Annotated in this window: 45 protein-coding genes and 1 pseudogene (1 of these 46 running past the window's edge); 17 read left to right on the top strand and 29 right to left on the bottom strand. The window is 66.6% G+C overall.

The genetic code is table 11. The features are described from left to right. The 6 genes from ACV22V_RS23070 to ACV22V_RS23045 all read left to right on the top strand — a co-directional run. On the top strand, positions 1-175 hold the final stretch of the coding sequence (locus tag ACV22V_RS23070; protein WP_448015652.1) for a muconolactone Delta-isomerase family protein. 224 nt of this gene lie to the left of the window's left edge; the window shows 175 of its 399 coding nt (coding positions 225-399); its start codon lies beyond the left edge, outside the window; the stop codon is at positions 173-175. Between the two features lie 190 nt (positions 176-365). Next, positions 366-1,340 (top strand): alpha/beta fold hydrolase, encoded by a 975-nt coding sequence (locus ACV22V_RS23065; protein WP_448015651.1) that lies wholly within the window; start codon positions 366-368, stop codon positions 1,338-1,340. Positions 1,341-1,577: 237 nt separating this feature from the next. Beyond that, positions 1,578-2,522 (top strand): GlxA family transcriptional regulator, encoded by a 945-nt coding sequence (locus ACV22V_RS23060; RefSeq protein WP_448015650.1) that lies wholly within the window; start codon positions 1,578-1,580, stop codon positions 2,520-2,522. 478 nt (positions 2,523-3,000) lie between these two features. Beyond that, a complete protein-coding gene (locus ACV22V_RS23055; protein ID WP_448015649.1) occupies positions 3,001-4,713 on the top strand; it encodes a M36 family metallopeptidase in 1,713 nt (570 codons plus the stop codon). A 79-nt stretch (positions 4,714-4,792) separates the two neighbouring features. Next, a complete protein-coding gene (locus ACV22V_RS23050; protein WP_448015648.1) occupies positions 4,793-6,046 on the top strand; it encodes a M20/M25/M40 family metallo-hydrolase in 1,254 nt (417 codons plus the stop codon). A 121-nt stretch (positions 6,047-6,167) separates the two neighbouring features. Beyond that, positions 6,168-6,530, top strand: a complete 363-nt coding sequence (locus ACV22V_RS23045; RefSeq protein WP_448015647.1) for a YbjQ family protein — start codon at positions 6,168-6,170, stop codon at positions 6,528-6,530. Positions 6,531-6,536: 6 nt separating this feature from the next. Here ACV22V_RS23045 and ACV22V_RS23040 read toward each other — a convergent pair whose 3' ends face one another. The 4 genes from ACV22V_RS23040 to betC all read right to left on the bottom strand — a co-directional run bounded on the left by ACV22V_RS23040 (position 6,537) and on the right by betC (position 11,932). Next, positions 6,537-7,787 (bottom strand): MFS transporter, encoded by a 1,251-nt coding sequence (locus ACV22V_RS23040; RefSeq protein WP_448015646.1) that lies wholly within the window; start codon positions 7,785-7,787, stop codon positions 6,537-6,539. 199 nt (positions 7,788-7,986) lie between these two features. Then, positions 7,987-9,126: a porin gene (locus ACV22V_RS23035; protein WP_448015645.1), complete on the bottom strand. Its 1,140-nt coding sequence runs from the start codon at positions 9,124-9,126 to the stop codon at positions 7,987-7,989. 256 nt (positions 9,127-9,382) lie between these two features. Then, positions 9,383-10,351: a choline ABC transporter substrate-binding protein gene (choX, locus tag ACV22V_RS23030; protein WP_448015644.1), complete on the bottom strand. Its 969-nt coding sequence runs from the start codon at positions 10,349-10,351 to the stop codon at positions 9,383-9,385. 45 nt (positions 10,352-10,396) lie between these two features. Continuing rightward, a complete protein-coding gene (betC, locus tag ACV22V_RS23025; RefSeq protein ID WP_448015643.1) occupies positions 10,397-11,932 on the bottom strand; it encodes a choline-sulfatase in 1,536 nt (511 codons plus the stop codon). A gap of 202 nt (positions 11,933-12,134) precedes the next feature. Here betC and ACV22V_RS23020 point away from each other — a divergent pair, with 202 nt between their 5' ends. Together ACV22V_RS23020 and purU are read left to right on the top strand one after the other, a co-directional pair. Continuing rightward, positions 12,135-13,061 carry a choline sulfate utilization transcriptional regulator gene (locus ACV22V_RS23020; RefSeq protein ID WP_063888615.1) on the top strand — a complete coding sequence of 309 codons (927 nt, stop codon included), beginning with the start codon at positions 12,135-12,137 and terminating at the stop codon, positions 13,059-13,061. Positions 13,062-13,341: 280 nt separating this feature from the next. Then, a complete protein-coding gene (gene purU / locus ACV22V_RS23015; protein WP_059451749.1) occupies positions 13,342-14,229 on the top strand; it encodes a formyltetrahydrofolate deformylase in 888 nt (295 codons plus the stop codon). 40 nt (positions 14,230-14,269) lie between these two features. On the opposite strand, the gene ACV22V_RS23010 is transcribed toward purU, so the two are convergent. From ACV22V_RS23010 to ACV22V_RS22990, 5 genes are all read right to left on the bottom strand, one after another. Next, on the bottom strand, positions 14,270-14,860 hold the full coding sequence (locus ACV22V_RS23010) for an SCO family protein (RefSeq protein WP_448015642.1): 591 nt from the start codon (positions 14,858-14,860) through the stop codon (positions 14,270-14,272). 87 nt (positions 14,861-14,947) lie between these two features. Beyond that, positions 14,948-15,385, bottom strand: a complete 438-nt coding sequence (locus ACV22V_RS23005; protein ID WP_448015641.1) for a hypothetical protein — start codon at positions 15,383-15,385, stop codon at positions 14,948-14,950. A gap of 50 nt (positions 15,386-15,435) precedes the next feature. Next, complete coding sequence (locus tag ACV22V_RS23000; RefSeq protein ID WP_448015640.1) at positions 15,436-20,469, bottom strand: jacalin-like lectin; 5,034 nt, start codon at positions 20,467-20,469, stop codon at positions 15,436-15,438. Between the two features lie 156 nt (positions 20,470-20,625). Next, positions 20,626-20,880, bottom strand: a complete 255-nt coding sequence (locus ACV22V_RS22995) for a hypothetical protein (protein ID WP_448015639.1) — start codon at positions 20,878-20,880, stop codon at positions 20,626-20,628. A gap of 104 nt (positions 20,881-20,984) precedes the next feature. Next, the gene (locus ACV22V_RS22990; RefSeq protein ID WP_448015638.1) at positions 20,985-21,194 is read right to left on the bottom strand and encodes a hypothetical protein; all 210 of its coding nucleotides are present in this window, start codon (positions 21,192-21,194) and stop codon (positions 20,985-20,987) included. Positions 21,195-21,221: 27 nt separating this feature from the next. Here ACV22V_RS22990 and ACV22V_RS22985 point away from each other — a divergent pair, with 27 nt between their 5' ends. The 3 genes and pseudogenes from ACV22V_RS22985 (at position 21,222) to ACV22V_RS22975 (ending at position 22,992) form a co-directional block, all read left to right on the top strand. After that, positions 21,222-21,668 carry a hypothetical protein gene (locus ACV22V_RS22985; RefSeq protein ID WP_448015637.1) on the top strand — a complete coding sequence of 149 codons (447 nt, stop codon included), beginning with the start codon at positions 21,222-21,224 and terminating at the stop codon, positions 21,666-21,668. A gap of 227 nt (positions 21,669-21,895) precedes the next feature. Then, positions 21,896-22,108, top strand: a pseudogene (locus ACV22V_RS22980) (transposase family protein); the annotation flags it as partial. Further along, positions 22,018-22,992 (top strand): ISL3 family transposase, encoded by a 975-nt coding sequence (locus ACV22V_RS22975; protein ID WP_448015636.1) that lies wholly within the window; start codon positions 22,018-22,020, stop codon positions 22,990-22,992. The pseudogene ACV22V_RS22980 and the gene ACV22V_RS22975, both read left to right, overlap by 91 nt. Positions 22,993-23,115: 123 nt before the next feature. On the opposite strand, the gene ACV22V_RS22970 is transcribed toward ACV22V_RS22975, so the two are convergent. The 11 genes from ACV22V_RS22970 to ACV22V_RS22920 all read right to left on the bottom strand — a co-directional run bounded on the left by ACV22V_RS22970 (position 23,116) and on the right by ACV22V_RS22920 (position 37,447). Continuing rightward, entirely contained in the window at positions 23,116-24,771 is a 1,656-nt protein-coding gene (locus tag ACV22V_RS22970; RefSeq protein ID WP_448015635.1) for an APC family permease, read from the bottom strand. A gap of 225 nt (positions 24,772-24,996) precedes the next feature. Next, positions 24,997-25,860 (bottom strand): glycine betaine ABC transporter substrate-binding protein, encoded by an 864-nt coding sequence (locus ACV22V_RS22965; protein WP_448015634.1) that lies wholly within the window; start codon positions 25,858-25,860, stop codon positions 24,997-24,999. A gap of 139 nt (positions 25,861-25,999) precedes the next feature. Beyond that, complete coding sequence (locus ACV22V_RS22960; protein WP_448015633.1) at positions 26,000-27,148, bottom strand: FAD-binding oxidoreductase; 1,149 nt, start codon at positions 27,146-27,148, stop codon at positions 26,000-26,002. Positions 27,149-27,178: 30 nt separating this feature from the next. Further along, positions 27,179-28,420, bottom strand: coding sequence for an aromatic ring-hydroxylating oxygenase subunit alpha (locus ACV22V_RS22955; protein WP_059534190.1), 1,242 nt, complete (start codon positions 28,418-28,420; stop codon positions 27,179-27,181). A 52-nt stretch (positions 28,421-28,472) separates the two neighbouring features. Further along, on the bottom strand, positions 28,473-29,258 hold the full coding sequence (locus tag ACV22V_RS22950) for an electron transfer flavoprotein subunit beta/FixA family protein (protein ID WP_448015632.1): 786 nt from the start codon (positions 29,256-29,258) through the stop codon (positions 28,473-28,475). After that, entirely contained in the window at positions 29,255-30,424 is a 1,170-nt protein-coding gene (locus ACV22V_RS22945) for an FAD-binding protein (protein ID WP_448015631.1), read from the bottom strand. The genes ACV22V_RS22950 and ACV22V_RS22945 overlap by 4 nt, the downstream gene beginning before the upstream one ends. Positions 30,425-30,428: 4 nt before the next feature. Next, positions 30,429-32,354 carry a (Fe-S)-binding protein gene (locus ACV22V_RS22940; RefSeq protein ID WP_059534184.1) on the bottom strand — a complete coding sequence of 642 codons (1,926 nt, stop codon included), beginning with the start codon at positions 32,352-32,354 and terminating at the stop codon, positions 30,429-30,431. 2 nt (positions 32,355-32,356) lie between these two features. Beyond that, positions 32,357-34,420, bottom strand: a complete 2,064-nt coding sequence (locus tag ACV22V_RS22935) for an NADH:flavin oxidoreductase (protein ID WP_059819544.1) — start codon at positions 34,418-34,420, stop codon at positions 32,357-32,359. Between the two features lie 74 nt (positions 34,421-34,494). Next, positions 34,495-35,028: a DUF5943 domain-containing protein gene (locus tag ACV22V_RS22930; RefSeq protein WP_006488993.1), complete on the bottom strand. Its 534-nt coding sequence runs from the start codon at positions 35,026-35,028 to the stop codon at positions 34,495-34,497. 139 nt (positions 35,029-35,167) lie between these two features. Continuing rightward, complete coding sequence (locus tag ACV22V_RS22925; protein ID WP_044844362.1) at positions 35,168-36,139, bottom strand: dipeptidase; 972 nt, start codon at positions 36,137-36,139, stop codon at positions 35,168-35,170. 33 nt (positions 36,140-36,172) lie between these two features. Further along, complete coding sequence (locus tag ACV22V_RS22920; RefSeq protein WP_059692029.1) at positions 36,173-37,447, bottom strand: serine hydroxymethyltransferase; 1,275 nt, start codon at positions 37,445-37,447, stop codon at positions 36,173-36,175. 447 nt (positions 37,448-37,894) lie between these two features. On the opposite strand from ACV22V_RS22920, the gene ACV22V_RS22915 reads away from it, so the two are divergent. Continuing rightward, positions 37,895-38,920, top strand: coding sequence for a GlxA family transcriptional regulator (locus ACV22V_RS22915; protein ID WP_059534177.1), 1,026 nt, complete (start codon positions 37,895-37,897; stop codon positions 38,918-38,920). A 55-nt stretch (positions 38,921-38,975) separates the two neighbouring features. Here the strand turns inward: ACV22V_RS22915 and ACV22V_RS22910 are convergent, their stop codons facing one another. Then, positions 38,976-40,388, bottom strand: a complete 1,413-nt coding sequence (locus ACV22V_RS22910) for a discoidin domain-containing protein (protein ID WP_448015630.1) — start codon at positions 40,386-40,388, stop codon at positions 38,976-38,978. A gap of 296 nt (positions 40,389-40,684) precedes the next feature. Between ACV22V_RS22910 and ACV22V_RS22905 the strand changes: the two genes are divergently transcribed. Together ACV22V_RS22905 and ACV22V_RS22900 are read left to right on the top strand one after the other, a co-directional pair. Then, positions 40,685-42,106 carry an aminotransferase-like domain-containing protein gene (locus tag ACV22V_RS22905; protein ID WP_448015629.1) on the top strand — a complete coding sequence of 474 codons (1,422 nt, stop codon included), beginning with the start codon at positions 40,685-40,687 and terminating at the stop codon, positions 42,104-42,106. An 8-nt stretch (positions 42,107-42,114) separates the two neighbouring features. Beyond that, positions 42,115-42,966 carry an ATP-dependent serine protease gene (locus tag ACV22V_RS22900; RefSeq protein WP_448015628.1) on the top strand — a complete coding sequence of 284 codons (852 nt, stop codon included), beginning with the start codon at positions 42,115-42,117 and terminating at the stop codon, positions 42,964-42,966. Positions 42,967-43,059: 93 nt separating this feature from the next. Here ACV22V_RS22900 and fdhA read toward each other — a convergent pair whose 3' ends face one another. The 8 genes from fdhA to ACV22V_RS22860 form a co-directional block, all read right to left on the bottom strand. Beyond that, positions 43,060-44,256 carry a formaldehyde dehydrogenase, glutathione-independent gene (fdhA, locus tag ACV22V_RS22895; RefSeq protein WP_044844368.1) on the bottom strand — a complete coding sequence of 399 codons (1,197 nt, stop codon included), beginning with the start codon at positions 44,254-44,256 and terminating at the stop codon, positions 43,060-43,062. A gap of 275 nt (positions 44,257-44,531) precedes the next feature. Further along, entirely contained in the window at positions 44,532-45,722 is a 1,191-nt protein-coding gene (locus ACV22V_RS22890) for an HlyD family secretion protein (protein WP_448015627.1), read from the bottom strand. Further along, complete coding sequence (locus ACV22V_RS22885; RefSeq protein ID WP_448015626.1) at positions 45,722-47,524, bottom strand: efflux transporter outer membrane subunit; 1,803 nt, start codon at positions 47,522-47,524, stop codon at positions 45,722-45,724. Before ACV22V_RS22885 ends, ACV22V_RS22890 begins: the two co-directional genes overlap by 1 nt. A gap of 8 nt (positions 47,525-47,532) precedes the next feature. Beyond that, positions 47,533-48,471, bottom strand: a complete 939-nt coding sequence (locus ACV22V_RS22880) for a glycosyltransferase family 2 protein (RefSeq protein WP_448015625.1) — start codon at positions 48,469-48,471, stop codon at positions 47,533-47,535. A 10-nt stretch (positions 48,472-48,481) separates the two neighbouring features. Then, a complete protein-coding gene (locus tag ACV22V_RS22875) occupies positions 48,482-50,068 on the bottom strand; it encodes a DHA2 family efflux MFS transporter permease subunit (RefSeq protein WP_448015624.1) in 1,587 nt (528 codons plus the stop codon). Next, positions 50,065-51,348 carry a glycosyltransferase gene (locus ACV22V_RS22870; protein WP_448015623.1) on the bottom strand — a complete coding sequence of 428 codons (1,284 nt, stop codon included), beginning with the start codon at positions 51,346-51,348 and terminating at the stop codon, positions 50,065-50,067. Before ACV22V_RS22870 ends, ACV22V_RS22875 begins: the two co-directional genes overlap by 4 nt. Positions 51,349-51,365: 17 nt before the next feature. Next, a complete protein-coding gene (locus tag ACV22V_RS22865) occupies positions 51,366-51,935 on the bottom strand; it encodes a methyltransferase family protein (RefSeq protein WP_448015622.1) in 570 nt (189 codons plus the stop codon). A 67-nt stretch (positions 51,936-52,002) separates the two neighbouring features. After that, positions 52,003-52,905, bottom strand: coding sequence for an alpha/beta fold hydrolase (locus ACV22V_RS22860; RefSeq protein ID WP_448015621.1), 903 nt, complete (start codon positions 52,903-52,905; stop codon positions 52,003-52,005). Positions 52,906-53,625: 720 nt separating this feature from the next. Between ACV22V_RS22860 and betI the strand changes: the two genes are divergently transcribed. The 3 genes from betI to betA are packed head-to-tail and all read left to right on the top strand — an operon-like array spanning position 53,626 to position 57,435. Further along, positions 53,626-54,210, top strand: coding sequence for a transcriptional regulator BetI (gene betI, locus ACV22V_RS22855; protein ID WP_059466864.1), 585 nt, complete (start codon positions 53,626-53,628; stop codon positions 54,208-54,210). Positions 54,211-54,242: 32 nt separating this feature from the next. Beyond that, entirely contained in the window at positions 54,243-55,712 is a 1,470-nt protein-coding gene (gene betB, locus ACV22V_RS22850; protein WP_448015620.1) for a betaine-aldehyde dehydrogenase, read from the top strand. Between the two features lie 22 nt (positions 55,713-55,734). Then, positions 55,735-57,435: a choline dehydrogenase gene (gene betA / locus ACV22V_RS22845; RefSeq protein ID WP_059692016.1), complete on the top strand. Its 1,701-nt coding sequence runs from the start codon at positions 55,735-55,737 to the stop codon at positions 57,433-57,435. Positions 57,436-57,671 lie beyond the last annotated feature (236 nt).

The following is a 57,671-nucleotide window of genomic DNA, read 5'->3' as shown; positions in this document are numbered from 1 at the left end:
TTCACTGCAGGACCGCGCCGGCGTAGTGTTCATCCTGAACGTGACCGACATGGATCAAGCGCATCGGATGCTGGAAGAACTCCCGCTGGGCAAGGCGCACTTGATGACGTTCTCGCTGCTGCCGATAGGCCCGTTGAAGCCATTGACCAAGCTTTTGAATCCGCCTTCCCCGTGACAGGAAACGCTGAAATGCGTCGGGCTACGCTGCCCGACCGGATGAAAGAGCAAGTTCGCGGGCTGCGCGACGCCGGTCACATCGGCCCGGGAAAAGAGAACGGCGCACGCTTTTCGGCGCGCGATGGATTTCTGAAACGGCGATGCGCGATTTTCCCGCGCAATTTTCGCCCTGAACGAGAGGCAAGATCATGCTTGAACCCGTAACGAAGGCAACCCTGTTCCCCGCATTAGCCGCGGGCATTCCCGCGTGCTCGATCGTGCCGGCATCGTCGGCGCCTGTGTCGGAGATTACCGTCGGCGACCTGCAGGTCAATGCCGACATCACGCTGCGTCGTATGGTCTACCGCCCCGCGCGTCCGAAAGGCACCGTGCTGTTCCTGCACGGCTTCCCGGAAACGATGCTTGCATGGAAGCCGATTGCGGCGTCATTGTCCGGCGAGTACGAGGTGCATGCGTTCGACTGGCCGGGCTATGGACAATCGTCGCGCCCACCTGCCGATCGCTTTTCCTACGCGCCGAAGGATTATGCCCGCGTGCTGGAAGACTATCTCCGCGTGTCGGGCATCGATCGTTCGACCCTGGTGATCTATGCGACGGATATCGGGGCGTTGCCCGTGCTGCTCGCGGCACTGGAGCATCCGAATATCGCAATGAAAGTCATCGTTGGCGACTTTGCCCCATTCAATCGCCCGCAATATATGTACGAAAGCCTGCAAGCGCTGAAGTCGAAGCCTTCGTCGGACATCGTGCGTGCAGCGATGAACAAGAATCGTGACGAAATCCTCGCCAATACATTCTTTCGCGGCATGTCGGCGGCGGAGCGCTATGCATTGCCCGACGAGTTCAGCGACGATATCGCGAAAGGCTGGGACGGCGATGTCACGGCGGCAGACGCCTTCTTCCATTACTACGCGTGCTTCACGCGAGACCAGGACCATTTCGAAGCCAACATGGCCGATCTGAAAGTCCCCGTGAAGGTGGTGTGGGGTGAACAGGATATCTACATCAAGAAGGAAATGGGCATCGAGTACGCGAACCGTAACGGCGTGGCGCTTTCGATTCTTCCCGGACTCGGCCATTTTCCGCATCTGCAGGCACCCGCCCAGACGGTGAACGAAGTTCGGGCGGCGTTCAACGCAGGCGGCAATCGCCGGAGCGACTAGAGCGACCGTTCGTCGCCTGCCATGTCGCTCGCGACGGCGTGGTCGCGGGCACCGACGACGGCACGCCGGACCGTGCGCAGCGCAAAAACGCGCTGAGCCCCCGCAAAACCGCGATAATCGGGCGTTGAACGTTCGGCTTGCGCGAGCCGGGCGCGGCGTGCGTATGTCCGGTCGCACGCCGCGCCGCACCGCGTCGCGTCCGTCCGTGACGACCACCCGATTCCACCCCACGCCCCGATGCCCGAGGATTTCCACTTCCTGTTGCTGCCCGGCTTCTCCGCGCTCGGCTTCATGTCGGCGGTCGAACCGCTGCGCGTCGCGAACCGTTTTCGCACCGAGCTGTACCGCTGGCACGTGATCAGCGCGGAGGGCGCGCCCGTCGCTGCGAGCAACGGCATCCCGGTCGCCGCCGAAGCCGCGTACGCGGACGTCGCGCAGGTCGAGACGGTGTTCGTCGTCGCCGGCTTCGATCCGCTCGTGTGCTACGACCGCGCGCTCGGCGACTGGCTGCGCCGCCAGAACCGGCGCGGCGCGACGCTCGGCGGCATCGACACCGGCAGCTTCGTGCTGGCGGAAGCCGGGCTGTTCGACGCATCGCAAACGCTCACGCTGCACTGGGAAGCGCTCGCCGCGTTCCGCGAACGCTACCCGGGCCTGAACGCGACGCAGGAACTGTTCGAGATCGACGATCGGCGCATCACCTGCGCGGGCGGCACCGCGTCGATCGACATGATGCTCGACCTGATCGGCAGGCGGCACGGCGCCGACCTCGCGGCGGCGATCTCCGAGCAGTTCGTCGTCAGCCGCATCCGGCAACGCTCGGACAGCCAGCGGCTCGAGATCGCCGCGCGCTACGGCGTGCACAACCGCAAGCTGATCCAGGTGATCGACACGATGCAGCGGCATATGGAAAGCCCGCTCGGCTCCGACGCGCTCGCGCAGGACGTGTCGATCACGCGGCGCCAGCTCGAACGGCTGTTCAGCGCGACGCTGAACGACACGCCGACACGCTTCTACCTGAACCTGCGCCTCGATCGCGCCCGCGAGCTGCTGCAGCAGACCGACATGAGCATCACGTCGGTGTGCGTCGCATGCGGCTTCGAATCGCCGTCTCATTTCTCGCGCACGTATCGCGCGCGCTTCGGCGTGAGCCCGCGCAGCGACCGCCGCGCGACGCGCTGAGCGGAGCCGCTTTTACGTACAATCCGGCGCGCTATTGCGCGCTTCGGCAGCGTTTCGCGTCAATCGATGAACAATGCCGCCGATTGATCGACGGACCGAATCGGCCTTCGAAAATAAATTGCAATGTCGTCGAAAATATTCTGTAACATACCTCGCAATTAGATAGGCAGCCCTAAGGAGATGAGAGCCCGGGCCTGCGCACGTCGCGCCACGCGGGCTGCCAAACCGCCATCAATGCCGATCCGAGGGGTATGACATGACGATGCTCGCTTCGCCGTCGCCGCACCTGCCTGCCGTTCGCTTCCCCGCCGCCTTTCCGCTCCGATTCTTTTCGACCTGACGCTTAGTTCTCCTCAGTCAGTCGAATCTCCCTGCACCGCTTCGTCGCACCGGTTCCATCGAGCCGGCGCGCGGGCCGTGTCGTGCCTGCTCGCCACGAGCGCGCGGGTGTGTCCAACCGTTGAGATGAGGATCACGTATGCAGACATCACGCAAAGCAATGCCGCTCGCCCTGGGTCTCGCGCTCGGTTTCGGCATCGTCGGCGGCAGCGCGGCCGATACCAAGGTCGCGAATCCGCAGGCATCGAGCCTGCGCGAAAGCCTGACGCGCGGCGTGGCACCGGCCGCGGCCAAGGCCGATACCGCCGCCGGCCAGTTCCGCGCGGACGGCGTCGCCGTCACGCTGTACAACCCCGCGTATCGCGCGAAGAAGGCGGCCGCCACGCCCGCCGCCACCGCGCGCGATTTCGTCGCATCGCAGGCGACGCAGCTCGGGCTCGATCCGGCCGCGCTCGCGAGCCTCGCGGTCACGTCGGAGCGCGACGACGCCGATTTCACCGTCGTGCGCTTCCAGCAGCAGGCGGCCGGGCTGCCCGTGTACGGCAGCGACATCGCGGTGACGGTCGCGAAGGACGGCCGCATCCTGTACGTCGCGAGCAACACGATCAACGGCGTGGTCGCCACCGCGCGCAAGGCGCAGGCCGTCGACCAGCAGCAGGCGCTCGACCGCGCGCGCGCGTATCTCGGCGTCGGCGGCTTCACGAACCTCGACGCGCAGCTCGTCGCGTTCGTCGACAAGGCCGGCACGCATACCGCATGGAAGGTGCGCGGCCGCCCGCAGGACGGCCCGAAAGGCGACTGGGAACTGCTGATCGACGCGGGCAGCGGCGAAGTGCTGCGCGCCGAGGACAAGGCGTTCTATGCGACCGACGGCACCGGTTTCGTGTTCCGGCCCGATCCGCTTTCGTCGACGAAGAGCAGCTACGGCAGCACGGGCTACAAGGACAACAACGACGCGGACTCCACGCAGCTCACGGCCTCGCGCGTACGCGTGACGCTGAAGGATCTTGCGCAATCGAATTCACGCTACGTGCTGTCGGGCCCGTATGCGTCGTGCGTCGATTTCGATGCGCCTCGCGACAACGCGTGCCCGGCACAGGCAACGCCCGCGTTCGAGTTCACGCGCGGCAATCTGTACTTCGAGGCGGTGAACACGTATTACCACATCGACACGTTTCTTCGTTACGTGAACCAGACGCTCGGCATCAAGGCGATGCCGTACCAGTACACGGGCGGCGTGCAGTACGACCCGCACGGCGAATCGGGCGACGACAACTCGTCGTACTCGTCGAGCAGCGGCCGGCTCACCTTCGGGCAGGGCGGTGTCGACGATGCGGAGGATGCGGACGTCGTGATCCACGAGCTCGGCCACGGCATCCACGACTGGGTGACCAACGGCGGCCTGTCGCAGCAGGAAGGCCTGTCGGAAGGCACGGGCGACTATCTCGCCGCCGCGTACAGCCGCGACTTCAACCAATGGAGCCCGTCGGACGCGCAGTATCACTGGGTCTACAACTGGGACGGCCACAACGAATACTGGGGCGGCCGCGTGACGAACTGGAACGTCGGTCGCACCTACGCGCAGGCACGCGGCGCGGAGATCCACACGGCCGGCCAGTACTGGGCGTCGTGCAACCTCGTCGCGCGCGACGCGATCGGCGCACAGGCGATGGACAAGGCGTTCCTGAAGGGGCTGTCGATGACCAACAGCTCGACGAACCAGAAGGCCGCCGCGCAAGCGGTGCTGACGGCCGCCGCCGCGCTCGGCTACAGCAGCGCGCAGCTCACGGCGATCGGCAACGCGTACAACAAGAGCTGCACGTACGGCGTGACCGTGCCGCAGAAGTCGTAATTCCGCAGCAGGCGGGGCGGCGTCGCACGACCTGCGGCGCGCCCTCTTCCTCGACATCGCCATCCTCACGAGATCGAACATGCCTACTCTGACATTGACCCGCCTGAGCGCCGCGCTGGGCGGCATGCTGCTGACCGCCGCCGCGCACGCGACGCCGGTGTGGATCACGCTCGGCGACACCGCTTTCCGTCAGCTTCAACGCATCGATGCGAGCGCGACCGCGCAGTACAGCACGACGGTCGACGCCGGCAAGACGGCCGACGGCGCCGCGCGCCGCGAAACCGTGCACGTCGTCGAGATCGACGATGCGCGGCTCGGAGAACTCGCCCACGCGGTACACCATGCGCGCGGCCACGGGCCCGGCTACATCGTGCACGACTCGTTCGACGACGCACGCCAGGCGTTGCAGCCGATACCCGCGACGCTCGCGAAACAGGCGGCCGCGACGGCTTACACGGTGTCGAACGCACCGCAGATCAAGACCTGGATCCAGCAACTGCAGGCCAGTAACATCGTCGGCACGATCACGTCGATGTCCGGCTTCACGAACCGCTACTACACGACGTCGCACGGCGTCGCCGCATCGGACTGGCTCGCGCTGCAGTGGAAGCAACTGGCCGGCTCGCGCACCGACATCGCCGTCGAACAGTTCGCGCATACGGGCTTTCCGCAGAAATCCGTCATCCTGACGATCCGCGGCAGCGATCCCGCCGCGGGCACGGTCGTGCTGGGCGGCCACCTCGATTCGACGGTCGGCCGCACGACGGAAAACACGCGCTCGCCCGGCGCCGACGACGATGCGTCCGGCATTGCCAGCCTCACCGAAGCGCTGCGCGTGCTGCTCGCGAACGGCTACCGGCCGAAGCGGACGATCAAGTTCGTCGGCTACGCGGCCGAGGAAGCCGGTCTGCTCGGATCGAAGGCGATCGCCAAGCAGTTCCGCACGCAGAATGCGAACGTGGTCGGCGTGCTGCAGCTCGACATGACGAACTACAAGGGCGATCCGAAAGACATCTACCTGATCACCGACTACACGAACGCCGCGCAGAACACCTATCTGACGAATCTGGCGAAGACCTACCTGCCGGAACTCGCGATCGGCACGTCGCAGTGCGGGTATGCCTGTTCGGATCACGCGTCGTGGAATGCGCAGGGCTATCCGGCGTCGTTCCCGTTCGAGGCCGACCAGAACGACAGTCCGTATATCCATACCGTGAACGACACGCTGGAGAATTCGGACCGGCAGGCGAACCACGCGCTGAAGTTCGGGAAGCTGGCGCTCGCGTATGCCGTCGATCTCGGCGGTGACGGCACTGCGACCGTCAAGCACTGACGGGGCCGCGGTCGCTCAACGCCTCGCCGAACGGGCGCGCGTCACGTGCGCCCGTTCGAGTCCAATTTCCCGTTCCGGATAGAATCGTCGTCCGATCACTTCCGCGACACAGTGCACCTCCATGACCGACTTCTCCCGCTCCGCCGACGATCTCTCGCCCGAGCGCGTCACGACCGCCTTCGACCTGCCCGGCCACACGACCGTCCGTTCGCTCGGCGTCGCGCAGGGCATCATCGTGCGTTCGCGCTCGATCGTCGGCTCGTTCGGTGCCTCGCTGCAAACCATTTTCGGCGGCAACATCACGCTCTATACGTCGCTGTGCGAGAGAGCGCGGCAGCAAGCGTTCGACAAGATGCTCGCCGACGCGCGCAAGCTCGGTGCGAACGCGATCGTCGCGATGCGCTACGACTCGACCGATATCGGGTCGGGCATCACGGAAGTCATCTGCTACGGCACGGCCGTGCGCGTGACGCAGGACGCCTGACGCGCGTCACACGTCGCGTTCGAGCGACTTCATGTTGGTCAGCTGAGGAAACAGCTTCATCCACGTCAGCGCGACGGCGATCGTCGCCGCGCCGCCGACGACGATCGCGGCCGGCGCGCCCCACCACGCCGCCGTCACGCCCGATTCGAATTCGCCGAGCTGATTCGACGTGCCGATGAACAACGAGTTGACCGCGCTCACGCGGCCAAGCATGTCGTCGGACGTACGCAGCTGCACGAGCGACAGGCGCACGACGACGCTCACCACGTCCGACGCCCCCAACGCCGCCAGCGCGACGAGCGACACCGCGAAATGCCTCGACAGCCCGAACACGATCGTTGCGATGCCGAACGCGATCACGCCGCCGAACATCGCGCGGCCCGGCCGCCCCTTCAGCGGAAAACGCGTGAGCCACAGCGTGCCCGCGAGCGCGCCGACCGCGGGCGCCGCGCGCAACGCGCCGAGCCCCCACGGCCCGACCTGCAGGATGTCGCGCGCATAGATCGGCAACAGCGCGGTCGCGCCGCCGAACAGCACCGCGAACAGGTCGAGCGACAGCGCACCGAGGATCGCCGGTTCGCGCCGGATGAACGCGATACCGGAAAACACCGAACGCAGCGTGACCGGTTCGCGCGCGGGGGGCGCACTGCGCAGCGGAATCGTGCCGCTCAGCACCGCCGCGATCGCGAACGCGACGACGCTCGTGCCGAACGCGGCGGGCGCGCCAACGCCATACAGCAGCCCGCCGAACGCCGGCCCGAGAATCTGCGCGGCCTGGTTCGCTGACGTCGACAGCGCGGTCGCGCGCGGCAGGTCGCCGCGCGGCACGACGGCGGGCAGCAGCGACGACACCGACGGCGATTCGAACGCGCGCGCGGTGCCGACGATCGCCGCGAGCGCATACACGCCCGGCGCGGTGAGCCCCCCTGTCGCGGCGCCGAGCAGGAACACGCCGGCGGCCAGCGCCTCGACGCTCTGGCAGATCGTCGCGATGCGCCGGCGATCGTAACGGTCGGCCACCTGACCGACGACGAGCGTCAGCGCGAACATCGGCACGAACTGCGCGAGCCCGACGAGACCAAGCGCGAACGCGCTGTGCGTCAGCGCATAGACGTACCAGCCGATCGCGACCGACAGGATCTGGAACGCGAGCGACGACATCACGCGCGTGCCCCAGAAGCGCTGGAACGGTGCGTGGCGGAACAGGTTGGCGGGTAACGGCGACGGCGAACGGGATTCGGGTAACGGGGCGGTCATCGGAGGGATGTGCGGGAGCGGGCGATCGGCGAGACGCACGGCGCGTCAAACCGCGATGATATCGCCAACCGCCGAAACCGCGTCTCGCGCGCGTCCGTGATGCACGGCGGCCCGCCTTACAAAAAAAAAAAGCGCGAACCGCGGTTCGCGCCAAAGAGAGACCTCGCTGAAGACGTCGAATGAACTACCCTGCCCCCGCTCAGAACGAATGCCGCATCCCGATCCGCACGTCGGCCTGCGTCTGCGTCGTCGACGGCGTGAAGCTGTAGCCGATCACCGCATCGACACCCTGCGAAGCACGCAGGTAGTCGCCGGAGATGTACACGTCGGTGCGCTTCGACAGCAGGTAGTGCAGGCCGGCCGTGCCCTGGTTCCAGTGGTGACCTTCGAAGCGCGTGTGCTGGTAGCCCGCGATGAAGCTCAACGCCGGCGTGAACTGGTACAGGCCGCCGCCTTCGTAGACCTGCATGTGCGACGACTGGCCGAAGCCCTTGATCGTCGTGTACGAGAAGTTCGCGTCGAGCGACAGCTTGCCGATCGTGTAGCTCGTGCCGATGCCGAACGTGCCCTGGCTGTCGACGTCCATCGCGGTGTTCGCGAACAGGTCGGTGCGCGCGCCGGTCGCCGGATCGACGGTCACGGTCTGCTGGCCGAGGAACGTATGCGTGCCGATCATCGCGTACGGGTCGAACGCGTAGATGCCGTTCGGGTTGTTCAGGCGCGTGTAAGCGGCGCCGATCGAGAAGTCGCCTTTCGTGTAGCTTGCACCCGCGCTCCATGCGCTGTTGCGATGGAAGTTGCCGGCGACGTTGCCGAACGAGTACATCGCGCCGAACTTGAAGCCGCTCAGGTCGTTCGACAGGAACTTGACCGAGTTCGGCAGGCGGTCGCCGTTGAAGCGGTCGAAGTCGCCCTGGTGGATCGCGTAGCCGCTGCCCCATGCCGAGATGTTGTAGATCGACACGAGCTCGTTGGTGATGTCCAGCTGGTTGCCGAACGACAGCGTGCCCCAGTCGTTCTGGAGACCGACATAAGCCTGCCGCCCGAACTCCGCCCCGCCGAAGCCGAGCTGCCCGTTGCCGAGGTGGAAGCCGCTCTCCAGCGCGAACACGGCCTTCAGGCCGCCGCCGAGATCTTCCGTGCCTTTCAGGCCGAAGCGGTTCCCGTACGAGACGCCGTCATCGAACTTGACCACGTGCGAACCGCCCGTGTTGTTCACGTACGTAATGCCCGCATCGAGAATCCCGTACAGCGTCACGCTGCTCTGCGCGTGGCCGATGGCGGGAATACAGGCCGTGCATGCCAGCGCGGCGGCTACGGCAACTTTCTTTTGCTTCATTGTCGACCACCCTCCCTGAACCCTTCGATGGAAAGAACCGTGGCCTGGCGCGCGCAGCAATACGCCGGCTGATTCGAATTCGGTACGTCCGCTGGCTTCGGCATTTCGTTTTCCGCAATAACGGAGCCATTGGCGAAAAATACAAACCCATATTTCAGGCCACCCGTCTGAAGGCGACACTAAATGGTCTTGATGCGACGGTTCGGGAAAACACGGAGACGGGCGGCACGGCAAAAAACGGCCGCCCCGAGGCAGATCAGCGGGCGTCGAGCGCCGCGCGCACGGCCGGCAGGGCCGGCGTGCCGGATGCGGTCGTGACGCCGTCCAGCCAGCCCTCGACGAGCGCCGGGTCGGCCTTCAGCACGTGCTGCGCCGCGAGCGCGGGCGACGTCTTGTTGTCGAGCATGTCGGCGATCATCCGATTCTCGACGTCCACGGAGAACGTCATCTGCCGGAACAGCCGCGCCAGGTTCGCGCACTGGCCGGCAAAGCCCGGGCGCGTCACCGTGTTGACGGTCGCGCCGCCATAGTTCGGGCCGAAATACGCGTCGCCGCCCGACAGGTAGGTCAGGTGAAACTTCGTATTCATCAGATGCGGCTCCCACGCGAGAAAGACGATCCAGCGCTTGTCCCGCACCGCGCGCTCGACCTGCGTGAGCATCCCCGTCTCGCTCGATTCGACGAGCGACCAGTTCGCGGACCCGAGCACATGGTCGGACAGCATCCGCTTGATGTTCTGGTTCGCGGGCGCGCCGGGCTCGATCCCGTAGATCTTGCCGCCGAAGCGGTCCGCGTAGCGCGCGAGATCGGCGAACGTGTGCACGCCCGCGGCCGCGACGTAGTCGGGCACGGCCAGCGTGAACTTCGCGCCGCTCAAGTTCGCGTGCAGCACGTCGATCGACTTCTCGTCGACGAACGGCTTCACGAGCGGCGCCTGCGCGGGCATCCAGTTGCCGAGGAACACGTCGACCTGCCCTTTCTTCAAGCCCTGGTACGTGATCGGCACCGACAGGTTCGCGACGTCCTGCCGGTAGCCCAGCGCCTTCAGCACGACGCCGGCCATCGCGTTCGTCGCGTCGATGTCGGTCCAGCCGGGCGCCGCCATCTTCACGTCGCGACACGTCTGCGGATCGGCGGCGTGCGCGGACTGCATCGCCGCCACGCACGCGGTCGCGGCGAGCGCCGTGCCGAGCCTCCGGATTGCTGCATTGCATTGTCGTTTCATGATTCGCTTCCTCCGTCGTTCGTCAATGACCGCGATGCGGTACGTTCAGCGCCCGACGCGCGGAAAGCGCGCCATCGCTTCGAGCGTGTCGAGTTCGATGTGATTGCGCATGTAGCGCTGGCTCGCATCGGTGAATGGCTGCCAGTCCCATGCCTGGATGCGGCCCTGCGTCGTCGCAGCGTAATGGAAGCGGCGACGACGCTGGCTCGCGCGCACCTGCGCGTCGAGTTCCGGCAGGTTCCAGCGCCGCGCGGCCTCCGTACGGAACGCGGCGAGCACGTCGGCGGCTTCGGGCAGGCCGGCCAGGTTCGTACGCTCGCGCGGATCGTCGGCGAGGTTGTAGAGCTGGTCGGGATCGGCCGGGCAATGCACGTACTTCCAGTCGCCGCGGCGGATCATCACGACCGGCGCGACCGCCCCTTCCGCGAGGTATTCTCCCAGCGCGACGTCGTGCGCGGGCGCACCCCGCAGATGCGGCACGAGGCTCGCGCCGTCGACCGGGTCGGGCCAGCCGCCGGCCGGCGCCGCGCCGGCCAGGTCGACGAGCGTCGGCAGCAGGTCGACGTGCGACACGGGTCCGCGCACGCGCGCGGCCTCGAAGCGGCCCGGCGCGTGGACGATCAGCGGCACCCGGCAGCCGCCCTCGAAGAACGTCATCTTGTACCAGAGTCCGCGCTCGCCGAGCATGTCGCCGTGGTCGGACGTGACGATCACGATCGTGTCGTCGGCGAACCCGCATTGCTCGAGCGCGGCCAGCACGCTGCCGAATTGCGCGTCGACGTAGGACGTCGCGCCATAGTAGGCGCGGCGCGCGGCGCGGATCTGCGCGTCGGTCGGCGGCGTGCGGTCGTTTTCGCAGACGAAGCGCAGCCGCTGCGAATGCGGATCGCTTTCGGCCGCATCGAGCCGCACGACCGGCATGTCGATCTCGTCGTCGCTGTACAGATCCCAGTATTCGCGCGTGATCGCGTACGGATCGTGCGGATGCGTCAGCGACACGACCATGCAGAACGGCCGCTCGTCATGCCCGGCCGCACGCTCGCGCGCGACGTCGTACAGCTTCTGCTTCGCCGCGAACGTGACCTCGTCGTCGAAGTCGAGCTGGTTCGTGCGCACGCACGGGCCGGCCTCGAGCACCGAACTCATGTTGTGATACCAGCTCGGCCGCTCGGTCGGGCGGTCCCAGTCGGGCACCCAGCCGAAGTCGGCGGGATAGATGTCGGTCGTCAGCCGTTCCTCGAAGCCGTGCAGCTGGTCGGGGCCGCAGAAATGCATCTTGCCGGACAGCATCGTGCGGTAGCCGCCTGCGCGCAGGTAATGCGCGAAGGTCAGCGTTTGCGCCGGCAATTCGGCGGCGTTATCGTAGGCGCCGATACCCGACGGCAGCTTGCCGGTCAGCAGCGAGAAACGCGATGGCGCGCACAGCGGGCTCGCGCAATACGCGGCATCGAACACCACGCCTTGCGCGGCGAGCCGGTCGAGCGTCGGCGTGCGTGCGACGCGATTGCCGTAGGCCGGCAACGCGAACGGCGTCAACTGGTCGGCCATCAGGATCAGGATGTTGGGAGTCGGGTTCGTCATCGGCGGTCGTGGGGAAATCGGTGTTCGAACGGAACGGTGCGACGCTTGTGCAGCGGCGCGGCCAGCATGGCGGACGCAGCCTGAAGAAAGTGCCGCGCGCACCGGCCGCGACTGGCTAGAATCGCGGAAGAACCGGCACGGTGCCGTGCCGTCCGAAGCACTATCCCCCGCCCGAATTCGCGCGGGAAGGCGTCCGGCCCTTATGGGGCCATTAGAGAGACTTATGTCGAAATCCGAACCGTTACCGTCGATGCAGGCGCTGCGCGCGTTCGAATCGGCCGCCCGTCTCCAGAGCTTCACGGCCGCCGCGCGCGAACTCGGCTCGACGCAGCCGGCCGTGAGCCAGCAGGTGTTCCAGCTCGAGGCGGAACTCGGCGTGCCGCTGTTCGAGCGCAGCCCGCGCGGCGTCACGCTGACGAGCGACGGCCAGTGCCTGTACGAAGCCGTGCGGGTGAGCCTCGACACGCTGCGCGGCGCCACCGCGACGCTGCGCGCGCGCCGCGAGCATGGCGCGCTCACGATCGTCACGGATTTCGGTTTCGCGACCTACTGGCTGATGCCGCGCCTCGCGGGCCTGAAGCGCGTGATGCCGGACGTCGACGTGCGGGTCGTCACGTCACAGGATTACGATGCGCAGCGCGACCACGCCGACATCGCGATCCTGTTCGGCGACGGCCACTGGCCGTCGTGCACCGCCGCGCGGCTCTTTCCGGAATCCGTCACGCCGGTCTGCTCGCCCGCGTTCCGCGCCGCGCATCCGCACGTCGCCCGGCCCGACCATCTGCGTGCGCTGCCGCTGCTGCACGTGCAGCCGACGCGCCCCGAACGCTGGCTGTCGTGGGCCGGATGGTTCGACGCGCATGGCCTTGATGCGCCGGCCGCCGCGCGCGGCGTGACCTTCAACAGCTATGCGCTCGTGATCCATGCCGCGCTGCTCGGCGAGGGCGTCGCCCTCGGCTGGTCGCCGCTCGTCGACGAGCTCGTCGCGTCCGGGCAGCTCGTGAAGCTCGTCGACGCGCCCGTCGTCACGTCGCGCGGCTACTTCCTCGTGCGTCCGCCGCAACGCCCCGAGCCGGACGCGACCCACGTGTTCCGGCGCTGGCTGCTGGATGCGTGCGCACCTGCGTGAACGGTCGTCCAGCCGTCCAGCCGTCCAGCCGTCCAGCGGATAGTCGCCTGACGCCGGCCGGGTTGGCGATGACCGCCCCGCTTGACGCCCGCCGCCCGCCCCGCACGCAGCCCCGCCCTCGTCCCCCAGCCGCGCTGGCGCGCCGATACCAGCCACACGGCGGGTTGGTTCTATCCGCGTCAGAAACGTCCTGATTCACTTGAGTCTCCCGCTACCCGCGTAGCCTGGCGCCCCGGCGCGCCGCCGCGCGGGTTTGCGCTCCATGACTCCGAGGAATCTCATGACCGCCGACTCACGCCCCGATCAATTCGTCCTGACGCTGTCGTGCCCGAGCGCGGCCGGCCAGGTCGCCGCCGTCGTCGGCTTTCTCGAGCGCCATCGCTGCTATGTCGATGCGCTGAACGTGTTCGACGACGATCTCAGCAACCGCTTCTTCGTGCGCTGCGTGTTTCATCCGACGGATGAGACGCTGCAGATCGATGCGTTGCGCCAGGAGTTCGGGCCGATCGCGACCGCGCTCGGCGGTGGCGGCGAAGGCGACACGCAATGGGCGATCCACGACGTGAACGCGCGCCCGAAAGTGCTGATCATGGTGTCGAAGCTCGAGCACTGCCTCGCCGACCTGCTGTTCCGCTGGCGGATGGGCGAGCTGAAGATGGACATCGTCGGCATCGTGTCGAACCATCCGGATTTCGAACCGCTCGCCGTGCAGCACGGGCTGCCGTTCCGCCACTTCCCGATCACGGCCGACACCAAGGCGCAGCAGGAAGCGCAGTGGCTCGACTTCTTCGAATCGAGCGGTGCCGAACTCGTGATCCTCGCGCGCTACATGCAGGTGCTGTCGCAGGAAACCAGCGCGAAGCTCGCGAACCGCGCGATCAATATCCATCACTCGTTCCTGCCCGGCTTCAAGGGCGCGAAGCCGTATCACCAGGCGCACGCGCGCGGCGTGAAGCTGATCGGCGCGACCGCGCACTTCGTGACCGACGATCTCGACGAAGGTCCGATCATCGAGCAGGTGGTCGAGCGCGTCGATCACGCACTGCGTCCCGAACAACTGCTCGCGGTGGGCCGCGACGTCGAATGCATCACGCTTGCACGCGCGGTGAAGGCGTTCATCGAGCGCCGCGTGTTCCTGAACGGCGACCGGACGGTGGTGTTTCCGTAAGCGGGATGGCGCGTACCCCGACCGGAACGCCGCGTGTCCGTCAAGCTTTGACACGCGACGCAAGCTGCGCCAGCAGGCGCGCGACCTCGTCCGGTTTCGGGAAATCCACGGTGCGCAGCACCAGCCGCGCGGCGGCGTCGAAGAAAAACACCTGCCCCGTGTGCCGATCGGCACCGGTCGCGCGCCCGTTCAGGAAATCGAGCCAAGCGTCCAGTCGCCCGGCCTCGGGAATCGCGCCCGTCCAGACAGAACCCGCGCCGAATTTCGCGAGCCAGCGCTGCATCGCCCGGGGCGTATCGCCAAACGGGTCGATGCTTGCCGACACCAGTTGCAGCGGCAACTGCCCGCCCCGGGGAAGCGCGGCCTGCACCTGTGCGAAAAGCGCGCCCTGAATCGGACAGGTCGCGCTGCAGCCGGTGAACATCAATTGCAACGCCGTCGCTTTGCCCGTCAACAGCGCACGCATCGTCGTCCCACGGGCAGACTGAGTGACCAATCCGATGTCTGGAGCGCTCCGCGGCGGATTCACCGCACCGGCCTGGTTGTGCGCGGCCGCAAACCTGCCGGCGCCCGCCAGCGTCATCCAGCAAGCCGCGCGCAGCACCGCCCTGCGTGTCGGGGAATGTGTCATGCGATCACTCCGGAAAACATCACGCGTATCGGCAACGCGGCGCAAGCCGCAGCTGTCGACGGACAACCGTCGACGAGACGCCGGTCGTCATTCGGCATGGATCAGATAGCGCCACAAGTCCGAGCACTGATCCCGCGTGAGCGCATAACGCGGCATCGCCTCGTTGATCATCACGTCGTCGGGACCGATGCCGTCGCGCAGCACCCGGCAAAATGATGCGACGTCGTACGCGCTTGCCGGACCACCGCGCCGCACGCGACTATCGAGCAGGCGCGATGCCGTCAGCGCAGGGGCAAAGCCTGCCTGTCCGGCACGCCCGGCGCCGGCATGGCAGTTCGCACAGCGTGTCGCCAGTGGAGGCAACGCGTCGTCGTGGCCCGCAAGCGTCGCCGTCGCCGACAACGTTCCGTCGAACAGATATCGTCCGCGCTCGAATCGCACGTCGCGCGCCAGGCCGTCGTCCGGCTCGCGATGCCATGCGTATCCGATCGCACCGACGCCGGCCGCCAGCAAGATCGCCAGCACGACCCGACGCGTACGCGGCGAAACACGCGTATTCGTCCGCCCCCGGACCATCACGGACCATAAATCACGCTCAGCGCGTTCACATAGTTCCCGCTCGCGCCGGCGAATCCATAAATCTTTCTACCTGCCGGCACCGTGTAGTCGAACGAGGTGCTGGTCGTCTGTCCGAGATTGCCGCCGTACGGACCGTAGGTCTGGCCCGTATTCGACACGAACGAGACTTGCGTAATCGTCTTGTCGATATTCGAGACGCCCGACTTGCCGTACACGCGAACCAGGTATTGCCCGGCCGGCAGCCTGAAGCTGACGGCGCCGCCGCCTGTTCCGCCGTGCGACGGCAGTACGCCCGAACTGGTCACGCCCTGGATGTTGTCCAGCCACCAGCCGCCGCGCAGATTGACGCCAACGAGCGGCAGTCCGGGTTGCACCGGGTCCGAGAACGCGGTGCCGGCCGCCGGCGTGCCATACGTCGGGCCGGTCACGAACGTACCCGGCGCATAGGCTTCGTCGCCACCGATCTGCAATACGTAGGCAGTGACGGACGCCAGATCGGCGGCGCCAAGGCTCAGGTTCGCATGCGCGGCAATCGCGGCGTCGACCGTGGGCGCGGAGCCATCGTGAAGGTACGGCGCGGTGGCCCACACGTCGCGCAGGGTCGGCGTGTCGAAACCCGGCAGCACACCGCCCAACCGCTTGCCGCTGCCGGGATACAGCGTGCCGATGTCGTGCAGATCCGAGGTCGACGTGCCGGAAAACGTAAAGCTGTCGGTGAAGTTGACGCCGCCATGGCAACTGGCGCAGTTCGCCGCGAAGACCGCCTTGCCGGCGATCGCGGCATTCGTCAGCGTGCCGTCCTGGTTCCGGTACGGACTCGGACTGAACACGTCGAGCGACGTCACGTACGCGGCAAGCGCGTCGAGATCCGCGCTCACACCAGCCTTCGGATCGCCGAGCGGCTGGCTGCGCGTGCCCGTGTTGAACTGCGCATTGGTCATCAGCCCAGTGCCCTGCTCGAATACCCGGATCTGGCCTTCGAAGTCCTGGATCTCGTCGAAATTCGCGCTCCAGTGCTTGTTGCCGTGGCCGCCCGCCCTGCCGAGCATGCTGATCGTATCGCGCAGCCCTTCGCCGAGGCTCGTGAAATCCCAGACCCGGCCGTCCCCGCCGCCCTCGTTATGGCAACTCGCGCAGCTCATCCAGCGGTCGCGCGCGAGACGCGGATCGTGTGCGTCGTAGAAAAGCTGCTTGCCGAGCAGCACGCTGGCCGGCAGCTTCTCGACGCCGATCGCGGAAATCGTCGCGACCTGCGGCAGGCGCAGAGTACCGAACTGCAGCAGCGGATTCAGGTCGTAGACCGACACAGTGCGATCCATGAAATTGTTCACGTACAGCTTCGTGCCGTCCGACGACAGGTCCAGCCCGTCCGGCGCTCGCCCCGCGGCGACGCGCAGCAGTTCACGCCGTCCCGCCGCGTCGAGCACGGCGATCTCGCGCGAGGTTTCGAGCGCGACGAACAGATACGCGCCATTCGGATGATAGGCAGCCGCGGTGGCGAATCCGCTGTTCAGATGGAAGACCCGGCCGGGCAGGTCCTCGGTATTCGCGATCAGATCCAGATGCGATGTAACGGCACGCACCGTCGTTTCGAAGTCGAGGGGCTGACCGTCGCGATACGCGCCGCGCTGGATGTTGTCCTGCTTCGACGGCACCCACGCGTTCGCGCCGTCCGGCGAAATGGCCGGCGCGCCCACATAGTTCGGCACGCCGCGCCCCGACACCAGCGTATCCGGCATCGCGCTGAACCGCAGCACGAACTGGCGCACCTTCGCGAGCGACGCGGGGTCGAGCTCCGTCACGGCGCCGCCGGTCGGCTGGCCGTTGACGCTCGTCAGGACGGTTTTCGTGCTTTCTCCGGGCTGCGGCGCGGTGATGAAGCGGCTCGCCAGCAGACGCGAGCCGGACGCGCTCATCGCGAGATGGCGCACACCGGGCACGGCGACGCTCGCGATCCGCGCGAGGCTGCCGTCGAACTTGAGCACCTGGCCGCTGGCCTCGAGGCCGACGTAAGTGCTGCCGTCCGGCCCGACGATCACGCCGTACGGCTGCGACCCGCGCGGCAGCGCGACAGTATTCAGGACTGCCAGCGTATCGGTGCTGATCACGCTCAGGCTCGCCCCCTCCTTGTTCGTCACGATCGCGGTCGTACCGCGGATCGCGACCGTGCGCGGCTGCGACCCGACCGGAATTTCGCCGACCAGCGTGTTGCCGGCCGTATCGATCACCGACACACTGCCGTTGTCCGGATTGACGACCCAGAGGCGATCGCTCGCGCCCTTGCGCTTCTCCACCGCGATATCGGTCGAGCGCGCCGCGCTCCCGCCGGTGTTGCCGCCGCTCGTCACCGCCTGCACGAAATTGCGCGTCACGACCGTCCCGTTCGAGCTGGCCGCGCTCACCGTCACCGTATAGACGCCCGGCGTCGCGTACGTATAGCTCGCGGTGTTGGCGGTGGTCGGCTGCGTCGTCGGACTCCCGTCACCGAAATTCCACGTGTAGCTGAAGTTGCCCGCCCCGGCATCGACCGTGTAATTCGCCATGCCGCCGCTCACGATCGCCGGAGCGCTCACCGGCCGGATCGCCGGAATCGGCGGATGGATGACCCAGTTGAAGCTCGTGCTGGCCGTGCCACCGTTGCCGTCGCTGACGGTCGCATTCACGACATACGTGCCTGCCGTGGTCGGGAATCCGGCGATCACGCCGGTCGATGCGTTGATGAGCAGGCCCGGCGGCAATCCGGTCGCCGAATAGGTCAGCGCGCGATTGCCCGGCTCGCTCGCCGACAGCGTCACCGAAGTCTCGACGCCCACGTAGGAGGTCGGCGGAACCGGTGTCGCGAGGACCGGCGCGATCGGTGCGGACGTCACGGGCGCATACAGCGCGCCGATCGCGTTCAGGTAATCGCCGGCGCTGCCGGTAAAGCCGACGATCTGCATGCCGGCCGGCACCGTGTAATCGAACGGCGTGGTATGCGTCTGCCCCTGGTTCAGCCCGTACGGGCCGAAGGTTTGCCCCGTGTTGGTGACGAAGCTGAGCTGGGTGATCGTCGAACCGCCGGCGACGCCGTACATGCGGACCAGATATTGCCCGGCCGGCACCGTGAAGCCGACCGCATTGCCACCTGCGCCGCCGTGCGGCGCAAGCGCGCCGGACGCACGGACACCCTGGATGTTGTCGAGCCACCATCCTCCGCGCACGTTGACACCCGTCAGCGCGCCGCCGCCAGAATCGGAAAACGATGCGCCGGCACCCGGCGTTCCGTATACCGGGCCCGCGACCGGCGCGGTCGTCGCCAAATTGATGTCCCATTGCAGCGTCGAGCTGACCCGGCTGCTCCCGTTCGATACGACGATCGTCGGAAAGTACGTGCCTTGCGTCGTGGGCGTGCCCGCGACGACGCCCGTCGCCGCGTTGATGGCAAGCCCCGGCGGCAGGCCCGACGCGGAATACGAGATGGTCGGGCCGCCGTTCGCGCCGGCCTGCACGCCGAGCGAAACCGGATAGCCGACGAAGCTCGCCTGCGAGTCGGGCGCAACGAGCGTCGGTGCCCCGCTGCCGCCGATCGTGATCATCTTCGCGACCGACGGCGTGCCGTTCGCATTCATCGCAAACAGCATGTACGTACCCGGCACCGCCCAGCCGGGATTGCTCGGCACATCGATCTGGTAGCTGTTGGCGCCGTTGCTGCTGAACGTCAGCGACAGGCGCCGCTGATCGTTGTTCACCGTGTGGGTGGTGGCCGCGAGACGGACCAGCGAAAAACCCGCGACGGCCGAATCCGTCGACACGTTGATCGCGCTGCCGTAGCTGGCATAGCCCGGCGCGCTCGTGATCGTGGGACGAGGTGCGGGCGTCCCGTCGGTGTTGAGCAGATAGTTCGGTGTGAGAATCTGCAGATCCGGATGGTTCGCCGCGCACCCGGCGCCGCACAGCCCGCCGCCGGCGACGAGCACGCGTGCATCCGCCAGCAGAACGGCCACGCTGTGATAGTTGCGCGGAATGGCCATCGGCGGCAGCGCCGTAAACGTCTCGGTAACGGGATCGAAGACCTCCGGCCGCATGACCGAGTTGCTGTCAGTGAACTGGCCGCCGACCGTCATCCCGCCGAGAATCATCACCTGACCGTCCGGCAGCACGACCGAGTTCTGGTACGACCGCGCGTAGTTCATCGGATTGATCTTGCGCACGTTGACGCCGGCATTCAGGTTGATGACATACGCCGCCGCGCTCGACGGCGCGTTCATGTTCTGCGGCGAGCCGCCGACTTTCAGAACCTTGCCAGTGTCGTACATCACGGTGTTGCCGTGGAACGCGAACGCATCGTCGCCGCGCATGCCCGCGCTCGTGACGCTCCCGTTGCCGCGCGTGTCGATCCAGTGCATCGCCTCGCCCGGGCCTGCGTGAAAGGTCTTGCCGTTCCCGGCCGGAATAAGCCACAGGTGGCTGTCGGCTACGTACGGGTCGGGGGAACTCTGCCCCGGCTCCAGAAACGGCGCAATCGGCACACCGGTCAGTTGGCTCCAGGTTCCGGTCGACGGCGACCACAGTTCGGCGTTCTTCGAAGCCGTGCCGCCAAGCCAGGATCCGCCCAGCGTGAGCACCGTGCCGTCGGCCAGGACCGTATTCGAGTTGTAGGCACGCGGAATGTTTAGTAGTCCAGACGACGACCAGGCGTTGCGCGCGGGATCGTAGATACTGGTTTTCGCATTGTCGCCGCCGCCCGTGATCAGCAGGCGGCCGTCGGCGAGATTGCTCGTCCCGGAGCAGAACATTTCGTGGCCGGTATTGCTGACGAGCGTGTCCGACGACGTGTTGGTGGCCGGATCGTAGATCGTCGAATAGGTCATGCCACCGGGGCCGACCGTGAAGCTGAATCTCGAATCCGCGGAGAACAGCAGAACCTTGCCGCTCGGCAACGTCGAGGCGAACGAGGGCACGAGCGACAGCGTCGTCACACCGGACCATTGCGACTGCGACGGCGTGGCCGTCGCCATGAGCCGGCTGCGCTGATTGGCGATGGAAGACATGAAGTCCTCGCGCTCGACGGCGTTCTTCGACCCACCGCTACACGCGTGGAGCACGGCCGCGGCGGCCAGGATCAACAAAACGGGAAATCGACGCGCGGGAATTTTCATGGCGAATTCTTATCGGATTGTCTGGCAGCCTCGAGCGAAGCCTCTCCGTCACACCGTACACGCTTCGCGAAGATTGTCCTTCGCATCGAAGGCGAGCCAGATTAAAGCAATCTCGTTATTTAATTTCCAGTACTGACTACTTTTACCGATAAAAGAGTGCGGAATGGTGTATTCCGGTTGGTCTCCTGAACCGCGCATGTGTGCGGCGTGTTCCGGTGCGAACGACTCGGTCAGTCTTTGCGTATCGGACGGCAAAAGCAGTGCCCGTCGCACGCAAAAACGGAAATCGACATGCGAACGCACGTACGATTTCCGTTTCACCGAACGACACCGTAATGTAAGGAGTTCAGAAACCTCGTTCAGCTGGCCAGATTACACAACGCGACGATGCCCGCCACGTGCTGGCTTCAGCCGTTACCGACGCTTAAATCCGCGCGGACGCTTCGCGACAGCTCCATATCGAGATTGACGAGATCGTTGCCATCCAGCATCACGGTCACGTCGAACGACGCATGCAGCACATCCCACGGCGCATCGTCGAGCAGCAGGTAGTTGCCTTCGACCAGAATCAGACGGGCCGGCGCCGGCACGACGTCCGCACGCAAGCACGCGAGCAACGCCGTGAAGCCGTCGACGTCGAACGTATGCGGCGCCCCCTTGCGCGTGCGGTCGCCGCGCGCGGGCTGCCGCCGCCGCGCGACGGGATCGAACGTTGCGGCTATGCGCCCGCCGCCGCACGCGAGGCGCTCGCGCGACGCTACGACACGCTCGGCCGGCTACCGGCTGGCATGCTGACGAACTCGATCACGTCATTCGACGGGCTCCTACGTTTCGCGTCGAAATTGCCGTGGGACATCTGGCAGCGCACGGCCGTCGGCTGCTTCGAGTGGGACCCGTTCGCCGCGCGCCTGCCGTTCGACGTCACGATGCTGCGGCAGGATGTGCAGCGACTGATTGCCGAAGCATTCGCGCTGCTCGACGCACATGACGTCGAGAGCAGCCCGCCGCATCCGGTCGTGATGGTGCCGACGCGCTTCATGCGTACGCTCGACGGCGACATGCGCGCGAGCGACGAAGAGCCAGCCAGCTGACCGCGCGCACTCGGCATAAAAAAGGTTCATCGCAGGAAACCGTGGAGGGTTTGAGGGCGATTGCGTAACCTGACGCCTGACTTTAAGGAAGTCAGGAGGAAGAATTGCTCGATCGCAAGGCACTTCAAGCACTGGGCTGCTGGACCGGCTATCGGTTGGAGCGGGTGGAATGGCCGGAAGGAGATGGCCGTACGCTATCGCTGCATTTGAAGCCGGTCAGCAAGGTGATGTACTGCGAGCAATGCGGTGCACGGTGCCATCAAATCCACGAGACGACAGTTCGCCGCGTGCGCGATCTGCCGCTGTTCGAGTACCGGGTAGTGCTGCACGTCCCCCGCCGCCGGGTCTGGTGCGAACGCTGCGGCGGTCCACGACTGGAGAAACTGGCGTGGCTGGGCCGTTACCAGCGCGTGACGGAGCGATTTGCCAAGGCCTGCGAGAAACTGCTGCAAGCAGCCAGCGTGCAGGCAGTGGCGGCCTTCTACGATCTGGGTGGCACACGGTCAAATCGATCGACAAGATGCGCTTGCAAGCGCGTATGGCTGAGCCAGACTGGTCGACGATCCGCTATCTGGCGATGGACGAGTTTGCACTCCATAAAGGCCATCGGTATGCCACGGTGGTGGTCGATCCGATCGGCCGGCAGGTGCTCTGGATTGGATCGGGACGCTCAGGCGAGACGGCCCGCGCCTTCTTCGAGCAGCTTTCTGAGGGTGTTGCCGAGCGCATCGAAGCAGTCGCGATCGACATGACCACGGCCTACGAGCTGGAAATCAAGGCGCAGTGTCCGCAGGCCGAGGTGGTTTACGACCTGTTCCACGTCGTGGCCAAGTACGGGCGCGAGGTGATCGATCGGGTACGAGTGGATCAGGCCAATCAGTTGCGCCATGACCGGCCGGCCCGCAAGGTATTGAAATCCAGTCGCTGGTTGCTGCTGCGCAACCGCCACAACCTGAAGCCAGAACAGGCCGTGCATTTGAAGGAACTGCTGGCCGCCAATCAGCCGTTGTTGTGCGTCTATGTGCTGCGCGACGAACTCAAACGGCTCTGGTTCTACCGAAGGCCTGCCTGGGCGGAAAAGGCCTGGGAACACTGGATCGAGCAAGCCCGGCAAAGCGGGATTGCCGCGCTGCAACTGTTCGCGCAGCGCCTGCAGGGTTACTGGCACGGAATCCTCGCCCGCCGCCGCCATCCGCTCAATACCAGCGTCGTCGAAGGCATCAACAACACCATCAAGGTCATCAAGCGTCGGGCCTACGGATACCGCGACGAGGAATACTTCTTCCTCAAGATCCGCGCCGCGTTCCCCGGTAATCCGCGATGAACCTAAAAAAAGCCCGGCCGGTCTCACGACCGGCCGGGCGCCCTTCATTCATGCCATGCGGCATCGCGACGCTGCGCCGGGAACGTGTACGGTACGCGTTCCCGGCGAGCGAGTCTCAGCCGCCTATTTCACCCACGCGAAGTAGTACGACAGCCAGATCGTCAGCGCCGCGCCGATCAGCGCCGCATACGGCATCAGGTTCAGCCACATCGCGCGCTTCGGCACCTCGAGTTCCATGTCGCGCTGCATCTGCGCGGGGAAACGGCCGCGATCCTGCCAGTAGTGGCGATAGAGAAACACCGGCACGATCAGCAGCATTGCGATCAGCCCGTTTCGCAGCGTGCCTTCGCCCTGCAGGTTCGCGCCCGCGCCGACATAGACGAGGTTCGCGTAGCCGCAGATCGAGCCGGCGACGAGCAGCCAGGTCGGGCAGCGGAATGGCCGATCCCAGTTGCCGCGATCCATCCGGTGGATCCAGCCCGACTGAAGGTTCAGGAATACGAACAGCATGTAGCAGACGTTCGAGATCGACAGCACCGTCATGTAGTCCGACATCATCAGCAACACGAGGTTGAAGCCGAGATCGGTCCACATCGCGCGCGTGGGCGAGCCGTGCTCGTTCACGTGCGACAGGTACTTCGGCAGCCAGCCGTCGACCGATGCCTGGTACAACGTGCGCGACGAGCCCATCATCGACGTCATCACGATCAGCAGGATCGACAGCATCAGCATCACGACGACTGCATTCGCGACCCATGCGCCGCCGCCGACGATCTTCGCCATCGCGGCCGCGACGCCGGTGCCGTCGCCGATCGACGGATCGAGCATCGCCTGCGTGCCGAGCGCGCCCTGGAACGCCATCGGCACGAGCGTCATCACGACGAGACACAACGCGCCCGACCAGAAGATCGCCTTCGCGGTGTCGCGGCGCGGATCGCGGAATTCACGCGTATAGCAGACCGCCGTCTCGAAGCCGTACGACGCCCAGCCTGCCATGAACATCGCGCCGAGCGCCATCGTGACGCCCTGCCCGTTCCACGAGCCGAAGGTCGCAGTCGTGAGGTTGCCTTGAGCATCATGACCGAGCGGCAGCAGCGGGAGCAGGTTCGACATCGGCACGTCGCCGGTGACGAACGGCACGATGCCGACGATCAGGAGCGGCGTGAGCGACGCGATGCCGAGAATGCGCTGCGTGCGTGCCGCTTTCGACGCGCCGCTGTGCTGCAGTTTGAACGTGATGAGAAGCAGAATCGTCGCGATGATGAATGTCGCGTTGATTCGCAGCGAAAGCCCCGGCTTGATGAAGCCGAGATCTGCAACCTTGAGCTGCCAGTGCAGCACCGCCGCATCGGCGGGAAAGAGACTCGTGAGCGCATAGCTCGCCGCGAGGCCGCAGCCGAGCGCGAGCATCGGCGACCACGCGAGCCAGTTGCACCACACGGAAACCGGGGCAATCAGCTTGCTGTATCGGACCCAGCCGATCGCGCCATACACCGACGCGCCGCCCGATTTATGAGGAAATAGCCCCGATATTTCCGCATAAGTCGCGCTTTGAATCAGCCCCATCGTGATCGCGGCGATCCAGATCGCCCACGCGGGCTGGCCGATCGTCGCGCATACGCCGCCGATCGTGAACAGTACGCCTGCCGGCACACCGCTCGTCACCCAGAATGCGTCTTTCCAAGTCAGGCCACGGTGCAGCGTGTGGCCCATCGAATCATGTGAGATGTCTGCCTCAACATCACTGGTGCGATTAGCACGCAGTCCTGCCTGACTCATCCAATTCCTCCTCTCGATCAGAGTGAGCGCTTCAGCGCTTACTCTCGTCCGATACAAAGCAGATGACTCCGCACGAGGGCGCTAGTGTAACAACTTGCGCGCATTTTTGCAGAATCGGAAAAAGAAAACCGGGATATGGCCGCATGAATTCACGATTATTTCGGATTCCTGCGAGTCATTCCCGGCGTGTTGTTTTATGATTGCGCGCGATGAATCTCCGCGGTGTTACTGCACGCCTTCAGTCCACGAATTCACGCGGTCCGCATGCGCCGCAATCCATGCATCGGCGGCCGCTTCCGGCTTCGAGCCGTTCTGGATCGCGAGCATCACGCTGTCGATCTCGCCCGGCTTCCACTGGAATTTCTTCAGGAACGCGACGACCGGCTTGGCCTTCGTTTCGAGCTGCGGGTTCACGACGCTGTCGACGTGCTCCGCGCCGCCGAACACCTTCTTCGGATCCTCGAGGAAGCGCAGCTTCCACTTCGCGAACATCCAGTGCGGCGCCCAGCCGGTCACGATCACCGGCTTGTTCGCGCCGACGGAGCGCGACAGCTCGGCCGTCATCGCACTGCCTGAACTCGGCATCAGCGTGTAGTTCAGGCCGTAGCTCTTGATCGCTTCGTCGGTCTTGCGCATCACGCCCGCGCCCGCGTCGATGCCGACGATCCGGCCGCCGAAGCTGCCTTTCTCGGCATTCAGGTCGTCGATGCTCTTCGCCTTCACGTAGTCGGGAACGATCAGGCCGATCTTCGCGTCGGGGAAGTTCGCGCCGAGATCGACGACCTTCGACTTGTATTCGCCCCAGTAGGAACCGTGCGTGACGGGCAGCCACGCGGACAGCGTCGCGTCGAGGTCGCCACGCGCCACGCCCTGCCACATGATCCCGGCAGCGACCGGTACGAGCTGGACCTGGTAGCCGAGCTTCTTCTCGATCACGCGGGCCGCGACGTTCGACGTCGCGACGCTGTCGTCCCAGCCTTCGACGTAGCCGATCTTCAGCGTGGGCTTCGTATCGGCGAGCGCCGACGCGCTCAGTGCCACCATCGCCGACAGTGCGCCGGTCCACAACAGTTTGCCGAACAACTTCATGGTCGATCTCCTTGAAATGCGCACCGTGCGCGTTGTCTCTCTAGGTTCTTCAACCACAATTCCGCGGTATCGTTGTTTTCCGACGGATGCTTGTCCGGACGCGACGCGTCGCGGCCGGACGAGCGATGGCTTGTTTTGACTACTTGTCGATCACCAGATCCGACAGCGGCTTGCTGCAGCACAGCAGCACCATCCCCTGATCGATCTCGCGCTGGCGGATGCCGCCGTTGTGCTTCATCTCGACCTGCCCCGACACGAGCTTCACCTTGCAGGTGCCGCACATGCCCTGCGTGCACGACGCCGGCAGCCGCACGCCCGACTGGCGCGCCGCGTCGAGCACGTGCTGCTCCGAGCCGCACGAAATCTCGCGGTTGCTCTTCGCGAAGCTGACCGTGTATTGCTTCGTCGCGGCGTCCGCACCGTCGGCGGCCGGCACGAGTTCGGCGAGCACGCCGTCGCTCGCGGTCTGCGCGAGCGTTTCGAACGAGAAGCTTTCCTCGTGATACTGCTTGCGATCGAAGCCGGCTTCGTCGAGCAGGTCGCGCACGGCCTTCATGTACGGCGCGGGGCCGCACGTGAAGATCTCGCGCTCCATGAAGTCCGGTGCGATCAGCTTCAGCAGCGGCAGCGTCAGGAAGCCCGTGACGCCCGGCCAGTTGGTGCGTGCACCGACGCGCTCGACGACGAACGACGTGCGGAAGTTCGTATGGTTCGATGCGATCAGATCGAGTTCGCGCGCGAAGATGATGTCGTCCGGCGTGCGTGCGCTGTGCACGAACAGGATGTCGCGATCCTCCGCGAGATCATGGTGCGCGCGGCTCATCGACATCAGCGGCGTGACGCCCGAGCCGGCCGACAGGAACAGATACTTGCGCGCCGGATGCCGCGCGCACGTGAATTCGCCGGCCGGGCCGAGCACGCGCACCGACGCGCCCGGCTGCAGGTTGTCGTGCAGCCAGTTCGACACCTTGCCGCCCGGCACGCGCTTGACCGTGATCGAGATCGTGTGCGGCCGCGCCGGCGACGACGAGATCGTGTAGCACCGGTTGATCGTCTCGCCGTCGATGTCGAGCTCGAGCGTGATGAACTGCCCGGGCTCGAACGAGAACGCACGGCCTTGCGGCGAACGGAAGAAGAAGCTCTTCACGTCGTGCGTTTCCTGCCGCACGTGGCAGCACACCAGCGTTTCCTCGACGTCGCTCGTCCAGCGCTCGGGGAGCGCGCTCCAGAAGGCCGGGTGCGTAACCCGGCTGTCCGCCGGCTCGAAATTGGCCGCATCTCGCATCATGTGTGACTCCGCTTGCTGTTCCGCTGACTACTACGCGCCGGTTTTTTCGGCGAGCCGGCCGATGTACCAGGCCGAGAATTTTTCGACGAGACCTTCCGTGTACGGCGAATACGGGCCCGGCTCGTACGCGCTGCTGGTCGCGCCGCGCTGCGAGAACTCGACGAGCGCGCGATCCTGGTCGTTGGTCGCGTTCCACACGGCCGTCAGGTTCTTCACGTCGTAGTCGATGCCTTCCTTCGCATCCTTGTGCACGAGCCACTTGGTGCGCACGAGCGTCTTGCCGGCCGACAGCGGAATCACCGAGAACGTCACGATGTGATCGCTCATGAAGTGGTGCCACGAGTTCGGTTGCGTCCAGAACGACAGGCCGCCGAGGTCGGCCTGGTCGAACTTGCCGAGCAGCTTCTTCGATGCGACCTTCGCGTCGAGCGTCTGCGATTCGCCGTGGCGGTCGAGCGGCAGGCGCTGCGTGCGGAAGCCCGTCACGTCGAGCAGCTTTTCGATTTCGGCGGACGGCAAGCCCATTTCGGCCCACTCCTTGCCACGGCGCACGCAGGTTTCCGCAAATGCGTCCATGCCTTCGGCGTTCGCTTCGGAACGCTGATAGCCGAAGCCGTATTCGTACAGCGAGATCGTCAGCTCGGGATGGTTCGCGACGCAGTGATAGCACTCGCGGTTGTTCTCCATCGTGAGCTTCCAGTTGCCTTCCTCGATGATGTCGATCTGTGCGGCGATCTTCGTGCTCGGCAGATCGTGCGGCAGCAGATACGGCTCCATCTGGGCGCGCAGCTGCGCGAAATCGACCGGCGGCTCCTCGGCGAGGCAGATGAAGATCAGGCCCGCGAGGTTCTGCACGTGCACCGACTTCAGGCTGTGCTTGCAGCGGTCGAACTTCTCGCCCATGTGCTCGGCGAACATCAGCTGACCCGTCAGGTTGTAGGTCCAGCTGTGGTACGGGCACACGATGTTGCCGACCGAGCCCTTGTCCTCGTTGCACAGACGCGCGCCGCGGTGACGGCACACGTTGTGGAACGCGCGGATTTCCATGTCGTCGTCACGCACGATCAGGATCGAGTCGCTGCCCAGTTCCACGGTCACGTAGTCGCCCGGCTCGGGAATGTCCGGTTCGACCGCGACCTGGATCCAGTGCTGGCGGAAAATCGCCTCCATGTCGAGGGCGAAGATTTCCTCGCTCGTATAGAACGGCGCCTCGAGGCTGTAACCTTCCTTGCGTCGTTCGATCAGTGCGCGAATGTCTGCCGATACTTTCATCGTTTGCTCCGGATTCCTTGCGTCCCAGTGTGGTTGCCGACAGGCATCAAAATCAGTAGTCGATGAGCTGATGCTCGCGCAAATACGCGAGGATCACTTGTGCTTTTTCGACTGAACTCCCTTCATTTACGACGTTGCCACCGCGGCTTTCGGTCGTCGTCGCCGACAGCATCCGGGCATGCCCGGAGCGCTTCTCGGCGGCGACCAGCTTTACGGGTTTACGCTCGATCGGGCCGACCTTCCACGCGGCGGCATCGGCATCCGCGCCGGTCGACGTCAGCGCCGGGCGGATCGCGCCGGCCCGCAGCCGCGCATACGCGTAGCGCGGCGCCACGTTGGCGAGCGGATGGACCGCGACGACGGCGGGCAGCGCCACGTCGACGCGCCGCCGCAGCCCTTTCGGCAAGAATTGCCGGACCGCCGCGCGGCCGCCGTCGACCGTCACGTCGACGGCCGACCCGACGAGCGGATAGCCGAGCGTCGCGGCGACGCGATACGGCAGCATCCCGGTGTCGTACGCGCCCTCGGCACGGGTGCCGGTCAGCACGAGGTCATAGCCTTCGACGCGCGCGGCGAGCGCATGCGCGGCATCGTCGCCGTCGTGACAGGCCAGCACCTCGACCTGCCGCGCACCGAGCGCGAGGTATTCAGCAAGCGCTTCATTCGCGGGGTCTCCCGCATGGAGCACGTCGAGCTGCGCGCGGTGCCGCTCCGCGAGCTGACGGCCGACCTCGAGCGCGGCCGCGTCGTTGCGGCTGTAGCGCGCGGTGCCGCTGACCGGGTGCCGGCCCACGGAGACGAGCACCGCGATGCGTTGCAACTGGCGGGGGGCGTTCATGCTGCGACTCCTTCGGATTCACGGGCGCCGACCGCGGTCGGCGATTGTCCGCGCGACGCGCGGGCGGCCTGCACCTGTTCGATCAGCGCGGCGATCGTCGCCTGCGCGTCGCCCACCACCGTCAGGTTCGCGCGCTTCGCGATCGGCGCGCTGCCGTCGAGGTTGACCGCGATCACGTGACGGCAGTCCTTGATCCCCTGCAAGTGCTGCACCGCGCCCGAGATGCCGAACGCGATGTACACGCTGGCCTCGACCGTCTTGCCGGTCGCGCCCACCTGCTTGTCGCGCGTGAAGTGACCGTTGTCGACCGCGACGCGGCTCGCGCCGATCGCCGCGCCGAACGCGCCGGCGAGCCGCTCGAACGCGCCGATGTCGGACACGCCGTTGCCGGCCGACACGATGAAGTCGGCTTCCTCCAGCGCGACTTGCGCCGCGTCGATTTCCTCGAGGCCGAGATCGCGGTACGGTTGCGCCGCGTCGCGGGCCGGGCGGATGAAGTCGGCGGCCAGGCGCTCGCCGGCGCCGACGAACGGCAGTTTCGCTTCGACCGCGTTCTGCGCGAGCAAGATCACGTCGGGCAAGCCGCGCGTCGCGAACGCACGACCGGCCTGCGCATACGCGCCGACATGCTTCGCGTCGATCTCGACCACGTGGGTCGCGACGCTCGCGACGGCGGCCGCCGCGTAACGCCGGCCGAGATCGCCGTCGCCGGTCGCGTTGTCGGGCACGAACACGTGCTTCGGCGCGAGCGCCGCGGCACAGGCCTGCAATGCTTGCAATTCGCTTTCGGGCGCGAAGGCGCGACGGTCGAAGTCTGCCAGGTCGATCAGCTTGTCGACACCGAGCGCCGCTGCGTCATCCTTTAGTTCACCGAACGCCAGCAGCGCGACTTCCGTCTGCGCATCGGCGAGCACCGCGGCGGCGGCGATCGCCTGCCGTGCATGGTCGTCGAGCGCGCCGCGCTCGGTGTGCGCCACCACCAGCATCACGTGCTTCGGGTCCTGCACCGCACGGCGCGGCTTCGCGGCCGCGGCGCCGTGACCGTGCGCGGACCACTGCGCGGCGCTCGCATCGGCGCTGCCTTCCTGGCCCAGCGTGATGCGCTTCAGGCCCGCGGCCGTGATGATGAACGGCCGGCGCGGATCGATTCGTTTGATCGTGTTCATCGATTCACTCCAGCGAGGCGGCAACGAGTTCGGCCACGTCGAGCACGTCGGGGCGCGGGCCCACGACGCCTTCGAGCATCGCCGTGCAGTTCGGGCATCCGACCGCGACCACGTCCGCGCCGATGGCGCGCGCGTCGGCGATGCGGATGTCGGGAATACGCTGCTTGCCCGGGATGTCGGTCAGCGGCGCACCGCCGCCACCGCCGCAGCAGCGGCCGCGCATGCCGTTGCGCTCCATCTCGACGACCTGGATGCCGATCGTCTTCAGCAGCTTGCGCGGCGATTCCGTCTCGCCGTTGTAGCGGCCGAGGTAGCACGGGTCGTGATACGTGGTGCGCTTCTCGCGCAGCGCGTCGACGGCCTTCGGCGCGATCTTGCCGCTGTCGGCCAGCTCGGCGAGGTACGTCGTGTGATGCTTGACCGTCACGCGCAGCCCGAGCGCGCGGTATTCGTTGCGCAGGCTGTGCATCACGTGCGGGTCGGCCGTCACGATCTGCTTGTACGACAGCGAGCCGAGCGTGCCGATCAGGCGCTTCGCCATCTGCTGGAACGTCGCTTCGTCGCCGAGGCGGCGTGCGACGTCGCCGGTGTCGGTCTCGGTCCCGCCGAGCACGGCGTAGTCGACGCCCGCCTTGTTCAGCACCTTCACGAATGCGCGCAGCGTGCGCTGGTAACGCATGTCGAACGCGCCTTCACCCGCGACGAACAGCACGTCGACCGGCTTGCCGGGTTGTGCGACGGGTGCGTTCAGGTCGACCGACCAGTCGTAACGCGCAGCCGTGTCGTAGCCGCCCATCGTGCCGGTCTCGCGCAGGTTCGCGAGCACTTCCTGGCCCTTGCCCGGCACCGTGCCGTGCACCAGCGTGCGGTTGCGGCGCATGTCGACGATCGCGTCGACGTGCTCGATCAGCATCGGGCACTCCTGCACGCAGGCACGGCAGGTCGTGCACGACCAGAGCGTCTGCTCCTCGATCAGGCCGGACACGATCGGGCCGTTCGGCTCGCCGCGATGCTGGCCGACCGCGAGGCCCGGCGTCGGGCTGCCGGCGTACGCGGCGTCGGTGCCGCCCGCCATGCCGACGACGAGATCCTGGATCAGTTTCTTCGGGTTCAGCGGCTGGCCCGACGCGAACGCGGGGCACGCGGCTTCGCACTTGCCGCACTGCACGCACGCATCGAAGCTCAACAGCTGGTTCCAGCGGAATTCGACCGGCTTCGCGACGCCATACTCCTCGTGCTCGATGTCCGGCAGCTTCAGCGCGGTCGGCGGCGTGGCCGTGCCGTTACCCGTGAACGAATCGCGGGTGGCGGCGAAACGCTCCTGGCGCGGGTGGAACGCAAGGTGCAGCAGGCCGGCGATCGCATGCTTCATCGGGCCGCCCTTCGCTGCGCCGACGGTCATCGTGAATGCGCCGGCGCCGATCAGCAGCGCGCAAAGCACCGCGAACGCACCCGACATCGCGCCGGTCGGCACGACCATGAACAGCACGAGGCCGAGCGCGAACGAGCCGAGCAGCCAGGGCAGCGCGTTCCACGGACCGCGCGACAGGCGGGCGGGCACGTCCTTGGCCGCGCGGCGGCGCCAGACGAACACCACGCCGACGAGCATCGCGAGCGCCGCGAGGAAGATCAGCTTGTCGAGCCACGGCGAGTAGATCGCCAGGCCGTAGTTGACGAACACCAGTGCGAGCGCGGCGATCGCGCCGCCGGCGGTCGCGACGTGGGTCTTCGCGATGTACGGATCGCGGGCAACCACGTGGTGCAGGTCGACGAAGTAACGCTTCGGAATCGCGAACAGGTTCGCGACGCCGAACGAGCCGGGCGCCGTCGCGCGCCCGAGACGCCAGTAGGACGAGCGCTTCGCGACCGCGAACGCGAGCCCCGCCACCGACAGCCACAGCAGTGCGGTAATGAGGAAAGCCGGATTCATCTTTAGAAATCCTTGACGAGACGCAGCGAGTCGTAGATCGCACCGTGGACGTTGTGCATCGAGATGCAGTCGCCGACACGGAACAGCAGGAAGCGGCCGTTGCCCAGTTCTTCCGACAGGCACGGCTGCGGCTCGGCCGCGAACAGCGTGTGCGGATCGATCTGGCCGCGGTTCACGGACTCCGGCTTGAGCTTCCAGTACAGTTCGTCATTCGGCGACGAACCGTTCTCGATCACCACCTGGTCGACCGCGCGCTCTTCCAGCTCCTCGGTATATTCGTTGCGCAGCACGGCGATCATCTTGCCGTCTTCCTCGTACACGCGATCGAGCATGGTGTTCGGCGTCGGGATCACGCCGAGCGCATACAGGCGGCGATAGAAGATCGGGAACGTCGTGCCGCCGCAATCGTCGGCCACCTTCACGTCGGGCGTCACGACCTCGACCTTCGAGCCGCGGCTCGCCATGAAGTCGGCCACGCCGGCGCCCGCATGGGTGCTCACGCCGTCGAACAGCAGCACGTTCTGCTTCGGCTCGACCTTGCCGGTCAGGATGTCCCACGAGCTGACGGCCAGCCCTTCGGCCACGCCCCAGGCCGGCACCTGCCACGTGAAGCTCGAACCGCCGGTCGCAAGCACGACGATGTCCGGCTTCTCGGCCATGATCATCTTCTCGTCGGCGGCGACGCCCAGGCGGCGATCAACGCCCAGGCGCTTCGTTTCCATGTCGAACCAGCGGATGATCCCCGACATCTGTTCGCGCTGCGGCGCCTTCGCGGCGATCATCACCTGGCCGCCCACTTCGGCGTTCTTCTCGAACAGCACCACGTCGTGGCCGCGCAGCTTCGCGACGCGTGCGGCCTCGAGCCCCGCGGGGCCCGCGCCGACCACCACCACCTTGCGCTTCGGGCCGCGCGACTTCTCGATGATGTGCGGCATCGTCGCTTCGCGCGACGTCGCGGCGTTCTGGATGCAGAGCACGTCGAGGCCGTTGTACTGGCGGTCGATGCAGTAGTTCGCGCCGACGCACTGCTTGATTTCGTCTTCGCGGCCGTCGCGGATCTTGATCACCATGTGCGGATCGGCGATCTGCGCGCGCGTCATGCCGACCAGGTCGATCATGCCGTTCGCGAGCAGGCGCTCTGCCTGGCCCGCATCGCGAATGCTCTGCGCGTGCATCACGGGAATCTTCACCACCGACTTGATGCCGGCCGCGAGGTGCACGAACGGCTCCGGCGGCAGCGCCATCGGCGGCATGCAGTTCGCGATCGTGTTGTGCGTATCGCCGCCCGAGCCGACCACGCTCAGGTAGTCGATCAGGCCCGTCTCCGACATCGCTTGCGCGATTTCCTTCAGCGCCTCGTGATCGAGACCGTCCTCGTGGAATTCGTCGCCGCACATCCGCAGACCGACGCAGAAGTCCTTGCCGACCGCTTCGCGCACGGCCGTCAGCACCTCGATGCCGAAGCGCAGACGATTCTCGAGGCTGCCGCCCCATTCGTCGGTGCGATGGTTCGAACGCTTGCTCCAGAACTGGTCGATCAGGTGCTGGTGGGCGGCGGAGATTTCGATGCCGTCCATGCCGGCTGCCTTCACGCGCTTCGCGGCCGCCGCGAAGTCGCCGATGATGCGGCGGATTTCCTCGATCTCGATGATCTTCGCGTTACCGCGGTGCACCGGCTCGCGCACGCCCGACGGCGACATCAGATGTGGCCAGTGCTCGCCGTGGAACGACGAGCGGCGGCCCATGTGCGTCGCCTGGATCATGATCTTCGCGCCGTGCTTGTGCATCGTGTCGGCGAGACGCGTGAGCGGGTCGATGATCTTGTCGTTCGACAGGTTCACCGACTTCCACCAGCCCTGCGGGCTGTCGATCGACACGGGGCTCGAGCCGCCGCAGATCGCGAGGCCGACGCCACCCTTCGCCTTCTCTTCGTAATAGCGGATGTAGCGGTCGCCCGGCAGGCCGCCCGGCTCGGCATACACCTCCGCGTGCGCGGTGCTGACGATCCGGTTGCGCAGCGTCAGCTGGTTCAGCTGCATGGGTTTGAACAGGTGGGGATAACGCATCGCAGGCGACCTCTGGCGTTCGAATGTCTCGTGTTGCGGGTGTTGTTGTGTTGCTGTGTCGTGATGTCAGCGCATCAGTGCGCGATCGGCGACACTTCGAAGACGCAGTGGTCGTGGTGCTCGGCCGCACACTGCACTTCCTTCGATTGCGCCCGCGGCGCGCCCTTGCCTTCCGGCGTCGTGTCGTTGACCCAGTCCATCGCGCCGGCGAACCAGCCCGCGAACATGTAGCAGAGCTTGCCTTCCTTGCCCGGCTGCTGGAGCACGAACGACGAGTGGCGCAGCTCGATCTTCGCGCGCGCGCTGGCCGGATCGGCCTCGATGATCGAGAACAGGCCCCAGCCGCGTTGCGACAGGCGCTTCAGGTAGTGCTCGAACACGGCCATGCCGGTCAGCCCGTGCAGCTTCGCTTCCTTGTCGCACCAGTGGTATGCGGACTTGTAGCCGGCCTTGTAGAGGATCTCGGCATACGCCTCGACGCCGAGCGCTTCCTCGACGGCGACGTGGTTGTTCGTGAAGAAGTGGCGCGGCACGTACAGCATCGGCAGCGCGTCGGTGGTCCAGACGCCGGTATCGGGATCGACGTTGATCGGCAGTTGCGGTTGCATCGTGGTGACTCCGTGAGGAAAAAAAGCCGCGCGGCTCGGGTCCAGGCGCGACATCGTCCGCGTGCCCGCGCGACAGGCGCCGGCACGTCCCGATTGTTCTTGTGTTGAATCGCGGGCGGCGGTTCGGTTCGGCGTGCGCTTACGCGCCCCACACGTCCTTGAACACGCGCACCCAGTTCTCGCCCATGATCTTGCGGATGCGCGACTCCTTCCAGCCGTGGCGTTCCATCGCCGCGGTCAGGTTCGGGAATTCGCCGATCGTGCGGATGCCGTCCGGGTTGATCACCTTGCCGAAGTTCGTCAGCTGGCGATAGCGGCCCTTGTCATGCGTCAGCATGTCGAAGAATTCCTTCGCGAAATCCTGCGTGAAGTCCGTGCCGATGCCGACCGCGTCTTCGCCGATCAGGTTCACGACGTAGTCGATCGCTTCGATGTAGTCGTCGATGTTCGCCTCGATACCGCGCTTCAGGAACGGCGCGAACATCGTCACGCCGACGAAGCCGCCGGCGTCGGCGATTTCCTTCAGCTGCGCGTCGCTCTTGTTGCGCGGATGTTCCTTCAGGCCCGACGGCAGGCAGTGCGAGTAGCACACCGGCTTCTTCGAGAACGCGATCGCTTCCGACGACGTGTTGCCGCCCACATGCGACAGGTCGACCATGATGCCGACGCGGTTCATCTCGGTGATCACTTCGCGGCCGAAGTCCGACAGGCCGCCGTCGCGCTCGTAGCAGCCCGTGCCGACCAGGTTCTGCGTGTTGTAGCAAAGCTGCACGACGCGCACGCCCATGTCGGCGAACGCCTCGATGTAGCCGAGGTTGTCCTCGAACGCGTGTGCGTTCTGGAAGCCGAGGATGATGCCGGTCTTGCCTTCCTTCTTCGCGCGGAAGATGTCGTCGGTCGTGCGCACGAGCGTCAGCAGCTCGCCGTTCTCGCGGATCTTCTGCTTCATCACGCCGATGTTGTCGACGGTCTTGGTGAAGTTCTCCCACACCGACACCGTGCAGTTCGCGGCCGTGATGCCGCCCTTTCGCATGTCCTCGAACACCGGCTTCTCGAACTTCGAGATGTTCAGGCCGTCGATGATGATGCTGTCCTGATGCAGCGTGCTCATATCTGTCTCTCGCTCCAGTGTTGTCGGTGTCGATCAGTAAATCGGGAAGCGCTCGCACAACGCGAAGATCTCGCGGCGCACGCGCTGTTCGGTTGCGTGGTCGCCTTCCGGGTTCGCGCGCAGCGCGTCGAACACTTCGAGAATCAGGCGGCCGATCTCGCGGAACTCCGCGACGCCGAAGCCGCGCGTCGTGCCGGCCGGCGTGCCGAGGCGGATGCCCGACGTGACGGTCGGCTTCTCGGTGTCGAACGGAATGCCGTTCTTGTTGCAGGTGATGCCCGCGCGTTCCAGCGCCTGCTCGACCGGCGCGCCCTTCAGGCCCTTCGGGCGCAGGTCGACCAGCAGCAGGTGGTTGTCGGTGCCGCCGGTGACGAGGTCCACGCCGCCCGCCTTCAGCACTTCGCCGAGCGCCTGCGCGTTCGCGAGCACGTTGTCGATGTAGGTCTTGAAGTCCGCGTGCAGCACTTCGCCGAATGCGACGGCCTTGCCGGCGATCACGTGCATCAGCGGGCCGCCCTGCAGGCCGGGGAACACGGCCGAGTTGATCTTCTTCGCGATCTCTTCGTCGTTGGTCAGCACGAAACCGCCGCGCGGGCCGCGCAGCGTCTTGTGCGTGGTCGACGTGACGACGTGCGCGTGCTCGACCGGGTTCGCATGGCGGCCGGCGGCGATCACGCCCGCGATGTGCGCCATGTCGACCATCAGCTTCGCGCCGACGCTGTCGGCGATCGCACGGAAGCGCGCGAAGTCCAGCGCGCGCGGGTACGCCGAGAAGCCGGCGATGATCAGGCTCGGCTTGTGCTCGTGTGCGAGCGCTTCAACCTGGTCGTAGTCGATCCGCATCGTGTCGCGGTTCACGCCGTATTGCACGGCGTTGAACCACTTGCCCGACAGCGCCGGCTTCGCGCCGTGCGTCAGGTGGCCGCCGGCGTCCAGCGACATGCCGAGCACGGTGTCGCCCGGCTTCGCCAGCGCGAGCATCACCGACCCGTTCGCCTGCGCGCCCGAGTGCGGCTGCACGTTCGCGTAGCCGGCGTTGAAGATCTGCTTCACGCGTTCGATCGCCAGCGCCTCCACCTCGTCCGCGAATTCGCAGCCGCCGTAGTAACGCTTGCCCGGGTAGCCTTCCGCATACTTGTTGGTCAGCACCGAACCCTGCGCCTCCAGCACCGCGCGCGACACGATGTTTTCCGACGCGATCAGCTCGACTTGCGACTGCTGGCGCTCGAGTTCCTTCAGGATGGCGCTGCGCACCGGCGCGTCGCGCTCGGCAAGGGGCTGCGAGAAGAAAGGCTGGGTGTTCGACATAGTGCGTCCGTGACGAAGAATAAAGGGCGTGTAACCGAAGCTCGAGGCCCGCCATACCTGGGTTTCCAGCGCATCCAGTGCAAGGCTGCCGACGGCTCTATTCTTGTCGTTCGGATTTTCGGCGGATTGATGAATTTAGACGCGTTCTTTGCCTTTTCCGCCATGCGCGTCCGTTTTGTACAAGTGACCGGTCGTGCTTTTTCAGATGACCCGGCAAACCGCCGTGTGCGGTTCATCCATGGACAGGCACTTCGCCGGTGCCTGATCTGCGCGCCGAGTGCAGCGCAGCCCGCTTACGGTGCAGTGCAGCATCCGCCTTGGGCCCATACAACGTATGGAGCTAGGGTTTAGCCGTATGGCACGCTTGTTGCGCTCGCTCACACAATACGGCAGCCCGATCCGTGCCTCTCGGGCCAAAAGCTATTAGAGATTCAAGGAACGCTCCCCATGTCCCCCGACCGCACAGCGTCGCTGTCCCACTTCGCGTTCATGCCCTTACCGGACTTCACGATGATCGCGTTCACCAATGCGATCGAGGTGCTTCGGATGGCGAATTACCTGAGCGGCCAGCCGCTCTATCGCTGGTCGATCATCAGCCCGGACGGCGGCCCCGTCACGGCGAGCAACGGCCTCACGGTCGACACGGGACCGGCCGAATGCGTGGGGCAGCCGGATATCGTATTCGTGTGCGGCGGTGTCGACGTGCAACGCGCGACCACGCCCGCCCATCTGTCGACGCTGCGCCGCTTCGCGCGCATGGGGCTGCCGCTCGGCAGCCTGTGCACGGGCACCTATGCGCTCGCGAAGTCGGGGCTGCTCGCGGGCTATGCGTGCGCGATCCACTGGGAAAACATGTCGGCGCTGAAGGAAGAGTTTCCGGACACGCGCTTCCTGAAGGAACTGTTCGTGATCGACCGCGACCGCATCACGTGCACGGGCGGCGTCGCGCCGCTCGACATGATGCTGAACCTGATCGCCGCGCGCGTGGGCACCGCGCGCGTCACGCAGATCGCCGAGCAGTTCATCGTCGAACACGTGCGCGACACGAGCGCGCAACAGCGGATGCCGCTCGTCGCGCGGCTCGGCTCGGCGAACAAGTCGCTGTTCGAGGTGATCTCGCTGATGGAGAACAACATCGAGGAGCCGCTGTCGCGCGAGGAACTCGCACGACTCGCGAACATGTCGCAGCGCCAGCTGCAGCGTCTGTTCCGCGAGCATCTCGGGATGACGCCCACGCACTATTACCTGACGCTGCGGCTGCGCCGCGCGCGCGAGTTGCTGCTGCAGACCGACATGTCGATCATGCACATCACGATGGCGTGCGGCTTCCAGTCGGCCTGCCACTTCAGCAAGAGCTATCGCGATGCGTTCGGCGTCGCGCCGACGCGCGAGCGCCGCAAGCAGGTCGCACCGCTCGCGCAGGGCGCGGCGGCTACCGCACCGGCGTTTCCGGCTCATCTGATTCATGCGTGACGCGGGCGCGGCGCGATAAAAAAGGCGGCCTCGAAGGCCGCCTTTTTGCTGGTGCTTACGATCCCCACACCTGCATTTCGTCGAGCGAGTAACCCCACTGCGTCGCCCGCTTCGTGCCGAGCATCCGCACGTAGCGGCCCTGCGCGTTCAGGTTCGGCAGCGTGACGTGACCGTACGACACGCCGTTGTTCGTCGAGTAGACCGTCGTCCAGTTCGCGTTGTCGGTCGACGTCTGGATCTGGTAGACGAGCGCGCCCGCGTCCCAGTAGAGATCGACGCTGCTGATCTTCTTCACCGCGCCGAGATCGACGGAGATCCATTGCGGATCGACACCCGCGCCTTCCGGCGAATCCCAGCGCGTGCTCGTCGTGTTGCCGTCGAACGCCTTGTCCGCCGTCAGCGATGCGTTGTAGCTCGCCGACGCGGCAGCCGGACGACCTTGCGACAGCAGCGTCGGCTGTGCGACGGCCGGGCCACCGTAGTAGCTCGAGCCGAGCTTCGCCTTGGTCGTGTCCGCGTTCACGCCGAACTGCGACAGGCTCCAGCGCTGGCCGGTCGTCACGTCGCCCACGTAGAGTTGGTACCCACCCGCCGTCGTCGACGAGAAGAACACGTAGTTCGTGCCGCTCACCGGCGCGGGGTCCGAGTTGTTGCTCATGCAGTCGTTGAGCGCCAACTGGTTCGGCGTCGACGCCGGGTCCGCGGTCTTTACGTAGATCTGGTCGGCGCCGCCCGTGTCCTTCCAGCGCGCGTAGAACACCATGCCGTCCGCACGCACGATCGGGTAATACGTCTGCAGCCCGGCCGGCTGATCGAACACGGCGGTCGCGCCGGTCGCGATCGTGCGCTTCATCAGCCCCATGTTCGAGCCGGTGCCCGTCGCGTAGTAGACGGCGCTTGCGTCCGGCGCGAGGAACGGCATCGAATATTCGGCGCCGGACGGTGCATTGGTCAGGCTCACGACCGACGTGAACACCGGGCCCGCGCTCGTGTACGACAGCGTGCCCTGCTTCACGTCGCCGTTCTGCTTGAACACGAGCGTCTTGCCGTCGGCGCTGAACTTCGGATCCTCGTTGCGCGTCGCGCCCGTGCTGTGCGTCAGGTTGACCGGCGGCGTGCCGGCGCCGAGCTGCAGCATGAACACGTTCCAGGCGCCATTGCTGATGCCCATGAACGCAAGCCACTTGCCGTCGGGGCTGAACACGCCGTTCATCGGATCGGTGATGCCCCAGCTGCTCTTGCTCAACTGCGTGAGCGTGCGGGCCGAAAAGTCGTACAGGAACAGCTGGCTCGTACCGTCGCCGTACTTCACGTAGCTGTGATAGACGAGCTTGCCGGTCAGTGCGGCGGGAAACGTCGCATTGGATTGAGTCGGGGGATAGTTGATGCAGGCCGCTTCGGCGGCGCCGCCAGACAGGTTGAGTGCGACGCCGGCCACGAGGCCCGCGACGAGGAACTTCGATTTCACGCTGGTTGCTTCCGGGTAAGGTAAGGGCGGTGCGGACCCGGTCCCGCACACGGTGCGCGGGCGTGACGGATCCGCCGTCGGGGAGCGTGAACACCGTATCGATCACGCGTCGGGAATAAGGCTTGCGAAGAATGCCGGTTCGCTGGTCTGAAGAAAAGGATCAGAGTCGGTCGAAAACGTGCGTATCAGCAAGTTGCGGATGAACTCGCGGATGAACGATTGGGGGCGGGATTGAACGCGGCGGACGCCGTGCTACTCTTTTTTCAGCGACGGCCGTGATCGGCCGGAGGCCAGGCATGAAGCGATATGCGGTGCTCGCGCAGACGATTGCCGATTCGATCCGGCGCGGCGATTTGCCGGCAGGTGCACGCATCCCGACCGTGCGCTCGGCGTGCCGCGCCTATCGTGTAAGTCCTTCCACCGTGTTTCGCGCGTACTACGCGCTCGAAAGCGAGGGCCTGATCGTCGCGCGCGCGCGTTCCGGCTATTTCGTTGCGAACCTCGATGACAGGCGCGTGCGCGCGAGTCACGACACACCGCGCAAACCGGCCGCGACGCAGACCGGCGACGACGATGCACTGTTCCAGCTGATCGACTCCCTCAAGCGAGACGACATCGTGCCGCTGGGTTCCGCATTCGCCAGCTATTCGCTGTTTCCGATGAGCAGCCTGTGGCGATACGCGGCGACGGCCGCCCGCAACATGGACCGCGCGAAACTGCTGGCCGGCTTGCCGCCCGGCAACGAAGCGCTGCGCCGCCAGATTGCGTTGCGGTACCTGAACGCGGGCGCGTCGTTGCCGATGGAAGAAATCGTCATCACCACCGGCGCGGCGGAAGCGCTGACGCTGAGCCTGCAGGCGCTCACGCGCCCCGGCGACATCGTCGCGATCGAACGCCCTGCCTTCCCCACGGTGCTGCAGGCCGTGCAGCGGCTGCATCTGAAGGCCATCGAGATTCCGGTCGACCCGCGCACCGGCCTCGATCTCGACTCACTCGCCGAAGCACTCGACACGCATCCGGTGCGCGCGTGCTGGTTCATGACCTCGTTCCACAACCCGACCGGCGCGACGCTGCCCGACGAGCGCAAGCGCGCGCTGATCCAACTGCTCGCATCGCATCAGGTGCCGCTGATCGAAGACGACGTGTTCGGAGAACTACATTTCGGCCCGACGCCCACGCGTCCCGCGAAGCTGTACGACGACAACGGGCTCGTGCTGCATTGCGGTTCGTTCTCGAAGTGCCTCGCCCCCGGGTTCCGGGTCGGCTGGGTCGCGGCCGGACGTTACGTGAAGCAGATCAGGCAGGTGAAGAACGCGAGCGCGCCCGCGGCCGACGTGCCTGCGCAGATGGCCGTGTCCAGTTACCTGCGCAACGGCGCGTACGACCGCTTCCTGCGCAGGCTCCGGCGCAACCTGGCCGCGCACCAGGCGCAGATGCTCGCGGCCGTTCGCGCGTACTTCCCGGCCGACACGGAGGTGTATGCCCCGCGCGGCGGATATTTCCTGTGGATCGAATTGCCGCCGCACGTGGATGCGATGCAGTTGTTCGGCGACGCGATGGAGAACGGGGTCAGCCTTGCGCCCGGGCCGATCTTTTCGATGACGGGCGCCTTTCACCGCTACGTCCGGCTGAACTATGGCCGACCGTGGACCCCTGCCGTCGAAGACGCGATGCAGACGATCGGAACGCTCGCGGGGCGGCAACAGCAGACGAGGTAGCAACGATCATGCAAGTCCTGCCCAACCGGAAAGTCCGCACGCGCGACACGCTGCGCGGCGCACTGAACCTGCGTGCCGAGCCGCGCGCCGCCGTCAGCCAGCGCTGCCGGCAGTGCGGCTTCATGGCGTTCCGCGCCAGCGAGCAGTGCCCCGTCTGCGGACTGGGAGACTGGCCGTTCGCGCCGCTGCACCAATCGAGCGACGATGCGCCCGCCGCGCAGGCCACGCCCTCGCACGAGGTGCAGCCCGTCCCGACGTGGTCGTCGCGCGTCGCGGCCGCGGTGCGCGGCGCGGCGGTCCAGCGGCCGAGCGCGTCGAGCGCGCCGCTGCTGAGCATCCTGACCCTCGTGATGCTGGTCGGCGGCTATGTGACGTACGACCGGACGTGCCGGGCGGATCCCGTCTGTCGCGGACCTGGCGCATCGCGCCCGGTGACGGCCTACGCCAGTCTGCATGCGGCCGATGCGCCGACGTTGCCCGTCGGGCCCGCGCCCGCACCCGCGGCCGCGCCCGTCCAGGCATTTCATCCGGCCGAGCGTGCGGCAGTCGATACCGCTCGGCTCGCCGACGCCAACGTCGACACCGACGCCGATCGGTCAAGCAAGGCCGCTCAACCCGGCAATGCGGGCACACCTCGACACGTGGCAGGACGCCCGACGACGACGCTCGCGCGGCACGCGCCGTCGGTTCACGGACCGAACGGCGCGCGCGGCGGCGGCGTTCGCGTCGCCGACTGGAAAGGCGGCGCCGCCGCGACGCGACGCGGGCACGCGATACGCCACGTGGGCGTGCATACGCGTCATGGTCGACGAACCATGGCGAGCGGAGCCGAATTGGCGATGGTCTATCGCGGGCATTGAGCGCGCGGCGCATCGCGACCGCAGCCACGCCCACAGCGAAAAACGGGCGGCACCGTCTCCGGTACCGCCCGCTTCATGCGCGTCGTTCGTGCGTCAGGCCGCCAGCAAGCCGTGCGGATCGATCACGAATTTGCGCGGCGCGCCGCCGTCGAACTTCTTGTAGCCTTCCGGCGCCTGATCGAGCGAGATCACCTCGACGTTGACGATCTTCGCGATCGGCAGACGGTCGAACAGGATTGCCTGCATCAGGTTGCGGTTGTACTTGAGCACCGGCGTCTGGCCCGTGAAGAACGAGTGCGACTTCGCCCAGCCGAGGCCGAAGCGGATGCTCAGGCTGCCGTGCTGCGCGGCCTTGTCCTTCGCGCCCGGATCGTCCGTCACGTACAGGCCCGGGATGCCGATCGCGCCGGCCGGCCGCGTGATTTCCATCAGCGAGTTCAGCACCGTCGCGGGCGCTTCCTCGGAATGGCCCGACGAACCGTGTCCGTGCGCCTCGAAGCCGACGCAGTCGACCGCGCAATCGATCTCCGGCACGCCGAGGATCTGCTCGATCTGCTCGCCGAGCGACGCGTCCTTCGACAGGTCGACCGTCTCGAAGCCCATCGCCCGCGCGTGCGCGAGGCGTTCCGCGTTCATGTCGCCGACGATCGTCACCGCCGCACCGAGCAGGCGCGCCGACGCGGCCGCCGCCATGCCGACCGGGCCCGCGCCCGCGATGTAGACCGTCGAGCCCGGCTTCACGCCCGCGCTCACCGCGCCGTGATAACCGGTCGGCAGAATGTCGGACAGGCAGGTCAGGTCGCGGATCTTCGCCATCGCCTGGTCGCGGTCGGGGAATTTCAGCAGGTTGAAGTCCGCGTACGGCACGAGCACGTACTCGGCCTGGCCGCCGATCCAGCCGCCCATGTCGACGTAGCCGTAAGCACCGCCGGCACGCGACGGGTTCACGTTCAGGCATACGCCGGTATGCGTGTCCTTGCACATCGCGCAGCGGCCGCATGCGACGTTGAACGGCACCGACACCAGATCGCCGATCTTCAGCGTCTCGACGTCGCGGCCCACCTCGACCACTTCGCCCGTGATCTCGTGACCGAGCACGAGGCCGATCGGCGCGGTCGTGCGGCCGCGCACCATGTGCTGGTCGGAACCGCAGATGTTCGTGCTCACCACTTTCAGGATCACGCCGTGGCCGATCGCGCGGCCGGTCGGATCGACCATCTTCGGATAATCGATCTTCTGAACTTCGACCTTGCCCGGCCCAAGATAGACGACACCTCGATTGCTGCTCATCGTATTGTCTCCATGTCTCGTTGGATGGCGCTGCTGTGCGCCGGCAGATGCGGTGCTACGCAACGTGCTGTTCGAGAGTAGTCCCGGAGGTGGGGGCCCCGATGTCTCAAACGCGACATGCGTTTGAACGGTGCCGACATCGATGGCGGAAATGCGAAAGTCGGGTCAGGGAGAACGGCCCGAGGGCGGGATCGTGGACGGCACGGAACGCGTGAGCGCGCCCCCCCCCCCCCGGGCGGCGCGCCCGGCCGCTCAGGCGCGCCGGTGGGCGCGCATTAGCCGCCCTGATTCTCGCGGATGATCGCGGCTGCCGCCGCTTCCGCGTCGCTCGCCACTCCGTCGTGCACGCGCGTGCTGACGGCCGGCGTCGGCGGCTCGCTGTCGAGCGCATGGCCGTCGCGGTTGCGCGTATCGACCGTCGCGCGCATCGACAGCCCGACCCGCAGCGGATGCGCGGCCAGATCGCGGGGATCAATCGCGATCACGACCGGCACGCGTTGCACGACCTTGATCCAGTTGCCGGCCGCGTTCTGCGACGGCAGCATCGAGAACGCGCTGCCGGTGCCGGCCGAGAAGCCCTGCACGCGGCCGCGATAGGTCACGCGCGAGCCGTAGAGATCCGACACGACCTCGACCGGCTGCCCGATGCGCATGTGGCGGATCTGCCCTTCCTTGAAATTTGCCTCGATCCACAACCGATTGAGTTGCACGATCGACATCAGCGGCACGCCGGGCCCGACCTGCTGGCCGACCTGCACCGAACGCTGGCCGATCGTGCCGTCGACCGGCGCGACGATCGTCGTGCGCTTCAGGTTCCGGTACGCGAGCTTGAACTGCGCGGCCGCCTGCACGACGGACGGGCTTTCGTCGACGGGCAATCTGGTACCGAGCGCGCGCGCCGCGTCGAGCTGCGCCTGTGCGGCCGCGAGATTGGCCTGCGCACCGGCGACCGCCGCGCGCGCGCGCGCCAGTTCCTCGGGCGCGACGATCTCGACCGACGCGCCCGAACGCGCGGCGAGCGCGCGCTGCGCGAGCGACAGGTCGGCCTGGCGCGCGTTCACGGCTTCGACGTACATCGTGTTCGAGATCTTCGCGTTCGCGACCTGCCGCACGGCCTGCACGAGTTGCGCCTTCGCCTGCGCGAACGCGACGGACGCCTCGGTGTCGTCGAGCCTCGCCAGCGTCTGCCCGGCGCGCACGGCCTGCGTATCGGCGACCAGCACGTCGGTCACGGCGCCGGGAATCTGCGCGGCAACCTGCACGATGCTCCCCGCGACGTACGCGTCGTCGGTGTCTTCGTCATAGCGGTCGCGCAACAGCCAGAACGCGATCCAGACGAGCGCGGCCAGCAGCACGACCGCGAAGAACAACATGAAGCGCTTGCGGCGCGTCGCCCGGCGCGCGTCGAGTGCGGGATCGTTCAGTGCAGCCGGCTGCGCGGCGGTATGAAGGTTGTCGTGGTGCATCAGTCGCTTTGCGTAACGATCAGGCGGTCATGCTGGAACAGGGGGATCGGCGCTGGATTCGCCGCCGCCGTGCGAGAGGAAACGGGAGCGCCGCGAGGCGTGGCGCCGATGGCCGGCGTGCGTGCCGCGTCGTCGCGTCGTGCGGCCGCCGCATTCGATGCAGCGACGACCTGCGGGGCGGCCACGCTCTGCGCACGCGCATCGGCCGACGGCCCCGGCACCGACTGGCTCGCGGTCGCGGCGGCGGGCGAAGTGCCACGCTTCGCCGCCCCGCCACGCGCCCGATGCCCGGTCGGCGCCTGCGCGACCGTCGCGCCCGCGTCGAACCCGCCGCCCAGCGCGCCGATCAATCCGACACGCAGCGTCCGCTGCCGGCCGAGCAACGCGATCATCTGCGCGCGCTCGTCGATCAGCGTGAGATCCGCGACATCCACGTCCTTCTGCATCAGCACGCCGCGCCGGTGGCGGTCGGTCGCAATCTCCACGATCTTTTGCGCGGCCGCGACCGCATCCTGCTGCTGCGCGACGAGCGTCTGCGACGTACGAAGAGACGTGACGATCTGCGCGACCTGACCAAGCGCGTCGTCGACGGTCTTGTTGTACAGCCCGATCGCGACGTCGGCCTGCGCGACGTCCGCGCCGAGCTTCGCTTTCAGCCGGCCGCGATCGAACACCGGCAGCGAGATCGCCGGGCCGACGGACGCGCCGAGCGCGTCGCGCGAGAACAGCGACGCGGGCGTCAGCGCGAACACGCCGCCGAGCGCGACGAGGTTCACGTCCGGATAGAACTGCGCGCGCGTCGAATCGGCATTCGCGAACGCGGCTTCGACACGCAGCCGCGCGGCGACGATGTCGGGCCGACGGCCCAGCAGATCGGCCGGCAGCCGCGCGGGCAGCGCGCCGCCGGCCAATGCGCCGACGCGTGGCCGCTGCAGCGCGAGCCCGCGCTCCGGGCCGCGGCCCGACAGCACACCGAGCTGCAGTTGCGCGAGCTTGATCTGCTCGTCGTTCAGCGCGATCTGCGCGAGCAGCTTGCTGCGCTTGATCGATGCGTCGCTCGCGTCGTACGCGTTGTCGAGCCCGCGCGCGGTACGCTCGCGCAGCACGGTCGTCACACGCTGACTGACTTTCAGCTTCTGCTGCAGCAGATCCTGCGTCGCGTACGCCTGGTCGAGCTGGCAGTACACGGTGACGATCGCGACCGCCAGCGTGAGCCGCACCTGCTCGGCCTCGACCCGAGCCGCTTCACGCAGCGACATCAGGCTCTTCGTCGCCGCGCGGTTCTTGCCCCACAGGTCGAGCTGGTAGTTGAGCCCGACGAACACCGACGACGGCGATACGTTCGGATCGCCAAATATCTCGACCGGCACGCGATAGCCGCCGACCGACACGTTGGCGACGTCGTCGCCCGGCTTCGGCATCCGCGCGCGGCTGACCGTTGCGCCGGCCGTGCCCGTCAGCCCCGTCAGCGAATCGAACTGCTGAAGCTGCGCCTGCGCGATCCGCAGCCGCGCCTGCGCGACCTGCAGGTCGGGGTTGTTTTGCGATGCCTCGGCGACCAGCGCGTCGAGCTGCGGGTCCTGCAGCTGCTTCACCCAGTCGGGTGCGGGCCATGCACCGTCCACGCCGGGCCCGGCCGTGCGCGCGAGCGCATCGTCGGCCGGCGCGTGCAACGACAGCGACGGCAGGAAGCCCGTCGGCGCGCATCCGCCCAATGCCATCGCCACCGCCGCGGCTCCGATCAACGCACCGCCCTTCACGCTACGCGCCCGCTCTGCCGCATTTTCTTTCACACGCCGCATCGCTTCCCTCACCCTTGCTGGACGCGCTGCGCCCGTGCGGCCAGACGCGGCCGCGTGCGCTCGAGCGGACCGAGCCGGCCGAACAGGCCGTCCGCGATACCGAACAGGATACCGGCGAGCTTGTCGCGCTTGTCGCGCTCGACGAGCGCGATCTGCACGACCTGCCACACGGTCAGCAGGTTCGGCACGATCGCCACCGGAAAGCGCAACCCGTACTGCATCCCGAGCTGCACCGCATTGCGCGCGCTGTAGTAGCGCCGTTGCCACGAGTGATTCATCGACGTCATTTCGAAAGGGCCGAACGCGTGACGCCGTTTCGCGCCGATCCGGTGCGGCAGCACCAGCGACGGCACGACGTAGAGCGGCACGTTGCGCGCGAGCGCGCGGAAGCTGTACTCGGTGTCGACGTGATCGATGAACAGCGTCTCGTCGAAGCGGCCGAGCACGTCGAACGCGGCACGCGACACGACGCAGCCCGACGAGATCAGGAACGCGCAGCGCTGCAACTGCGCGTCGGGATCGACGCGCAGCCGGCGCAATGCGATCCCGTTGGTCGCCAGCTCGGGCAGGAAGCTGCGCGCGTTCTCGTCGAAGATGCGCGGGCCGGCGAGGAACGCACGCCCCGCGAGCCCCGCGCACGCGTCGCGCATCGTCGTGAAGTAATCGGCCGGCACCGACGAATCCTGGTCGAACAACGCGACCGCATCGACGTTGTCGCGAAACAGCGCCGCGAGCCCCGCGTTGTACGCGCCCGCGATTCCGCCGCGATTGCCGTGATGCAGCAGCGTGATGCCGTCGCGCGCGCATGCTTCGCTTGCGCGTGCGTCCGGCTGCGGCGTGTTGTCGACGACGAGCAGCGCGTCGCACGCATGGCGCCACGCGACGAGCGCCGCGACCTGCGCGTCGGTCGGGTGATACAGGATCACGAGTGCGCCGAGTGTCGTCATGTCGCTCTCCTCAATGTCCGAATGAAGCCGCCGCGCCGCGCTTCGGCCGCGTGAGCCACATCATCGCGGCGAGCACGAGGCAGGTCATGCTCGCCATCCAGAACATGTCGCCCGTCGCCATCATGTACGCCTGCTGCATCACGACCTGGTGCAGCGTGGATAGCTCGCGCACCCCGTCCACGCCCATCGCGTTCAGCGTGTGCACGAAGCGCTGCGTGTTCGCCGATGCGTGCGTGACCGATTGCGACACGACGTCGTAGTGATAGGTCGCACGGTTGTCCCACAGCGTCACGCTCATCGCGGTGCCGAATGCGGCCGACAGCGTGCGCAGGAAGTTCGACAGGCTCGACGCGGCCGCGAGCCGGTCGTCCGGAATGCGCGACAGCGTCGCGGCGGTCAGCGGAATGAAGAAACACGGCAGCCCGATCCCCTGGATCAGCCCGGGCGCGGCGATCTGCGCGAACGTCATCTTCAGCGTGAAATGCGCGTCCCATGCGAGCACGGCCGCGAACACGAGGAAGCCGAAGGTCGCGAGCACGCGCGCGTCGAAGCGGTGCGCGTGCAGGCCGACGAGGATCGAGAACACGAGCGCGAGCACGCCGAGCGACGCGGTGGCGAGCCCCGCGTGGAACGCGTTGTAACCCATCACGGCCTGCATCCACAGCGGGAACACGACGCCCACCACCGAGAAACTCATCATGCCGAGCGAGATGATCAGCACGCAGAACGAGAACGTGCGATCGCGAAACAGGCTCAGGTCGACGACCGGGTGGGCCTCGCCCGCCTCCCAAATCAGCAGCGACACGATCGCGAGCCCCGCGACCACCGCGAGCGTGACGATCAGCGGCGAATCGAACCAGCCCTTGTCGTGGCCGAGATCGAGCATCGCCTGCAGCGAACCGACGCCAATCACGAGCAGCACGATGCCCGGCACGTCGATCGGGCCGGCCGCGCCGCGCTGCGCGTCGGGGCGCAGCATCGCGGTGCAGACCGCGAACGAGAACAGCCCGATCGGCAAATTGATCAGGAAGATCCACGGCCACGAGAAGCTGTCGACGATCCAGCCGCCGACCACCGGCCCGAAGATCGGCGCGAGCAGCACCGTCATCGCCCATAGCGCGAGCGCGACGGTGCGCTTGTCCGGTGGGAACGTGCGCAGCAGGATCGTCTGCGACAACGGCACCATCGGCCCCGAGCACAGCCCCTGGAGCGCACGGCAGACCACCAGCACGTGCAGGTCGCGCGCGAGGCCGCACAGCAGCGACGTCAGCGTGAACAGCAGCACCGCGCCGACGAACAACCGCAGCTCGCCGACGCGCCGCGCGAGCCAGCCGGTCAGCGGCACCGCGATCGCGGCCGCGACCGAATACGAACTGATCACCCACGTGCCCTGGCTGTTCGAGACGCCGAGACTGCCCGAGATCGCGGGCACCGCGACGTTGGTGACGGTCGAGTCGAGCACTTCGATGAAGGTCGCGAGCGACAGCGCGAACGTCAGCAGCGCGAGCCGCGCGCCGCGCACCGGCGACGCGACGGGTGCGGGTTCGCTCGCGTCGAAGGCGGCGGGTGTGTCCCGAAGCGGCGATGCCGTGCTCATGTGCCCGCCATCGCGACAACGGGCCGCGAGATCGCGCGCTCGTGGCTCGGCGCGAAGCGCTCGATGTAATCGGCAGCCGTTTCGCAGCCGTCCGGCGCCGCGTGAATCAGCGCACACGTGCGTTCGGCATGCACGGAGAATTCGGGCTCATCCAGCACGCGCGCGAGCGCCGCACCGAGACGCACGCCGTCGACCGCACCGTCGACGCGCACGCCGGCGCCGCTGGCCGCGATGCGCTGCGCGTTGTCGAACTGGTCGTGCGCGAACGGCGTCGCGACCTGCGGAATTCCGGCTTCGAACGCGAGCGCCGCGGTGCCGATCCCGCCGTGATGCACGAGCGCGCGACAACGCGGCAGCAGCGTGCGCATCGGCACGAAACGGCGCACCAGCAGCCGGTCGCCGTCCGGTGCCGCATCGTGCGGGCTCAGCAGGATGCCGCGCGCGCCGGTGGCATGCAGCGCGCCCGCGACCGCGCGCGCATATGCGGCGTGATCGACCAGCGTCGACCCTGCAGTGAAGACCACGGGCGGCTCGCCGGCGGCAAGAAACGCGTCGAGCGCGCGATCGTCGTCGGGTGTCGCGATGTCGTTGAACAACGGAAAGCCGCTTTGCAGAACGCCAGCAGGCCAGTCGCGCTGCGCCGGGGCGAACCAGTCGGGAAACAGGCACAGCACGCCGTCGGTCGAATGCAGCCAGCGTCCGAGCACGCGCCGTGCGGGCGCAAGACCGAGGTCGCAGCGCACCGCGTTGAGCGCCGGCCCGCACACGCGATCGAGCACCTGTCGCTCGATCAGCGTCATCAGCGCCGCCTTCACCGGCAGCGGCCAGCGCGCGGGAATCGTCAGGCGCGGATGCGTCGGCGGCACGTGCGCGGACAGCAGCGTCGACGGCGACACCTGCACCGACACATACGGCGTGCCGTGCAACTCCTGCATGAAGCGCGCGGAAAACGCCCACAACGTGCCGACCAGCACGGTGTCGCGATCGGTCAGCGCGCGCAGCGTGTCGTAGTGCGGGCGCAGCACCGGCGCGATCACCTGCCACAGCGTGCGGAACGACGTGCGCGGATCCCACAGCGCCGGGTTCGCCATCGCGGCCTCGTACTCGGCCGCCGTGCCGACCGGTACGAACGTGAAGCCGCAACGGCGCGCGGCCGCCGCGAACGGCGGATGCGTGCAGAACACGACGTCGTGGCCGCGCAGCGCGAGCGCACGCGCGACGCCGAGCAGCGGATGCACGTCGCCCGCCGAGCCGATCGCGGTTACGATCACCTTCGCCATCGCGCGCCTCGCGGGGGTCAGTAGAAGCCGGGGATCAGCGCCGCGACCTCGCGGCGATACTGCGTGTACGCCGGCCCGAAATGACCGGTGAGCCAGCTCTCCTCGACGCGCACCTTGTACGCGAGCGATGCGAACACGAGCGCGACGCCGAGCGCGCCGCGCCACTCGCCGCCGATCAGCGCGGCGCCGGCCAGCGCGATCAGGCAGCCGGTGTAGATCGGATGGCGCACGAGGCCGTACGGACCGGTGCGGACGAGTTCGTGGTTTTCCTTCAGCGTGACGGACACGCTCCAGTTCGTGCCGAGATGCAGCCGCGCCCACACGGAGAACAGCAGCCCCGCGACGAGCACCGCGAGCCCGCATTGCGCCTGCAGGCCGAAGTGCTGCCAGTCGGGCACGAGTGCCTGCCACGACGGATCGGGCAGGATGATCAGCGCGCCGCCGACGATCAGCGGAATCGACTGCAGCGTGCGCGAGCGCGACGCCTCCTTGCGCACGGTCGTCTTCACGGCCTGCGACGTCATGATCCAATAGGCGAGCCACGCGGCCCAGGGAACGACGATGGCGATGGTCTGAACGATATTCACGGCTGGCCTGCCTCGTGTGGAAGAGAATTCGGATGCGCCCGGTGTGCCCGGTGCGCGACGTGCTGCGTCATGACGACAGCGCCGGCATCGGCGCGGACACGCATGCGTGCGCGGCGCCGAGCGCGATGCCCGCGGCGACGGGCGGTGTGTCGCAGAAGAAGTCGAGCAGCGCCGCGCGCGTGGTTTCGCGCTGCGCGCGGCCTTCGATGTCGAGGAAATGGCCGGCGTCGGGAATCGTCGCGAAGCGCGCGCGCGGCACGTGCGCGGCGAGCTGGCGGACATCGGACGGCGTCGTGTATTCGTCGCGCTCGCCGTTCAGGAACAGCAGCTCGCAGCCGATGTTCGAGAACTCGCTCAGGTAGCGCTCCGGCTGCAGCGACAGGATCTGGTCGACGTGGAACGCGACCTGGTCCTGCTCGTCGCGCGGCAGGCGCGTCAGATAACGGTAGTTGTACAGCTTCATGATGCGCGGCAGGTAGCGGCCGACCGTATCGTTCAGCAACTGCGCGGCCTTCAGGTTCTCGCCGGCGGCGATGTGGTCGCGTGCGCGCGTCACGTAGTCGACCATCGCGTCGTTCAGGAACGGCGAGAACGAGCAGATCGCCGCGCGCCGCACGCTCGGGCAGCCGCGCGCGAGCGCGAACAGCGACGCGACGCCGCCCCACGACACCGATACGAGGAACGCCGGCGCGAAGCGCTCGACCAGATGCTGGAGGATCGCGGCCTCGTCGTCCTTGGTCAGGATGAAGCAGCCGGGGTTGTGCTGGCGCGACTGCCCCGCATACGGCAGGTCGAAGCAGATCGTGTTCATCCGCTCGCCGAGATACTGGACGGTCTGCCCGAACGATGCGGTCGTTGCGAGCGCGCCGTTGACGAGCATCGCCGTGTCGAACGACGGATCGAACACGTTCCGTTCGACGTAGACCTTCAGACCATTCGGTAGCGGGACCACGTGTTTTTCGGTCGGCATCGTCGTTCTCCGGTGGATGCGGCGTCTCGGCGTCGCGGCATGCTGCAGGTGCGCAATGGCGGGCGCCGGCCCTGTCGCGGTCGTTGGCCGCGCCCATTGCCGACGCACCGCGGGAAAAACCCGCGGCGCCGATTCATTCCTTTTGATTCGGCGCCATACTAATACGGGCAATATTACTTACTCAAGTCATTCCAACGATCCCCTCTACTCCATCTGGAAATACGCCCGATTCAAATATTTTTGTCATTTTTTATGGTAGACGGAATCGATCGCGGGTTGACAGCAATCGTTTGCGGCCAAGCCGACGAACGATCTCAAATCCATCATATTCCCTTTAAATTCAATGCGATATGCAGTTTAAATCGATTGATTGAAACGAATCCCAGGAAATTCCCTATGACGGTATGCGAGATCAGAATTTTCTGATTTTCGAAAATCTCACATAGCTCGACATTCTTTCGACGTGTAATAAATCGAATCAGGAAACTTTCCCAACCATTGCGTCATCTTTTCGGAAATCGTTTTAAACAAACTTCAATTTATTTAACCTCCTTTCAATTCGTTTTTCCGCACCTGCACAATCGTCGCAGCGGTATCTGCCCCTCAAGCCGATCACACGATTTCCCGTCGGACCCCGATTTTTTGTTGATTGAACGTTCAATAAAAAACCGCTAAGCTCTCGACTTCCAGGAACGGCCCGTCCGGGCGAAGGGAGTCGCGATGCCGAAAGTCGGAATGCGGGAGATTCGTCGCGCACAGTTGATCGACGCGACGCTGCGCTCGATCGACGAGGCCGGCCTGCCCGGCACGACACTCGCATCGGTCGCGCAGCGCGCGAACATCTCGACGGGTATCGTCAGCCATTACTTCGGCGACAAGGACGGCCTGCTCGAAGCCACGATGCGGCACGTGCTGCGCGATCTGTGGGCGGCCACCACGCGCCGCCGCGTCGCGGCACGCAAGGACCCGCGTTCCCGGCTGCGCGCGATCGTCGCCGCGAACTTCGACGACACGCAGGTCAGCGCGCCCGTGATGAAGACCTGGCTCGCGTTCTGGTCGCAGAGCATGCACGACGCGATGCTCAAGCGCCTGCAGCACGTCAACACGCGGCGCCTCCATTCGAATCTGTGCGCGGAATTCGCGAAGGCGTTGCCGCGCGCGAAGGCGCGGGAAGCCGCCAGCGGCCTCGCCGCGCTGATCGACGGCCTGTGGCTGCGCGGCGCGCTCGCCGGCGGCCCGATCGACACACGGGCTGCACTGAAGCTCGCCCACGATTACATCGACCTGCTGCTCGCGTCGGACTGACGCGTCGCGCAGTCGCCCTCAAGGAGATCCTCATGTCCGTATACGGTTTGCAGCGCCTCTACATCGGCGGCGGTTACGTCGACGCCACCAGCGGCAAGACTTTCGATACCTTCGATCCCGCCACGGGCGAACTGCTCGCGCAGGTGCAGCAGGCGAGCGCGGCCGACGTCGACCGCGCGGTCGCATCGGCGCAGGAAGGCCAGCGTGAATGGGCCGCGATGACCGCGATGCAGCGCTCGCGGATCCTGCGCCGCGCGGTCGACCTGCTGCGCGAACGCAACGACGAACTCGCGGCGATCGAGACGCGCGACACCGGCAAGCCGGTCGGCGAGACGCTCGCGGTCGACATCGTCACCGGTGCGGACGTGATCGAGTACTACGCGGGCCTCGCGACCGCGATCGAGGGGCTGCAGGTGCCGCTGCGCGCCGAGTCGTTCGTGTATACGCGCCGCGAGCCGCTCGGCGTGTGCGCGGGCATCGGTGCATGGAACTACCCGATCCAGATCGCGTGCTGGAAGACGGCGCCCGCGCTCGCGGCCGGCAATGCGATGGTGTTCAAGCCGAGCGAAGTCACGCCGCTCACCGCGCTGAAGCTCGCCGAAATCTATACGGAAGCCGGCGTGCCGGCCGGCGTGTTCAACGTCGTGCAGGGCGACGGTTCGGTCGGCGCGCTGCTGACGGGCCATCCGGACATCGCGAAGGTGTCGTTCACCGGCGGCGTCGAGACCGGCAAGAAGGTGATGTCGCTCGCAGGCGCATCGTCGCTGAAGGAAGTGACGATGGAGCTCGGCGGCAAGTCGCCGCTGATCGTGTTCGACGATGCCGACCTCGACCGCGCCGCCGACATCGCGGTCACCGCCAACTTCTTCAGCTCGGGCCAGGTCTGCACCAACGGCACGCGCGTGTTCGTGCACAGCTCGGTCAAGGATGCATTCACGCAGAAGGTGCTCGAACGCGTGAAGCGCATTCGCGTCGGCAAGCCGACCGATGCCGACACCAACTTCGGGCCGCTCGTATCGGCCGCGCAGCTCGACAAGGTGCTCGGCTTCATCGAGAGCGGCAAGGCCGAAGGCGCGAAGCTGCTCGCAGGCGGCACGCGCCTGACCGACGGCCACTTCGGCAACGGCCAGTACGTCGCGCCGACCGTGTTCGGCGACTGCCGCGACGACATGAAGATCGTCCGCGAAGAAATTTTCGGGCCGGTGATGAGCATCCTCGATTTTGAATCGGAGGACGAAGTGATTGCCCGCGCGAACGACACGCACTACGGCCTCGCGGCCGGCGTCGTGACCGAGAACCTGTCGCGCGCGCATCGCACGATCCACCGCCTCGAAGCCGGCATCTGCTGGATCAACACGTGGGGCGAATCGCCGGCCGAGATGCCGGTTGGCGGATACAAGCAATCCGGTGTCGGACGCGAGAACGGCATCACGACGCTCGAACACTACACTCGAATCAAATCGGTTCAGGTCGAGCTCGGCCGCTACAACCCGGTGTTTTGAGAACGACAGGAGATACACCGTCATGACGACACGCGAATACGACTACATCATCTGCGGCGCCGGTTCCGCGGGCAACGTGCTCGCGACGCGCCTGACGGAAGATCCGAACGTCACGGTGCTGCTGCTTGAAGCGGGCGGCCCCGACTACCGCTTCGACTTCCGTACGCAGATGCCGGCGGCACTCGCCTATCCGCTGCAGGGCCGTCGCTACAACTGGGCCTACGAGACCGACCCCGAGCCGCACATGGACAACCGCCGGATGGAATGCGGCCGCGGCAAGGGGCTCGGCGGCTCGTCGCTGATCAACGGGATGTGCTACATCCGCGGCAACGCGCTCGACTACGACAACTGGTCGACGCACAAGGGGCTCGAGAACTGGACGTATCTCGACTGCCTGCCGTACTTCAAGAAGGCCGAGACGCGCGACGTCGGCCCGAACGACTATCACGGCGGCGACGGCCCCGTGTCGGTCACGACCAGCAAGCCGGGCGTGAACCCGCTGTTCGAGGCGATGGTCGATGCGGGCGTGCAGGCCGGCTATCCGCGCACCGACGACCTGAACGGCTATCAGCAGGAAGGCTTCGGCCCGATGGACCGCACCGTCACGCCGAAGGGCCGCCGCGCGAGCACCGCGCGCGGCTACCTCGACCAGGCGAAGGTGCGGCCGAACCTCGAGATCGTCACGCATGCGCTCGCCGACCGCATCCTGTTCGACGGCAAGCGCGCATCGGGCGTCACGTACCTGCGCGGCAGCGAGCGCGCGACCGCGCATGCGCGCCGCGAAGTGCTCGTGTGCAGCGGCGCGATCGCGTCGCCGCAGTTGCTGCAGCGCTCGGGCGTCGGCCCCGGCGCATGGCTGAAGGAACTCGACATCCCTGTCGTGCTCGATCTGCCCGGCGTCGGCCAGAACCTGCAGGATCACCTGGAGATGTACATCCAGTACGAGTGCAAGGAGCCGGTGTCGCTGTATCCGGCGCTCAAGTGGTGGAACCAGCCGAAGATCGGCCTCGAATGGATGCTGAACGGCACCGGCCTCGGCGCGACCAACCACTTCGAGGCGGGCGGCTTCATCCGCACGCGCGACGACGATCTGTGGCCGAACATCCAGTATCACTTCCTGCCCGTCGCGATCAACTACAACGGCTCGAACGCGATCGAGATGCACGGCTTCCAGGCGCACGTCGGCTCGATGCGTTCGCCGAGCCGCGGCCGCGTGAAGCTGCGCTCGCGCGATCCGAACGATCACCCGAGCATCCTGTTCAACTACATGGCCGAATCGCTCGACTGGCGCGAGTTCCGCGATGCGATCCGCGCGACGCGCGAGATCATGCGGCAGCCCGCGCTCGACCGCTACCGCGGCCGCGAACTGAACCCGGGTGCCGACTGCAAGACCGACAAGGAACTCGACGCGTTCGTGCGGGCCCGCGCGGAAACCGCGTTCCATCCGTCGTGCTCGTGCAAGATGGGTTACGACGACATGGCCGTGGTCGACGAGGAAGGCCGCGTGCACGGGCTCGAAGGGCTGCGCGTGGTCGATGCATCGATCATGCCGATCATCACGACCGGCAACCTGAACGCGCCGACGATCATGATCGCGGAGAAGATCGCCGACAAGATTCGCGGTCGCACGCCGCTGGCGCGGGTGGACGTGCCTTACTTCGTCGCGAACGGCGCGATGGCGCGCAATATCGCGAAGGCGGTGAGGCAGCCGGAGACGGTTTGACGGGGACGAGTGCACGACCTTGTCTTTGCGCTCTGTACGTGCAATTCGCAGACATCGTTTCACTTACTTGAAGGCCGTTTCTTTGGCGCGTCGGGACCCGTGGCACCGGTAGGAGACACGGGTTCCAACGCTCACCAATGATGTTCACCGAGGATCTTGTCGACCCGCCATTCGCGGTGTCGAATTCTCTTGCTACCGAGTGAGATGTACTGGCGGGCGCCAATTGCAGTCAAACC

Source organism: Burkholderia sp. AW33-5 (assembly GCF_053427615.1).
The sequence above is the reverse complement of the archived record's forward strand: the minus strand, read 5'-3'. Positions and strand labels throughout refer to the sequence as shown.

Bases quoted from the DNA above. Each gene is read 5' to 3' on its own strand.
- ACV22V_RS23065 (WP_448015651.1), top strand. From the start codon at position 366: ATGCTTGAACCCGTAACGAAGGCAACCCTGTTCCCCGCATTAGCCGCG.
- ACV22V_RS23060 (WP_448015650.1), top strand. From the start codon at position 1,578: ATGCCCGAGGATTTCCACTTCCTGTTGCTGCCCGGCTTCTCCGCGCTC.
- ACV22V_RS23055 (WP_448015649.1), top strand. From the start codon at position 3,001: ATGCAGACATCACGCAAAGCAATGCCGCTCGCCCTGGGTCTCGCGCTC.
- ACV22V_RS23050 (WP_448015648.1), top strand. From the start codon at position 4,793: ATGCCTACTCTGACATTGACCCGCCTGAGCGCCGCGCTGGGCGGCATG.
- ACV22V_RS23045 (WP_448015647.1), top strand. From the start codon at position 6,168: ATGACCGACTTCTCCCGCTCCGCCGACGATCTCTCGCCCGAGCGCGTC.
- ACV22V_RS23040 (WP_448015646.1), bottom strand. From the start codon at position 7,787: ATGACCGCCCCGTTACCCGAATCCCGTTCGCCGTCGCCGTTACCCGCC.
- ACV22V_RS23035 (WP_448015645.1), bottom strand. From the start codon at position 9,126: ATGAAGCAAAAGAAAGTTGCCGTAGCCGCCGCGCTGGCATGCACGGCC.
- choX (WP_448015644.1), bottom strand. From the start codon at position 10,351: ATGAAACGACAATGCAATGCAGCAATCCGGAGGCTCGGCACGGCGCTC.
- betC (WP_448015643.1), bottom strand. From the start codon at position 11,932: ATGACGAACCCGACTCCCAACATCCTGATCCTGATGGCCGACCAGTTG.
- ACV22V_RS23020 (WP_063888615.1), top strand. From the start codon at position 12,135: ATGGGGCCATTAGAGAGACTTATGTCGAAATCCGAACCGTTACCGTCG.
- purU (WP_059451749.1), top strand. From the start codon at position 13,342: ATGACCGCCGACTCACGCCCCGATCAATTCGTCCTGACGCTGTCGTGC.
- ACV22V_RS23010 (WP_448015642.1), bottom strand. From the start codon at position 14,860: ATGACACATTCCCCGACACGCAGGGCGGTGCTGCGCGCGGCTTGCTGG.
- ACV22V_RS23000 (WP_448015640.1), bottom strand. From the start codon at position 20,469: ATGTCTTCCATCGCCAATCAGCGCAGCCGGCTCATGGCGACGGCCACG.
- ACV22V_RS22985 (WP_448015637.1), top strand. From the start codon at position 21,222: ATGCGGCGCCCCCTTGCGCGTGCGGTCGCCGCGCGCGGGCTGCCGCCG.
- ACV22V_RS22970 (WP_448015635.1), bottom strand. From the start codon at position 24,771: ATGAGTCAGGCAGGACTGCGTGCTAATCGCACCAGTGATGTTGAGGCA.
- ACV22V_RS22965 (WP_448015634.1), bottom strand. From the start codon at position 25,860: ATGAAGTTGTTCGGCAAACTGTTGTGGACCGGCGCACTGTCGGCGATG.
- ACV22V_RS22960 (WP_448015633.1), bottom strand. From the start codon at position 27,148: ATGATGCGAGATGCGGCCAATTTCGAGCCGGCGGACAGCCGGGTTACG.
- ACV22V_RS22955 (WP_059534190.1), bottom strand. From the start codon at position 28,420: ATGAAAGTATCGGCAGACATTCGCGCACTGATCGAACGACGCAAGGAA.
- ACV22V_RS22950 (WP_448015632.1), bottom strand. From the start codon at position 29,258: ATGAACGCCCCCCGCCAGTTGCAACGCATCGCGGTGCTCGTCTCCGTG.
- ACV22V_RS22945 (WP_448015631.1), bottom strand. From the start codon at position 30,424: ATGAACACGATCAAACGAATCGATCCGCGCCGGCCGTTCATCATCACG.
- ACV22V_RS22940 (WP_059534184.1), bottom strand. From the start codon at position 32,354: ATGAATCCGGCTTTCCTCATTACCGCACTGCTGTGGCTGTCGGTGGCG.
- ACV22V_RS22935 (WP_059819544.1), bottom strand. From the start codon at position 34,420: ATGCGTTATCCCCACCTGTTCAAACCCATGCAGCTGAACCAGCTGACG.
- ACV22V_RS22930 (WP_006488993.1), bottom strand. From the start codon at position 35,028: ATGCAACCGCAACTGCCGATCAACGTCGATCCCGATACCGGCGTCTGG.
- ACV22V_RS22925 (WP_044844362.1), bottom strand. From the start codon at position 36,139: ATGAGCACGCTGCATCAGGACAGCATCATCATCGACGGCCTGAACATC.
- ACV22V_RS22920 (WP_059692029.1), bottom strand. From the start codon at position 37,447: ATGTCGAACACCCAGCCTTTCTTCTCGCAGCCCCTTGCCGAGCGCGAC.
- ACV22V_RS22915 (WP_059534177.1), top strand. From the start codon at position 37,895: ATGTCCCCCGACCGCACAGCGTCGCTGTCCCACTTCGCGTTCATGCCC.
- ACV22V_RS22905 (WP_448015629.1), top strand. From the start codon at position 40,685: ATGAAGCGATATGCGGTGCTCGCGCAGACGATTGCCGATTCGATCCGG.
- ACV22V_RS22900 (WP_448015628.1), top strand. From the start codon at position 42,115: ATGCAAGTCCTGCCCAACCGGAAAGTCCGCACGCGCGACACGCTGCGC.
- fdhA (WP_044844368.1), bottom strand. From the start codon at position 44,256: ATGAGCAGCAATCGAGGTGTCGTCTATCTTGGGCCGGGCAAGGTCGAA.
- ACV22V_RS22890 (WP_448015627.1), bottom strand. From the start codon at position 45,722: ATGCACCACGACAACCTTCATACCGCCGCGCAGCCGGCTGCACTGAAC.
- ACV22V_RS22885 (WP_448015626.1), bottom strand. From the start codon at position 47,524: ATGCGGCGTGTGAAAGAAAATGCGGCAGAGCGGGCGCGTAGCGTGAAG.
- ACV22V_RS22880 (WP_448015625.1), bottom strand. From the start codon at position 48,471: ATGACGACACTCGGCGCACTCGTGATCCTGTATCACCCGACCGACGCG.
- ACV22V_RS22875 (WP_448015624.1), bottom strand. From the start codon at position 50,068: ATGAGCACGGCATCGCCGCTTCGGGACACACCCGCCGCCTTCGACGCG.
- ACV22V_RS22870 (WP_448015623.1), bottom strand. From the start codon at position 51,348: ATGGCGAAGGTGATCGTAACCGCGATCGGCTCGGCGGGCGACGTGCAT.
- ACV22V_RS22860 (WP_448015621.1), bottom strand. From the start codon at position 52,905: ATGCCGACCGAAAAACACGTGGTCCCGCTACCGAATGGTCTGAAGGTC.
- betI (WP_059466864.1), top strand. From the start codon at position 53,626: ATGCCGAAAGTCGGAATGCGGGAGATTCGTCGCGCACAGTTGATCGAC.
- betB (WP_448015620.1), top strand. From the start codon at position 54,243: ATGTCCGTATACGGTTTGCAGCGCCTCTACATCGGCGGCGGTTACGTC.
- betA (WP_059692016.1), top strand. From the start codon at position 55,735: ATGACGACACGCGAATACGACTACATCATCTGCGGCGCCGGTTCCGCG.